The organism is Neorhizobium sp. JUb45 (genome assembly GCF_004343585.1).
Lineage (GTDB): Bacteria > Pseudomonadota > Alphaproteobacteria > Rhizobiales > Rhizobiaceae > Neorhizobium.
Genome location: NZ_SLYW01000006.1, coordinates 111773 through 167369, shown reverse-complemented (window position 1 = coordinate 167369; position 55597 = coordinate 111773). Strand labels below are relative to the sequence as shown.

Annotated in this window: 60 protein-coding genes and 1 pseudogene (2 of these 61 cut by a window edge); 27 read left to right on the top strand and 34 right to left on the bottom strand. The window is 58.1% G+C overall.

Annotated elements, in window-relative coordinates:
- Window positions 1–218, bottom strand: partial view of a DNA ligase D gene (ligD, locus tag EDF70_RS21995; protein ID WP_132277932.1) — the start only. The gene continues 2419 nt to the left of window position 1, outside the view; the window shows 218 of its 2637 coding nt (coding positions 1–218); it begins with the start codon at window positions 216–218; its stop codon lies off the left edge, out of view.
- A gap of 21 nt (window positions 219–239) precedes the next feature.
- Window positions 240–1133 (bottom strand): SDR family oxidoreductase, encoded by an 894-nt coding sequence (locus EDF70_RS21990; protein WP_132277930.1) that lies wholly within the window; start codon window positions 1131–1133, stop codon window positions 240–242.
- A 169-nt stretch (window positions 1134–1302) separates the two neighbouring features.
- Here EDF70_RS21990 and EDF70_RS21985 point away from each other — a divergent pair, with 169 nt between their 5' ends.
- Complete coding sequence (locus EDF70_RS21985) at window positions 1303–1599, top strand: PRC-barrel domain-containing protein (RefSeq protein WP_132277928.1); 297 nt, start codon at window positions 1303–1305, stop codon at window positions 1597–1599.
- A 96-nt stretch (window positions 1600–1695) separates the two neighbouring features.
- Here EDF70_RS21985 and EDF70_RS21980 read toward each other — a convergent pair whose 3' ends face one another.
- Entirely contained in the window at window positions 1696–2157 is a 462-nt protein-coding gene (locus EDF70_RS21980; protein WP_132277926.1) for an MgtC/SapB family protein, read from the bottom strand.
- On the bottom strand, window positions 2154–2756 hold the full coding sequence (locus tag EDF70_RS21975; protein ID WP_132277924.1) for a DedA family protein: 603 nt from the start codon (window positions 2754–2756) through the stop codon (window positions 2154–2156). Before EDF70_RS21975 ends, EDF70_RS21980 begins: the two co-directional genes overlap by 4 nt.
- Before the next feature lie 147 nt (window positions 2757–2903).
- Here EDF70_RS21975 and EDF70_RS21970 point away from each other — a divergent pair, with 147 nt between their 5' ends.
- The 3 genes from EDF70_RS21970 (at window position 2904) to EDF70_RS21955 (ending at window position 7453) form a co-directional block, all read left to right on the top strand.
- A complete protein-coding gene (locus EDF70_RS21970) occupies window positions 2904–3983 on the top strand; it encodes a catalase family protein (protein ID WP_132277922.1) in 1080 nt (359 codons plus the stop codon).
- A 36-nt stretch (window positions 3984–4019) separates the two neighbouring features.
- On the top strand, window positions 4020–6317 hold the full coding sequence (locus EDF70_RS21965; protein WP_132277920.1) for an FdhF/YdeP family oxidoreductase: 2298 nt from the start codon (window positions 4020–4022) through the stop codon (window positions 6315–6317).
- A 317-nt stretch (window positions 6318–6634) separates the two neighbouring features.
- Window positions 6635–7453: a DUF1206 domain-containing protein gene (locus EDF70_RS21955; protein WP_132277916.1), complete on the top strand. Its 819-nt coding sequence runs from the start codon at window positions 6635–6637 to the stop codon at window positions 7451–7453.
- Between the two features lie 12 nt (window positions 7454–7465).
- Here the strand turns inward: EDF70_RS21955 and EDF70_RS21950 are convergent, their stop codons facing one another.
- The 10 genes from EDF70_RS21950 to paoA form a co-directional block, all read right to left on the bottom strand.
- Window positions 7466–8518: a c-type cytochrome gene (locus EDF70_RS21950; RefSeq protein WP_132277914.1), complete on the bottom strand. Its 1053-nt coding sequence runs from the start codon at window positions 8516–8518 to the stop codon at window positions 7466–7468.
- Entirely contained in the window at window positions 8515–9159 is a 645-nt protein-coding gene (locus tag EDF70_RS21945) for a cytochrome c oxidase assembly protein (protein WP_132277912.1), read from the bottom strand. The genes EDF70_RS21950 and EDF70_RS21945 overlap by 4 nt, the downstream gene beginning before the upstream one ends.
- Window positions 9156–9539: a hypothetical protein gene (locus tag EDF70_RS21940; RefSeq protein ID WP_132277910.1), complete on the bottom strand. Its 384-nt coding sequence runs from the start codon at window positions 9537–9539 to the stop codon at window positions 9156–9158. The genes EDF70_RS21945 and EDF70_RS21940 overlap by 4 nt, the downstream gene beginning before the upstream one ends.
- Window positions 9536–12049, bottom strand: a complete 2514-nt coding sequence (gene ctaD / locus EDF70_RS21935) for a cytochrome c oxidase subunit I (RefSeq protein ID WP_132277908.1) — start codon at window positions 12047–12049, stop codon at window positions 9536–9538. The genes EDF70_RS21940 and ctaD overlap by 4 nt, the downstream gene beginning before the upstream one ends.
- On the bottom strand, window positions 12049–13065 hold the full coding sequence (gene coxB / locus EDF70_RS21930) for a cytochrome c oxidase subunit II (protein ID WP_281033630.1): 1017 nt from the start codon (window positions 13063–13065) through the stop codon (window positions 12049–12051). Before coxB ends, ctaD begins: the two co-directional genes overlap by 1 nt.
- 73 nt (window positions 13066–13138) lie before the next feature.
- Window positions 13139–13825 carry a nucleotidyltransferase family protein gene (locus EDF70_RS21925; RefSeq protein ID WP_132277904.1) on the bottom strand — a complete coding sequence of 229 codons (687 nt, stop codon included), beginning with the start codon at window positions 13823–13825 and terminating at the stop codon, window positions 13139–13141.
- Window positions 13818–14777, bottom strand: a complete 960-nt coding sequence (locus tag EDF70_RS21920) for an XdhC family protein (RefSeq protein ID WP_245519284.1) — start codon at window positions 14775–14777, stop codon at window positions 13818–13820. The genes EDF70_RS21925 and EDF70_RS21920 overlap by 8 nt, the downstream gene beginning before the upstream one ends.
- Window positions 14767–16965 carry an aldehyde oxidoreductase molybdenum-binding subunit PaoC gene (gene paoC, locus EDF70_RS21915; RefSeq protein WP_132277902.1) on the bottom strand — a complete coding sequence of 733 codons (2199 nt, stop codon included), beginning with the start codon at window positions 16963–16965 and terminating at the stop codon, window positions 14767–14769. The genes EDF70_RS21920 and paoC overlap by 11 nt, the downstream gene beginning before the upstream one ends.
- Before the next feature lie 4 nt (window positions 16966–16969).
- The gene (locus EDF70_RS21910) at window positions 16970–17920 is read right to left on the bottom strand and encodes a xanthine dehydrogenase family protein subunit M (RefSeq protein WP_132277900.1); all 951 of its coding nucleotides are present in this window, start codon (window positions 17918–17920) and stop codon (window positions 16970–16972) included.
- Window positions 17917–18573 carry an aldehyde dehydrogenase iron-sulfur subunit PaoA gene (gene paoA / locus EDF70_RS21905; RefSeq protein WP_132278057.1) on the bottom strand — a complete coding sequence of 219 codons (657 nt, stop codon included), beginning with the start codon at window positions 18571–18573 and terminating at the stop codon, window positions 17917–17919. The genes EDF70_RS21910 and paoA overlap by 4 nt, the downstream gene beginning before the upstream one ends.
- 249 nt (window positions 18574–18822) lie before the next feature.
- Between paoA and EDF70_RS21900 the strand changes: the two genes are divergently transcribed.
- Window positions 18823–19254: an OsmC family protein gene (locus tag EDF70_RS21900; protein WP_132277898.1), complete on the top strand. Its 432-nt coding sequence runs from the start codon at window positions 18823–18825 to the stop codon at window positions 19252–19254.
- Between the two features lie 547 nt (window positions 19255–19801).
- Here the strand turns inward: EDF70_RS21900 and EDF70_RS21895 are convergent.
- Window positions 19802–20101, bottom strand: a complete 300-nt coding sequence (locus EDF70_RS21895) for a hypothetical protein (protein WP_132277896.1) — start codon at window positions 20099–20101, stop codon at window positions 19802–19804.
- 400 nt (window positions 20102–20501) lie between these two features.
- Between EDF70_RS21895 and EDF70_RS21890 the strand changes: the two genes are divergently transcribed.
- The 3 genes from EDF70_RS21890 to EDF70_RS21880 are packed head-to-tail and all read left to right on the top strand — an operon-like array spanning window position 20502 to window position 24318.
- A complete protein-coding gene (locus EDF70_RS21890; protein ID WP_132277894.1) occupies window positions 20502–21386 on the top strand; it encodes an N-formylglutamate amidohydrolase in 885 nt (294 codons plus the stop codon).
- Entirely contained in the window at window positions 21383–23272 is a 1890-nt protein-coding gene (locus EDF70_RS21885; RefSeq protein WP_132277892.1) for a flavohemoglobin expression-modulating QEGLA motif protein, read from the top strand. The genes EDF70_RS21890 and EDF70_RS21885 overlap by 4 nt, the downstream gene beginning before the upstream one ends.
- On the top strand, window positions 23272–24318 hold the full coding sequence (locus EDF70_RS21880) for a glutathione synthase (RefSeq protein WP_132277890.1): 1047 nt from the start codon (window positions 23272–23274) through the stop codon (window positions 24316–24318). The genes EDF70_RS21885 and EDF70_RS21880 overlap by 1 nt, the downstream gene beginning before the upstream one ends.
- Window positions 24319–24739: 421 nt before the next feature.
- Here EDF70_RS21880 and EDF70_RS21875 read toward each other — a convergent pair whose 3' ends face one another.
- From EDF70_RS21875 to EDF70_RS30215, 3 genes and pseudogenes are all read right to left on the bottom strand, one after another.
- The gene (locus tag EDF70_RS21875) at window positions 24740–25192 is read right to left on the bottom strand and encodes a PRC-barrel domain-containing protein (RefSeq protein ID WP_132277888.1); all 453 of its coding nucleotides are present in this window, start codon (window positions 25190–25192) and stop codon (window positions 24740–24742) included.
- 128 nt (window positions 25193–25320) lie between these two features.
- On the bottom strand, window positions 25321–25569 hold the full coding sequence (locus EDF70_RS30220; RefSeq protein ID WP_207908289.1) for a DUF982 domain-containing protein: 249 nt from the start codon (window positions 25567–25569) through the stop codon (window positions 25321–25323).
- Between the two features lie 119 nt (window positions 25570–25688).
- Window positions 25689–25880, bottom strand: a pseudogene (locus EDF70_RS30215) (CsbD family protein).
- A gap of 341 nt (window positions 25881–26221) precedes the next feature.
- On the opposite strand from EDF70_RS30215, the gene EDF70_RS21865 reads away from it, so the two are divergent.
- The 3 genes from EDF70_RS21865 to EDF70_RS21855 are packed head-to-tail and all read left to right on the top strand — an operon-like array spanning window position 26222 to window position 27852.
- Complete coding sequence (locus EDF70_RS21865) at window positions 26222–26971, top strand: exonuclease domain-containing protein (protein WP_132277884.1); 750 nt, start codon at window positions 26222–26224, stop codon at window positions 26969–26971.
- Complete coding sequence (locus EDF70_RS21860; protein WP_132277882.1) at window positions 26971–27297, top strand: hypothetical protein; 327 nt, start codon at window positions 26971–26973, stop codon at window positions 27295–27297. Before EDF70_RS21865 ends, EDF70_RS21860 begins: the two co-directional genes overlap by 1 nt.
- A gap of 36 nt (window positions 27298–27333) precedes the next feature.
- Window positions 27334–27852: a 2'-5' RNA ligase family protein gene (locus EDF70_RS21855; RefSeq protein WP_132277880.1), complete on the top strand. Its 519-nt coding sequence runs from the start codon at window positions 27334–27336 to the stop codon at window positions 27850–27852.
- A gap of 238 nt (window positions 27853–28090) precedes the next feature.
- On the opposite strand, the gene EDF70_RS21850 is transcribed toward EDF70_RS21855, so the two are convergent.
- Window positions 28091–29116, bottom strand: a complete 1026-nt coding sequence (locus EDF70_RS21850; protein ID WP_245519283.1) for a GAF domain-containing sensor histidine kinase — start codon at window positions 29114–29116, stop codon at window positions 28091–28093.
- Between the two features lie 368 nt (window positions 29117–29484).
- Between EDF70_RS21850 and EDF70_RS21845 the strand changes: the two genes are divergently transcribed.
- Window positions 29485–29859 (top strand): metalloregulator ArsR/SmtB family transcription factor, encoded by a 375-nt coding sequence (locus EDF70_RS21845; RefSeq protein ID WP_132277878.1) that lies wholly within the window; start codon window positions 29485–29487, stop codon window positions 29857–29859.
- A gap of 836 nt (window positions 29860–30695) precedes the next feature.
- Here EDF70_RS21845 and EDF70_RS21835 read toward each other — a convergent pair.
- Window positions 30696–31202, bottom strand: a complete 507-nt coding sequence (locus tag EDF70_RS21835) for a hypothetical protein (protein ID WP_245519282.1) — start codon at window positions 31200–31202, stop codon at window positions 30696–30698.
- Window positions 31203–31329: 127 nt separating this feature from the next.
- On the opposite strand from EDF70_RS21835, the gene EDF70_RS21830 reads away from it, so the two are divergent.
- From EDF70_RS21830 to EDF70_RS21790, 9 genes are all read left to right on the top strand, one after another.
- Window positions 31330–33246, top strand: a complete 1917-nt coding sequence (locus tag EDF70_RS21830; protein WP_348639730.1) for a BTAD domain-containing putative transcriptional regulator — start codon at window positions 31330–31332, stop codon at window positions 33244–33246.
- Window positions 33247–33255: 9 nt separating this feature from the next.
- Window positions 33256–33687 carry a hypothetical protein gene (locus EDF70_RS21825; protein WP_132277872.1) on the top strand — a complete coding sequence of 144 codons (432 nt, stop codon included), beginning with the start codon at window positions 33256–33258 and terminating at the stop codon, window positions 33685–33687.
- Window positions 33684–34904, top strand: coding sequence for a YcaO-like family protein (locus tag EDF70_RS21820; RefSeq protein ID WP_245519281.1), 1221 nt, complete (start codon window positions 33684–33686; stop codon window positions 34902–34904). The genes EDF70_RS21825 and EDF70_RS21820 overlap by 4 nt, the downstream gene beginning before the upstream one ends.
- Window positions 34905–34907: 3 nt before the next feature.
- Window positions 34908–35639: a TfuA-like protein gene (locus tag EDF70_RS21815; RefSeq protein ID WP_132277870.1), complete on the top strand. Its 732-nt coding sequence runs from the start codon at window positions 34908–34910 to the stop codon at window positions 35637–35639.
- Between the two features lie 155 nt (window positions 35640–35794).
- On the top strand, window positions 35795–36754 hold the full coding sequence (locus EDF70_RS21810) for a hypothetical protein (RefSeq protein WP_132277868.1): 960 nt from the start codon (window positions 35795–35797) through the stop codon (window positions 36752–36754).
- 55 nt (window positions 36755–36809) lie between these two features.
- A complete protein-coding gene (locus EDF70_RS21805) occupies window positions 36810–37247 on the top strand; it encodes a helix-turn-helix transcriptional regulator (RefSeq protein WP_132277866.1) in 438 nt (145 codons plus the stop codon).
- 78 nt (window positions 37248–37325) lie between these two features.
- Complete coding sequence (locus EDF70_RS21800) at window positions 37326–37544, top strand: hypothetical protein (protein ID WP_132277864.1); 219 nt, start codon at window positions 37326–37328, stop codon at window positions 37542–37544.
- Between the two features lie 97 nt (window positions 37545–37641).
- Window positions 37642–37881 carry a hypothetical protein gene (locus EDF70_RS30045; protein WP_165932095.1) on the top strand — a complete coding sequence of 80 codons (240 nt, stop codon included), beginning with the start codon at window positions 37642–37644 and terminating at the stop codon, window positions 37879–37881.
- Window positions 37882–38462: 581 nt separating this feature from the next.
- Window positions 38463–38822 carry a hypothetical protein gene (locus tag EDF70_RS21790; protein WP_132278051.1) on the top strand — a complete coding sequence of 120 codons (360 nt, stop codon included), beginning with the start codon at window positions 38463–38465 and terminating at the stop codon, window positions 38820–38822.
- A 365-nt stretch (window positions 38823–39187) separates the two neighbouring features.
- Here the strand turns inward: EDF70_RS21790 and EDF70_RS21785 are convergent, their stop codons facing one another.
- The 4 genes from EDF70_RS21785 to EDF70_RS21770 form a co-directional block, all read right to left on the bottom strand.
- Window positions 39188–39817, bottom strand: coding sequence for a hypothetical protein (locus EDF70_RS21785; protein ID WP_132277862.1), 630 nt, complete (start codon window positions 39815–39817; stop codon window positions 39188–39190).
- A 113-nt stretch (window positions 39818–39930) separates the two neighbouring features.
- The gene (locus EDF70_RS21780; RefSeq protein WP_132277860.1) at window positions 39931–40707 is read right to left on the bottom strand and encodes a molybdopterin-binding protein; all 777 of its coding nucleotides are present in this window, start codon (window positions 40705–40707) and stop codon (window positions 39931–39933) included.
- Entirely contained in the window at window positions 40704–41558 is an 855-nt protein-coding gene (locus tag EDF70_RS21775; protein ID WP_132277858.1) for a cytochrome b/b6 domain-containing protein, read from the bottom strand. Before EDF70_RS21775 ends, EDF70_RS21780 begins: the two co-directional genes overlap by 4 nt.
- 82 nt (window positions 41559–41640) lie before the next feature.
- Entirely contained in the window at window positions 41641–41889 is a 249-nt protein-coding gene (locus EDF70_RS21770; protein ID WP_132277856.1) for a pentapeptide MXKDX repeat protein, read from the bottom strand.
- A gap of 191 nt (window positions 41890–42080) precedes the next feature.
- Between EDF70_RS21770 and EDF70_RS21765 the strand changes: the two genes are divergently transcribed.
- The 3 genes from EDF70_RS21765 to EDF70_RS21755 all read left to right on the top strand — a co-directional run bounded on the left by EDF70_RS21765 (window position 42081) and on the right by EDF70_RS21755 (window position 44519).
- The gene (locus tag EDF70_RS21765) at window positions 42081–42638 is read left to right on the top strand and encodes a sigma-70 family RNA polymerase sigma factor (protein ID WP_132277854.1); all 558 of its coding nucleotides are present in this window, start codon (window positions 42081–42083) and stop codon (window positions 42636–42638) included.
- Entirely contained in the window at window positions 42622–43269 is a 648-nt protein-coding gene (locus EDF70_RS21760) for a DUF1109 domain-containing protein (protein WP_245519280.1), read from the top strand. The genes EDF70_RS21765 and EDF70_RS21760 overlap by 17 nt, the downstream gene beginning before the upstream one ends.
- A gap of 212 nt (window positions 43270–43481) precedes the next feature.
- Window positions 43482–44519: a LacI family DNA-binding transcriptional regulator gene (locus EDF70_RS21755; protein WP_245519293.1), complete on the top strand. Its 1038-nt coding sequence runs from the start codon at window positions 43482–43484 to the stop codon at window positions 44517–44519.
- A 15-nt stretch (window positions 44520–44534) separates the two neighbouring features.
- Here the strand turns inward: EDF70_RS21755 and EDF70_RS21750 are convergent, their stop codons facing one another.
- Window positions 44535–45566, bottom strand: a complete 1032-nt coding sequence (locus EDF70_RS21750) for an L-idonate 5-dehydrogenase (protein ID WP_132277852.1) — start codon at window positions 45564–45566, stop codon at window positions 44535–44537.
- Between the two features lie 9 nt (window positions 45567–45575).
- Window positions 45576–46520 (bottom strand): 2-hydroxyacid dehydrogenase, encoded by a 945-nt coding sequence (locus EDF70_RS21745; RefSeq protein ID WP_132277850.1) that lies wholly within the window; start codon window positions 46518–46520, stop codon window positions 45576–45578.
- A gap of 92 nt (window positions 46521–46612) precedes the next feature.
- On the opposite strand from EDF70_RS21745, the gene EDF70_RS21740 reads away from it, so the two are divergent.
- Window positions 46613–47380, top strand: a complete 768-nt coding sequence (locus EDF70_RS21740) for an SDR family oxidoreductase (RefSeq protein ID WP_132277848.1) — start codon at window positions 46613–46615, stop codon at window positions 47378–47380.
- The gene (locus EDF70_RS21735; RefSeq protein WP_132277846.1) at window positions 47349–47900 is read left to right on the top strand and encodes a gluconokinase; all 552 of its coding nucleotides are present in this window, start codon (window positions 47349–47351) and stop codon (window positions 47898–47900) included. Before EDF70_RS21740 ends, EDF70_RS21735 begins: the two co-directional genes overlap by 32 nt.
- Window positions 47901–47996: 96 nt before the next feature.
- Here the strand turns inward: EDF70_RS21735 and EDF70_RS21730 are convergent, their stop codons facing one another.
- The 6 genes from EDF70_RS21730 to EDF70_RS21705 all read right to left on the bottom strand — a co-directional run bounded on the left by EDF70_RS21730 (window position 47997) and on the right by EDF70_RS21705 (window position 52649).
- Window positions 47997–48671 carry a 4-carboxy-4-hydroxy-2-oxoadipate aldolase/oxaloacetate decarboxylase gene (locus EDF70_RS21730; protein ID WP_132277844.1) on the bottom strand — a complete coding sequence of 225 codons (675 nt, stop codon included), beginning with the start codon at window positions 48669–48671 and terminating at the stop codon, window positions 47997–47999.
- A gap of 108 nt (window positions 48672–48779) precedes the next feature.
- Window positions 48780–49616 (bottom strand): ABC transporter substrate-binding protein, encoded by an 837-nt coding sequence (locus tag EDF70_RS21725; RefSeq protein WP_132277842.1) that lies wholly within the window; start codon window positions 49614–49616, stop codon window positions 48780–48782.
- Window positions 49617–49652: 36 nt separating this feature from the next.
- Window positions 49653–50420 (bottom strand): amino acid ABC transporter ATP-binding protein, encoded by a 768-nt coding sequence (locus tag EDF70_RS21720; RefSeq protein ID WP_132277840.1) that lies wholly within the window; start codon window positions 50418–50420, stop codon window positions 49653–49655.
- Window positions 50417–51175 carry an amino acid ABC transporter permease gene (locus tag EDF70_RS21715; RefSeq protein ID WP_132277838.1) on the bottom strand — a complete coding sequence of 253 codons (759 nt, stop codon included), beginning with the start codon at window positions 51173–51175 and terminating at the stop codon, window positions 50417–50419. The genes EDF70_RS21720 and EDF70_RS21715 overlap by 4 nt, the downstream gene beginning before the upstream one ends.
- Window positions 51172–51879 (bottom strand): amino acid ABC transporter permease, encoded by a 708-nt coding sequence (locus EDF70_RS21710; RefSeq protein WP_132277836.1) that lies wholly within the window; start codon window positions 51877–51879, stop codon window positions 51172–51174. Before EDF70_RS21710 ends, EDF70_RS21715 begins: the two co-directional genes overlap by 4 nt.
- Window positions 51876–52649 carry an SDR family oxidoreductase gene (locus EDF70_RS21705; protein ID WP_132277834.1) on the bottom strand — a complete coding sequence of 258 codons (774 nt, stop codon included), beginning with the start codon at window positions 52647–52649 and terminating at the stop codon, window positions 51876–51878. Before EDF70_RS21705 ends, EDF70_RS21710 begins: the two co-directional genes overlap by 4 nt.
- A 230-nt stretch (window positions 52650–52879) precedes the next feature.
- Here EDF70_RS21705 and nac point away from each other — a divergent pair, with 230 nt between their 5' ends.
- On the top strand, window positions 52880–53785 hold the full coding sequence (gene nac / locus EDF70_RS21700) for a nitrogen assimilation transcriptional regulator NAC (protein ID WP_132277832.1): 906 nt from the start codon (window positions 52880–52882) through the stop codon (window positions 53783–53785).
- 25 nt (window positions 53786–53810) lie between these two features.
- Here the strand turns inward: nac and EDF70_RS21695 are convergent, their stop codons facing one another.
- Together EDF70_RS21695 and EDF70_RS21690 are read right to left on the bottom strand one after the other, a co-directional pair.
- Complete coding sequence (locus EDF70_RS21695; protein WP_132277830.1) at window positions 53811–55013, bottom strand: pyridoxal phosphate-dependent aminotransferase; 1203 nt, start codon at window positions 55011–55013, stop codon at window positions 53811–53813.
- 55 nt (window positions 55014–55068) lie between these two features.
- Window positions 55069–55597, bottom strand: partial view of a 5-oxoprolinase subunit PxpA gene (locus EDF70_RS21690; RefSeq protein ID WP_132277828.1) — the 3' portion only. The gene runs 239 nt beyond the window's last position; 529 of the gene's 768 nt are visible here — the last part of the coding sequence; its start codon lies beyond the right edge, outside the window; the stop codon is at window positions 55069–55071.

Sequence of the window (55597 nt, the reverse complement as noted above, 5' to 3'; positions counted from 1 at the left end):
TTGTCGTCCGGATCGAGCGATGGGCCGCGCGTCACGGCCCATGATTTGAACACACCATCCAGTTCAAGCCGCAGATCGTAATGCAGGCGTGTCGCATCGTGCTTCTGAATGACGAAACGCAGGCGGTTCGACGGTTTTACCTGTACGACCCCGCCCGGCTCAGTGGTGCGCTTGAAATCACGCTTTTGCTTGTAGGTTCGAAGCTTGTCGTCGGCCATAGGAATACGCTCACCTCACCGTCAATCGACGCCCTTGCCGCCGGTCGCACCAAAGACTTCGCCATTCAGGTAGCTGCCTTCCTGGGATGCGAGCAGAACGTAGATGGGCGCCAGTTCGACCGGTTGACCCGGCCTGCCGAAATCGCTGTCCTTGCCGAAGTTTTTGACCTTCTCGTCCGGTTGGCCGCCGCTCGGCTGTAGCACGGTCCAGAATGGGCCCGGTGCGACCACATTGGCGCGCACGCCCTTCTTGATAAGCTGCTTGGCCAGCGCTTTCGTGTAGGCAACGATGCCTGCCTTCGTCGTGGCATAATCGAGCAGGATGGGAGATGGCTGATAAGCCTGGATCGAGGCCGTGGTGATCACGGCGGCACCGGCCGGCAGGTGCGGCACCGCAGCCTGCGCAATCCAGTGCAAAGCATAGAGATTGGTTTTCATCGTAGCGTCGAAATCGTCCGTCGACAGTTGCGACACATCATCGCGATACTGCTGACGGGCAGCATTGATGACCAGAATATCGAGGCCACCCAGTTCATCGACAGCCCTCGACACCATTTCGCGGCACCAGGCCTCCTGCTTGATGTCGCCCGGCAGGGCAACACCTTTGCGGCCTTCCGCCGCGATCAGGGCCATCACTTCGCGCGCATCTTCGCCCTCTTCGGCGAGATAGGAGATGGCGACGTCGGCGCCTTCGCGCGCGAATGCAATCGCCGCGGCACGACCGATGCCGGAATCTCCACCTGTTATCAGAGCCTTGCGGCCGACAAGCCGTCCTGATCCCTTGTAGGATTGTTCGCCATGATCAGGCCTTGGCAACATGTGCCGGGCAAGACCGGGCATGGCCTGTTCCTGAGTTGTGAATGGCGGAGCGGGGTATTGCGTTCTGGGGTCCTGCATATTCAAACGATCGGTCATCGAAAATCCTTTCGGTCCATTTTTCGAAAACTCGCCGGATGCCCCTGAGTTCCGGCCGGTCGGTACAATCAACCTCATCGAAATCGCAGATGATCGTGAAAAACATTCGGAACAAAACCGGAGGCCGCCGGTTGGTTTTGCAGAACAAATCGAAAAGGAGGATGCCCCAATGGATCATACCAATCACGTTCGCCTCAGCACTGCTGAACTCATTCCCGGCACGCTGGAAGGCGCGACCATCTATGGTGCGGATGACCACAAGGTCGGCAAGGTCGACCATATCCACGGCGCCGGCGCAGGCAGCGCCGCGATCATTGATGTCGGCGGCTTTCTGGGCATCGGTGCAAAGCCGGTGGCAGTGCCGCTGACCGATCTTGAATTCATGCGCGATGAAGACGGTGACGTCCATGCCGTGACGAGCTGGACGAAAGATCAGTTGAAGCAGATGCCTGAGCACAAACACTGATCAGTCATCAAGCAGTCAGTAGAATGGCCCGGTCGCGATCCCGCTCCGGGCCATTTCTGTTTTGGAGTCCAATTGTCCTCCGGACCAAACCATGACTTAGGGATCACGATCACTTTCAATCGGCGAAGACTTGAAATTTGCCATCACGCGCAACGTTGCAAACGTCACGATCGACAGCACGATTGCCGTGTCATAGGCCCCAAGGCCAACGGCAGCACCGACTGCGCCAGTCGCCCACAGGCTCGCAGCCGTCGCCGTCCCACGCGTGCTGGCCTTGCCGACCAAAATGGCACCACCTCCGATGAAGCCGACCCCGTTGATCAGTCCCTCGACCACCCGCGCCGTCGCTTCAGCATTACCCGCAGTAACAGTCTCCGCAGCCTGGATAAAACCACAGGCCGCGATGGCAACGAGGGGAAACGTCCGCAAACCGGCGCTGCGTTCATTTTTCTCTCTGTCCCAGCCGATCGGCAAAGCGAGCACATAGGCGAACAAGAGGGCAGCCAGATGTGGGATAATATTGAGCTGCAATCCTAGCGCGTTCAGCCACTCACTCATGCGCGTTCCTCCTTGTAGGTAACGACGCGGTAGATGTAGATGGCAACCAGAACGACGAGCACACCAGTGGAAACCGGATCGACATAATCGGCGACAGTGCTGTAGGCCTGCCCCAACACATAACCGGCGACTGCCAGCGCTGCGGTCCATACAAGCGTACCGACAAAGGATAGCGCCAGAAACTGGGCAATGGGCATGTTCGCGACACCGGCCGGCACAGATATCAGTGTCCTGACTGTCGGGATCAGCCTACCAACAAGCACCGAGACCGCGCCATGGCGCTTGAAGCGATCAGCCGCAGCATCCACATCGGACGCCGTCATGGTCAGCCAGCGGCCGTGGCGCGACGCAAATTTCCGCACCCCTTCGTGACCGAGCCTGCGTCCCAGGAAATACCAGGGAAGAATACCGAGCATTGACCCTATGGTTCCGGCCGCGATGACCGCAAAAATATTCATGTCACCGCGCGTCGCCAGATATCCGGCAAGCGGCATGATCAGTTCTGATGGAATAGGTGGGAAGACATTCTCGAGAAACATGAGAAGCGCGATCCCCACGGGCCCGAGTTTCTCCATCATCATATGCACCAGGTTTTCCATTCTCGACCTCTACTATGGCTGCGTTGCCAAACGTTCGAAAAGTCAAAAAGTTACATTGATGCGGACGCTTGCCGTGCGGAGAACAGAAGGCAGGAACGATCCTGACGGCGTGGAGTTTGAATAGTCCCGCCCATTGGAGCTTGTTACATGTCATCTGCCGCCTCCCCTATCCGCTACACGCCCGAAATTGAAACCTTTCACTCCGACGAGAAGGAAACACAGGCAGGCCTCAATGAGGCGTTTGACACCATCCTTGAACGAACCGCCGAAGATTACGGGCATGCTGTGCGTTCTGTGCACGCAAAAGCTCACGGCATAATCAAGGGCGTGATGCGTGTGCATGAGGGGCTTGCCGCGGAACTGGCGCAAGGGTTGTTCGAGTCTGCTGGCGAACATCCAGTCTACATGCGCATCTCGACGAATGCAGGAGACATTCTGCCCGATGCCGTGTCGCTGCCGCGTGGCCTTGCCATGAAGGTCGTCGATGTGTTTGGCGATCGTTTGCCGGGCGCCGAAGGCACCACGCAGGACTTTGTCATGGTCAACGGCCCGGTATTCCAGGCGAAGACGGCGGCGCAGTTTCTTAAAAGTCTGAAGATGCTTGCAAAAACTACCGACCGGATGGAAGGCACCAAGGTGGTGATGTCGAGTGTGCTGCAGACCGTCAACACCGCGCTTGAAAGCGTAGGGGTGGCAAGCCCTGCGGTACAGTCGCTGGGTGGCGCGCCAAATGTCGACCCATTGGGAGAGACCTATTTCAGCGTAACGCCATTTCGCTATGGCGACTACATCGCAAAGTTCCGTTTGAAGCCAGTTTCCCCTGATCTGACTGCCCTGACTGGCAAGATCATCGATACCAGCGTGCGTGAAGATGCGATCCGCGAAACGGTCCAGGCGGAAATGCTGACGACCAGAGCGGTCTGGGAATTTCAGGTTCAGCTCTGTTGCGATACTGAAAAACAGCCAATCGAGGACCCGACGGTGGAATGGTCCGAGGACGACGCACCATTCGTCACCGTCGCGACCGTGACAGCAGAACCGCAGGACAGCTGGAACGACGACAAGGTTCGCACGGTCGACGAAGAGATGCGTTTCAGCGTCTGGACGGGGCTGGCCGCGCACCAACCGCTCGGCAACATCAATCGTGCCCGCCGGTCCGCTTATCAGCATTCGGCCGACTTCAGGCAGGCGTTTAATCGTTGTCCCATGCATGAGCCGCAGGCGTAACGCCGCCACCGTCCGTAACAGATTGGGAGAAAAACCATGGCCGATTATGTCAGCAACCCGGATGGAAAAGGCCCGGCCGGAGGCTGGGGGTCCCTCAAATCGATCGCACGCATCTACGGGGAGAGCTGGCCGACACCAGCCGTTCTGGAAACCCTGGCACGGCAAAACAAGCCCGGCGGTTTCATGTGCGTTTCCTGCGCCTGGCCGAAGCCGAAAAACTACCATCCGTTCGAATTTTGCGAAAACGGTGCGAAGGCGACAATGTGGGAACTCACCAATGCGCGCTGCACACCGGACTTCTGGAACGACCATACCGTCAGCGAACTCAGGAACTGGAAAGATCACGATCTGGAAATGACGGGTCGCCTGACCCATCCCATGCGGTTCGACCATGCGACGGATCGTTATTTGGAAGTCACCTGGGACGAGGCGTTTGACAGGATCGGGAGGACTTTGAAACGCCTGCATCACGATAGCGTGGTGTTTTATTCATCCGGTCACGCAGGTCTTGAGGCCTCCTATCTCTATGCGCTGCTTGCGCGTGTCTACGGCACCAACAACCTGCCGCAAAGCTCGAACATGTGCCATGAAACCACATCGGTCGGGCTCAACAAGGTGATCGGCTCGCCGGTGGGAACCATCGTCTGGGAGGATCTGGAAAAGACCGACGCGTTTTTCTTCTTTGGACAGAATCCCGGCACCAACAGCCCGCGCTTCCTGCATCCGCTTCAGGACGCCAAAAAACGCGGTGCAAAGATCGTCACTTTCAATCCGGTCATCGAGCAGGGGCTCGTGTCGTTCGTCAGTCCGCAAAATCCGTTCGATATGGTCACGGGGCATGAGACAAAGATCTCCGACCAGTATCTGCAGGTAAAGGCCGGCGGCGATGTCGCCGCAATTCTTGGCCTCTGCAAGGTGGTGGTCGAGGCGGACGATGCAGCAATTGCCTCCGGCTCGAAGCGTGTCCTCGACGTCGAGTTCATCACTGAACACACGACAGGCCTGGAACCGTTCATTACCTTTGTACGCGGCGCCAACTGGTCCGATATCGAACGGGAAAGCGGGTTATCCGAAGCCGATCTGCGCGAAGCCGGTGAAACCTATATCGCTGCGGAACGTGTCATCGGCGTTTACGGCATGGGTTTGACCCAGCATGCCCAAGGCACGCTGAACGTGGCGATGCTGGTGAATCTTCTGCTTCTGCGCGGCAATATCGGCCGCGAGGGGGCCGGATGCTGTCCCGTGCGCGGGCATTCCAACGTTCAGGGTCAGCGCACTGTCGGCATTGCCGAAAAAACCAAACTCATTCCGATGGAGAAGCTGAAGGCCCTGTTCGATTTCGATCCGCCAATGGAGGACGGAACACCGATTGTTGATGCCGTCAAAGGTCTGATGGCAGGAAAAATCAAGGCTTTCATATCGCTGGGTGGCAATCTTGTGCGGGCGGTTCCGGACCAGAAGGATATGGAAACAGCATGGGCGAACCAGGACCTGACGGTGATGGTCTCGACAAAGCTCAACCGTAGCCACCTGTTTCCCGGTAAGGAGGCGTGGATCCTGCCTTGCCTGACCCGTACAGAGCAGGACATCCAGGCGACGGGCAATCAGTCGGTGACCACGGAAGACAGCTTTTCCCATATTTCCGGGTCGATTGGCAAACGCACACCGGCCTCGAAACACCTGAAAAGCGAGCTTGCCATCGTGGCGGGCATTGCCAAGGCAACACTTGCGTCAAACCCAAAATTGAAATGGGATGATTGGACCGGCGACTATAGCCTCGTGCGAGACCTGATCGAGGCGACCTATCCCAAGGATTTCAGGGATTACAACGCGCGCATGTTCGAACCCGGTGGGTTTTATCGCGGAAACGATGCCCATGACCGCATCTGGAATACGGAAGAGAAAAAGGCCGTGTTCACAACTCCCCACAGACTGAACGCCATATCCTTCGAGGATGCGCCGGGTCGTTTCCGTCTGATCACCATGCGCTCAAATGATCAGTTCAACACGACCATCTACGGATATTCCGATCGCTTTCGGGGCATCGAAGGCACGCGCGATGTCGTGTTGATGTGCGAAGACGACATCGCTGCAGCGGGATTTTCAGAAGGACAGTCCGTCACGCTCGTCAGCGATTTTTCCGATGGAAAACATCGCCAGCTTTCCGGCTTGACTGTTGTATCGCACAAACTGCCGCGCGGCACGATCGGCGCCTATTATCCGGAATGCAACGTGCTGAACGCCATCGACCACCATGACGAACTTTCCAAAACGCCGGCAGCCAAGGCGATCCCCGTCAGGATCGTGGCGGATGTATCAGCCGTCAGCGCATAAACCAGCAAAGGAGGATATCCGCATGGGAAACCCCAAAGACGACGCCAAGGGCCAGTTCGCTCCCTCGCAGGCAGACCGCAAAGCGGACGGTGTCCACAGTGCAAAGCCAACCGTGATCACTGGATCGGAAGATGCAACCGTTCATAACGAGCCGCCTCCGCCGAAGCAGGAAAACCGGAAGGCGGCCGGAAAGGTGACTGACTGGGGCTTGCCATAGCCCCAAATCCGACCTGTTTCGACGCGTCCTGGCGCCGCTGAGACAACCTTCCGGTCTCTGGCGCGTTGTCATGCAAATCCCAGATTTGCGGAGCATCAAATTGCCGACAAAACCTCGTTTCGAATGGCTCGCCAAAGCCGGATACACCGCGCGTGGCGTCGTGTTTTTGCTGATTGCGGGCCTCGCCCTGTTTTCCGGTGTGGCCGGCGGCAAACCGGAGACCAAGTCGGCGATTTCAACGCTTCTCGACCAACCCTTTGGCCGCATCTGGGTGGGTCTGATCGGTCTAGGGCTGTTTGGTTTTGTGGCTTGGCGCCTTGCTCAGGCTCTTGCCGACAGTGATGGTCATGGCACGGATGCGAAGGGCGTCCTCATCCGCGCCGCTCTCCTGGGAAGTGCTGTGACATATGTTGGTGTGGCCGGCTATGCACTCGGCCATGCGGTGAACATGGGCGGCGGCAGCGAGGGCTCAGGTGAGCGTGGCCTTGCGGAATGGATCATGACGCAGCCATTTGGATCCTATCTGGCAATCACTGTCGGACTTGGCTTTGTTGTCGGCGGTGTCGTGACTGCGTCCAAGGGCGTCATGCGCAAGTTCGAAAAATACGTCCGCATTCCCGATCGAAAAGGCATTCTGACGACAATCTGCATCTACGGCCTCGTTTCGCGCGGCGTGGTGTTTGCCGTCACCGGCCTGCTATTTGCCTATGCGGGTTTTCGGGTCGATCCGAATGAGGCAGGCAGCATGTCCGATGCGTTGGACTGGTTGAGCGAGCTTCCGTTCGGTTCGGTGATCTATGTCGTGATCGCCGTCGGGCTGGCGGCATTCGGTGTCTATAATCTCATCGAGGCACGATACCGAACCGTCCGTGGCCCAACAAAACATGACGTCGAGCGCGCGATACCATTCCGAAATTGAGTGAGATGGGCTCTATCTCTGGCTGAAATAGGCCGATAGCGCGTCGATATCATCCTGCGCAAACCCCTTAGCCGCATCGACCATCAGGTGCCCATAGGATGATCCACCTCGGGTCCCGGCCTGAAACAGCGCCAGTTGCTGACGCAGATAGGCGGAATTCTGGCCGGACAGCTTTGGATAAGCCGGATTGGCGCCGGCCTTGTCGTGGCAACTGAGGCAGGCCGGCACCTTGTCCGAAACCCGCCCGACCTCGGCCAGCATTTTACCCTTTTCGATCAGCGCGGGATCCTGAGCCGCGGCTTCTCGAGCGGCCGGCGTTTGCCCTGCGTAATAGGCAGCAAGTTCGGGCAGGCTCTCCGCAGGGAATGTGCCGACTGCCACCTGCATGATGCCGCTTGGCCGCCCCTCGGCAGTGTAGGCTTTCAGCGCATTGAGAAGATAGGTTTCCGACTGGCCGGCAAGCCTTGGAATATAGCTGCCATCATTCAGCTTGCTCTCGGCGTGGCAGCTTTCGCAAGTGATCGGCAGGGGCGATACCTCACCCGCATGGCCGATGCCATGCAGCCCGGAAGCCTTGATATAGTCCTGCGCATTCATCTCCGGCAGCTTTTTGAGAAAAGCGACCATCGACCAGATCTCGTCGTCGCGCGACTGTGTCGGCCAAGCCGGCATGCCGGTGAACCGAACGCCATGCTTGACGATTTCGAACAGTTCACCGTCAGACCATTCAGGTACGACCGTCTTGAGGTCCGGCGGCGGCGGCAGCATGGCCATCACTGAATCCGGTCGCCCTTGCGCGGGCGAGCCGTGACAGATGGCACAGCCGGTCTCGAAATGACCGGCAGCGGTCGGGATCAGGGCGGGGTCGTCCAGCGGTGGCGCTTTGTCGGGCGCGACAGCGCGCACGGAGACGGAATTGCGCATCACCCAATGCAGGAACCAGTCGGTGATCGCCCAATGACCGGTGGAGGCGCGCACGCTCATCAGCCCGGACCAGCCGAAGGCGAGACCAAGAAGCGGCGCGATGATGGCGAGCACGATCAGGTACTTCCAGCGGATTGTCATTCGCCTCTCCTTCCCGGCACTGCAGGGATACCGGTATTGAGCGTCTTGGCCAGCAACGAGACGCCGCCGGCAAGGTAAACCGCCGCTCCCACCAGCAGCATGATGACACCACCGGCCTGCTGATCAACGACCGGGCTGAGCGGAATGCCGAAACAGGTCACCTCGGCGGAACCATAGAGCGCGCGCGGCGACAAGGCGAGCAGCGCACCGAGAAGCGTCATATGCATGGAGGTGAACAACAGGCCGACCGCACCTGCCAGACGCCGCGCATCTCTTCCCGCCTCAAGGCCTCCGAGACAGGACAGCCAGAGGATCAGGCCGGCGAGAAGAAAAATGATCTGCTCCAACCCCGCCACCAGACCGGAATTTTCCGACAGCACCCGCAATACCGGGATATGCCACGCCCAGACCGCAACAAGTTCGATGATGGAGGCCAAAATCGGCGAGAACCAGGGCCACCGTGCCGGAAGGTCGAATCGCGCGCCTGACAGGCCGATAGCAATCAGGGGTGCTGCACCGGCCACCACGCCCATATGGGCGATCATATGGATGGCAAAGGAGGAACGATCGGCGAAAGGCAGCAACACGCCCCACAAGAGCACCAGCAGGATCAGGCCGGCGATCAGTGAAATCGTTTTCATCGCTGGCACTCCGCAATGAAGAGCAGCGGGATGGCAGCATAGACGACGGCGACGAAACTGAGTCCGGAGAGAAGCAACGTCGCATAGCCCTGAAACAGGGTACGACCATCTCTCGTCGGCTCGTCATGTGGCGGGTCCTGCACGCCAAAACTCCATTGCCGCCATGCGAGGTAGGCCGACAGCACGATGACCGCGAGTGCCACGATCGTGAAGCCACCAAGCGCCAGCCGCACGGTCTCGAAGCTGAGATCAAGCGTGGCGGCCTTGGCGCAATAGACGGCGACAGCCGCATAACAGCCGACAAAATGGATCGCCCAGACTGTGGGAGCGGTAAACAGGGTCCAGAGGCTTTCCACCTCGCGCGGGATAAAGCTCTTCATGCGCTCACCATCGGGAAAAGGCCGAGGACGGCGAAGGTGACGACCGCGGTGAAGGCCATGAAATGCCAGTAAAGCGTGACGTTGCGGATATCCTGATCATACTCAGCCGTCATGCGACCGGCAAAACTGCGGGCAAGACTGTAGGCCTGCATGACGATGCCCACCGCGCCATGAACGACCGTCCAGAGGGCGATCACCCAGACCGTGGCGGGATAAACGTTTGAGGTCGGATCCATGCCATGGACATATGGCCCTGCAAGCCCTGCGAGGCAGGCGGCGATGGTGACGAGTATACCGGCGCCAAGCGCGATGCGGCAGCCAGCCGGCCCCTTCTCGTTAAGTGCCCGCGCCGCAATGGTCAAAAGCCATGCGGTGACGAACAGAACAAGGGCGACCATCGGCCAGAACGCACCCGGCCCGGTGGCACCGGCTGTAAAATCGTCATGCACCGTCCAGTAGAAGAAATAACCGAAGATCAGGCTGGCAAAGGCGGTGCCATCGCCGACCATGGTGATGAACATCGCCCACCAGCCCACCGAGGCCGGACCGGACACATAGACCGGCAGCGTCTTTCCAAGGCCAACATCGACCTCTTCCGTCTCCGGGATCTGCGCGGTGCCCGTCCACAGCCACCAGAGGATGGCGATGAATGTGATGACGGCGCAGAGGATCGTCGGGATCCACCAGTGATAGGTGAGCGCAATAAACACACCACCGAGCGCCAGCGCTGAAATCATCGGCACGTAGGAGACGCCGCCGACACGCAGGCACTGGATCGGTTCGGCATCGAGAACGGAGGTCACCAGCGTCTCGCGTTTGCCGGACTTAGCATCCGGCAGGTAATAGCGACCGGCCTCGATATCGGCCTGCAGGTTTTCCTGTTCCCAGAGTGGATAACGACTGGTGATGATCGGCACCGAGCGCATGCCCCAATCCTCGGACGGATCATTGGTCCATTCCAGCGTGCCGGCATTCCAGGGGTTGAGATTGCGCGTCTCCGGTTCGGGTTTCGGGCGGAAAATATCGATGACGAACGTCAAAACCCCGGCAGCAAAGATGAACGCGCCGATCGTAGACAGGAGATTGAACAGATCCCAGCCAAAGTGCTCCGGGTAGGTAAAAACCCGCCGCGGCATGCCGCGAAGCCCGGAAAAATGCATCGGGAAGAAAGCAACATTGAAGCCGACAAACATCAGCCAGAAGGCCACCTTGCCCCATGCATCCGAGAGTTTCTTTCCTGTTACGAAGGGGAAATAATAATAGATACCGGCGACGATCGGGAAAAACATGCCACCGATCAGCACATAATGCAGGTGGGCGACGATGAAATAGGTGTCATGCGCCTGCCAGTCGAAAGGTGCCAGCGCCACCATGACGCCGGTCAAACCTCCAATGATGAAGATTGCCAACCCCCCGGCACCGAACAGCATCGGCAATGAAAAAATCACCCTACCAGCCAGCATTGTGGCGATGAACACAAAAATCTGCACCCCCGTCGGGATTGCCACCGCTTCCGATGCAGCGGAGAAAAAGGCGAGCGAAATTTGCGGCAGGCCGGTGGTGAACATGTGATGCACCCACAGGCCAAAACTGAGAAATCCCGTTCCGACGGCCGCCAGCACGATCCACGAATAACCGACGATGGGCCGTTGCGAAAAGGTCGGCACGATCATCGCCATCAGCGCGATGGCGGGCAGGAAGATGATGTAGACTTCCGGGTGGCCAAAGATCCAGAAAAGGTGTTGCCAGAGCAATGGGTCACCGCCACGCGTGACGTCGAAGAACGGCCAGTCAAACATCCGCTCCATCTCGAACAGGATGTCGCCGGCGATCAGCGGCGGGAAGGCGAACAGGATCATCCCCGCGACGATCAGGAGATACCAGGCGAACATCGGCATCATGTTGATGCGCATTCCGGGAGCGCGGCACTTCATGATACCGACGATGATTTCGACAGCCGCCGCGATCGACGCCACTTCGATGAAAGACAGGCCGAGCAGCCATATATCCGCACCGATGCCGGCATATTCCTTGTCCGTTGCCAAAGGCGGATACATGAACCAGCCGGCATTGGGTGCGGCGTTGAAAAAGATCGAGCCGCAGACAAAGATGCCGCCGAGCAGAAAGCTCCAGAAGCCGAAGGCCGACAGTCGCGGAAACGGCAGTTCTCGTGCGCCCAGCATGGAGGGCAGCAGGAAGATTGCCACGGCCTCGAAGATCGGCACGGCAAACAGGAACATCATCACCGTGCCATGCAGGGTAAAGGCCTGATTGTAGAGTTCGGCAGAGACGAGATCATTGTTGGGTGTGGCGAGCTGGGCGCGCATGAGAAGCGCCAGCGCCCCTGCAAACAACATGAAGGCAAAGGCTGTGACGCCGTACCAGAGGCCGATCTCGCTATTGTTGACCGAGGTCCAGTAACGCCAGCCGCCCGGTGTCTTCCACACCTTGCGCAACCGCTCTTCCTGCGCTGCCCGCTCTTCGGGCGAAAAATTGCCGAGCTCCACCATCACCTGAGCTCCTTCAGGAAGGCTGCAATTTTCTCGATGTCGTCTTCAGGCAGCATGCCGAAACGCGGCATCTTCACACCCGGCTTGATCTCGCCCGGATCGGCAATGAAGCGCGCAATATCTTCAGCGGTATGCGGCAATGTTCCGGCCGCCAGCATGTCGCGCGCGCCAAAGGCCGTCAGGTCCGGGCCGATACGGCCATTGGCCGCCGTGCCGGAAATTGCATGGCAGGCGCCGCAGCCGTTATTGAGAAAGACGGCGAGCCCTTCGGCATCCTGCGGAGCGGAATCCCGGCGCTCGGCAAGCCACGCCTCATGCTCCTCGGGTGCGACAGCGCGCACGGTGAAAGCCATCAGTGCATGGGATTCTCCGCAGAATTCGGCACAGACACCGCGATAGGTCCCTTCCTTATCGGCCGTCAAGGTCAGCGGATTGGTGCGACCGGGAATCATGTCCATCTTGCCGCCGAGTGACGGCACCCAGAAGGAATGGATAACGTCTGCGGCCTTGAGCGAAAAATGCGCCGGTTCGCCGACCGGGATGCGCACCTCGTTGCCCGTCTCGAACATCACCCTGCCTGCTTCATCCAGATAGCGCACCCGCCACCAGAACTGTTCGCCGGTTACCTCGATGCGGCGAACCTGCTGGTCATCCGGCACCCAGGGCCGGATCGCCGGCATCAGCCACATCCCATAGGAAAGAAGCACGCACAGAATGACGGTTGGAATGACGGCTCCGCCCCAGAGGATGACGCGACCGGCACTCTCCTCGCTATGTGCATGCTTCTTGCTCGCCGCATAAATCAACGCAGCCACGAGACCTATCCAGATCACCGCGCCGCCGGCCAGCATGACGTAGAATAACTGGGCGACTTTTGCCGCTTCCGGCCCGGCAGGATCGAGCGTGGAATGGCTGCCGGAGCAGGAACTGATGAGACAGGCGGAAAGGACGAGTGCGAGCAGACAGAGCGGTACCGGAAATCGTTTGTTTCGGGTTGGCCGACAGCGGTCGGTCAATCGCTCATCCATCATCTATGTCAGCACCCCTGCCGGTGCGCGAATGTCGGTTTCGCACATGTTCATTCGGTGCTTAACTCTCAGTTGAACAAACAGTTCCCTGCGCATTGCCGGTAAAAGGTACCCCGCCCGCCGCAATCAGCTCTTCCGGTGTGTCGACATCAGCAAACGCTGCCTCACCGATTTCGACATCGACAATGGCGGCGGCGTTATCCTTCAGAAGTGCGCGCGCTCCGACGTCGCCGGCAAGGCCTTTCAGACGTTCAAACCAAGAAGAGGGGAAAATCACCGGATTGCCCGGTCTGCCATTCGCCGTGGCACGTATGACACGTTCGCCCTGATGCTCGCGAAAGGCCGCTATAAGCCGATCCAGTCGTACGGTTTCTATCGCCGGCATGTCAGCAAGCGCGATCAACACGCCATCCGGTTTATCCGGCTCAGCGGCCATCACCCCAACACGAATAGAGGATGCTAGGCCGGAGGCGGATCCGAGATTTTCGACCACACGCATATCCAGATCTGCGATGGTTTCCCGCAACACACTGTGTTGCTCACCGATGACGACCACGACGGACTGGCTATCGCTTCCGATGGCAGACAGGACCGATTTCCTGAGAAACGGTACACCATCAAAGCGTGCCAGAAGCTTGTGCCCCTGCTCTTTCATACGGCTCGACTGGCCAGCCGCGAGCATGACAATGCTGACAGATGGAGATCTGCTGCTTTCGAGCTTCCCGGCCGTCTGCGGAATCTCATCCATAGGTAGCTAACCGACTTGCGGCAATATCCGCGACCACCGATAGTGCCAGCGTCGTGGCGTCTCGTGTCGGCCCAAACATGCCGATCGGCGCCTTGATCCGATCAATGTCCTGCCGAGAAAATCCTCGCCTCTGCATCCGCTCCGAGCGCTGCCGGTGCGTACGGGTACTTCCCAAAGCCCCGACATAGAAGGCCGATGATGCCGTGGCGACGTCCAGAACACGCTCCTCGGCATCGAGATCATGGTGCAACAGCACGACGGCCGTGAATGCATCCATCATGCTGGCGAGGTCACCTTCAAAGCCATTCGGCAAGACCACATCCCAGCGAGACGTCGTGGCGAGCCGGGCAACCGCCTCGGCTTCCATACTCATTCCGGAAATGACGACGCGCGTCACCGGGCAGTAAAGCGTAACAAATTCGGCACCTTGCCAACAGGTGCGTAGAAGGCATTCCGAAAGTTCGAGTGATTGGCTTTCGGGCGAATATCGCAGCGCCGCCGGCGCTCTGTCGGCCACCCGGTCGAGAACGTCGCGCAGTGGTCCGGCATCCCGCAGCACATGGATCGCAACCGTTATTCCACCACCACAAGGCAGCACTATATCGAAGAAGGGCGAGCCGTCACCATAGGTGACACTGCGATCATTGGCTTCGGCAATCGCGACCAGCGCTTCCGACGCCACGGCTGTCTCCACACAGCCGCCCGACACATAGCCACAGAAACGACCATCGGCGGCGATGGCGACATGTGAGCCAAGCGCCCTCGCCGCGCCTCCGCGAATGTCCACCAGCGTCGCCAGCGCAACACCACCCGTTTCAAAAGCGTCGAGAGCAAACTGGAGGATGTCGACAGGTTGGTCGCCAACATCCACCCGAAAAGGTGTCGGTCTGCTCTCGCTGTCGTCGGCGAATTGTGATGGAGGTTCTGCCGCCATGGCGTCTTCAAGCAACATCCGGTAGTCCTCCGATCAGCTTATCGAGCGTGATCGGATAATCCCGCACCCGCACACCCGTGGCATTGTAGATCGCGTTGGCAATCGCGGCGGCCACGCCACACAGACCAAGTTCGCCCACACCCTTTGCCTTCATCGGCGAGGAATAGGGATCGGTCTCATCCAGGAAAATGACCTCCTGATGCGGGATATCGGCGTGGACCGGAATTTCGTAACCGGCGAGATCATGATTGACGAAAAAGCCACGACGGGTATCGACCGAGAGCTCTTCCAACAGCGCACCGCCCACCCCCATCGTCATTGCCCCGATCATCTGGCTGCGCGCCGTGATCGGGTTAAGGATACGACCAGCCGCACAGACAGCCAGCATGCGGAAGATACGGGTTTCGCCTGTCACGACATCGACGCCGACCTCGACAAAATGCCCGCCAAAGGTCGATTGCTGATGGGTCTCGGTCAGATCGCCCCAGGTCATCGTGTCCTCGCCGACCAGACCGTCCACGCCTGCGGCTTCCGCCAGTGGCACAGTCCTGTTGCCGGAACGGACGTTGCCGTCTTCGAAAATCACGTCGGCGGAATTGAAGCCGAGTTTTCGGGCAACCGCTTCCCGCAGCTTGATGCAGGCGGCGTAAACACCGGACGTCGAGGAGTTGGCACCGAACTGTCCGCCGGAGCCGGCGGAGACGGGGAAACGCGAATCCCCGAGCTGCACGGCCACTCTGTCGACATCAACGCCCATCATTTCGGCGGCAGTCTGGGCAATGATCGTATAGCTGCCCGTGCCGATATCGGTCATGTCGGTTTCGACGGTGACGATCCCGTCGCTGCCAAGCCGCACACGCGCACCGGATGGCAGGACGAGATTGTTGCGGAACGCTGCTGCCACACCAAGGCCGATCATCCAGTTTCCTTCGCGACGCGTGGCCGGCGCCTTGCGGGAATCCCACCCGAAACGTTCAGCACCCAGCTTGAGACAACCGATCAGATCGCGGTGGGAAAATGGCCGCTCGGGATTTTCCGGATCAACCTGCGTATCGTTGATGATGCGGAATTCGATTGGGTCGATCCCGAGTTTCTCCGCCATCTCGTCGATGGCGATTTCGAGCGCCATCAGGCCGGGCGCTTCGCCCGGCGCACGCATGGCATTGCCTTCCGGCAGATCAAGCGCGGCAAGCCGCATCGCGGTCATACGGTTTTCCCCGGCATAAAGAAGCCGGGTCTGCATGACGGCGGTTTCCAGTGATCCGTCCGGCAGATTGCCCGACCAGCTTTCGTGGCCGATGGCGGTGATCTTTCCATCCCGCTGCGCGCCGATACGGATGCGCTGCAGCGTCGCCGGGCGATGCGTCGTATTGTTTGCAATGAACGGACGCGGCAGCGCGACCTTGACGGGACGCCCGCAGGCCTTGGCTCCGAAGGCAGCCAGAACCGCATCGACACGCAAAAACAGCTTTCCACCGAACCCTCCACCGATGAAGGGCGACATCAGATGCACCTTGTCCTTCTCGATGCCGAGCGTCTGTGCGAAATCGCCGCGCCACCAGTCGATCATCTGGCTCGATGTCCACAAGGTCACCTCGTCACCATTCCAGGCAGCGATCGACGCGTGCGGTTCCATCATCGCATGCGACTGATCCGGGGTCGCATATCGCGCATCGAGTGTCACCGGTGCGGTGCGGAAAGCGGCATCGAAATCACCGACAGCACTGTCCGGTTCTTGCGATTCATCCGGTTTCACAGCCTTTTCTGCCGCGACCTCCAGATCGAAAAAGCCTTTTTCTTCCGCGTAATCGACCTTGATCAGAGACGCAGCGGAACGGGCCTGCTCGAACGTTTCGGCAACAACGACGGCGACCGCCTGATGATAATGCTGGATCTGTGATCCGCCAAAAAGGTTTGCAGTATTGAACTGCCCCTTCTTCAGATCCCCGACGTCAAGTGTTGTCACGACCGCCAGAACGCCAGGAGCAGCCTTGGCGGCCGAAGTATCCATCGAGGTGATGCGGCCCTTGGCGATGGCGGAGCCGACGGGGTAACCGTATGCATATGCGATATCGGCGTCATGCCACTCATAGGCATATTTGGCGCGGCCGGTCGTCTTCAGCTGTCCGTCGATGCGGTGGATCGGTTTGCCCACGACCTTCATCCGGTCGATCGGATTGGTCGTTGCCGGTGTGTCGAACTGCATGGCCTTACCCCTTTGCTTCTGCGATCACGGCACCGAGCGTGCGCTCGACCAGATCGATCTTGAACCGGTTATCGTCGGTGGGACGTGCTCCATCGAGCAGAATGCCGGATGTTGCTCTTGCACCTTTCGTCAGTTCAGCATCTGCCTCCTCAACGCGCCATGGCCTTGGCGCCACGCCACCCACGGCGACACGCCCTCTCCCATCAGCCTGTATTACGGCCGCAATGGAAACCAGCGCGAACGCATAGGATGCCCGGTCGCGCACCTTTCGATATATGTGCTTGCCGCCAACTGGTTTCGGCAACACGACGGCCGTGATGAACTCACCGTCTTCAAGTGCCGTCTCGACATGCGGCGTGTCACCCGGCAGGCGGTGAAAATTGGCAATCGGTATCGATCGCGTCGAACCGTCGCTTTTCACCGTTTCGACCTCGGCATCGAGCGCCCGCATGGCGACCGCCATGTCGCTCGGATGCGTGGCGATACAGGCATCGCTCGTGCCGATCACCCCAAGCTGGCGTGTCACACCGCCAATGGCCGAACAACCCGACCCTGCCTGCCTTTTGTTGCAGGGCTGGTTCGGGTCGTAGAAATAAGGACATCGCGTCCGTTGCAGCAGATTTCCGGCGGTGGTTGCCTTGTTGCGAAGCTGGCCGGAAGCGCCGGCCACCAGCGCGCGCGACAGAAGCCCGTAATCCCGCCGGACGGTTTCATTTGCGGCCAGATCGGTATTGCGCACCAGCGCGCCGATCCGCAGCCCGCCCTCAGGTGTCGCCTCGATCCTGTCGAGCCCGATGCCGTTGACATCGATGAGATGCTGCGGCGTCTCGATCTCCAGCTTCATCAAATCGAGAAGATTGGTGCCGCCGGCGATAAATTTGGCGCCGGAATTTTTGGCGGCGGCCTGCGCTGCTGCCTCTGCTGTCGAGGCGCGTTCATAGGTGAAGGATTTCATGGGCGTGCCTCCGCAACCTCGACAATGGCGTCGAGGATGTTGGAGTACGCCCCGCATCGACAGAGATTTCCGCTCATCCGTTCGCGAATTTCTGCGTCCGAAATTTCCGCCTGCTGCATCAAATCGGTTGTGGCGTGGCTGGGGATATTGGTTTTGATCTCTTCCAGCGCCGCCACGGCGGAACAGATCTGGCCGGGCGTACAATAACCGCACTGAAACCCGTCATGTTTGACAAATGCCGCCTGCATCGGGTGAAGATCGCCCGGCGCGCCCAGTCCTTCGATCGTCGTCACATTGTCGCCTTCATGCATGACGGCAAGCGTCAGACAGGCATTGATGCGTCTGCCATCGATGAGAACGGTACAGGCACCGCACTGTCCGTGGTCGCAGCCCTTCTTGGTCCCAGTCAGATGAAGATGTTCGCGCAGCGCATCGAGAAGCGTCGTGCGGTTATCGACGTTCAACTGCTGCTTCTCGCCATTCACCGTAAATGACACCTGGGTTTTGTAATTTGTACTGGTTCTGTAATCCATGTCGTTCCCCATCGATTGCGCCGCTATGGGACTGGCGACGGTTCCGCTCGCCGCAATCGTCGCGGCTGACGAGATAAGCAGGTCTCGGCGTGAAAGTTCCATTTGAACCGGGTTAGTCATGTTCACCTCTGTATCAGAGCGCCGACCGCGCAGCATCGCGCGCGTCTCGCATCAACCAATACGGTTCAAGCTAGGGCCTCGTTCCGAAACGATTAGGCACGGATGTCGGCAAGGCCCTATGCGTCTCATTCATAAATGACGCTTCAGCTCTGGCCGCCGCTGATATCGCGTGAAGAACATCAAGGGATGAGGAACGATCCCTCGCCCTGTTCCGTTGAACCATCTCAACCGACAAACGAGGAGAAGATCATGGCGATCAATAAAAGCGGTTCTGCACACTGGGTTGGCGGCATCAAGGACGGCAAGGGCGAAATCTCGACCGAGAGCGGCGCGCTGAAGGCACAGCCTTACGGTTTCAATACCCGTTTTGAAGGCGTGCCGGGCAGCAACCCGGAAGAGTTGATCGGCGCAGCACACGCTGCCTGCTTTACCATGGCCCTGTCGAAAATTCTCGGTGAAGCCGGGTTTACGGCGACCGCACTCGATACCAAGGCGACGGTGACGCTCGACAAGGTCGGAGACGGCTTCGGTATTACAGCGATCAAGCTTGATCTCACAGGCACTGTTCCTGGCACAGATGAGGCGAACTTCAAGGAACTGGCGGAAAAAGCGAAGGCCGGATGTCCTGTTTCAAAGGCATTGGCGGCCGTGCCGATCAGCCTCACTGTTTCGTTTTCTTGACGAAAGAGGCGATCGGGCCTCGGGTCTGGTCGCCTTTAATAATAGGCACGGCTCCAGCCGGCACCCTCATTTGCTCAGGCACCGTAGCCACCAAGAACTATGATCCCCGAAAAGCTCAATCAGCGAAGATTCTGAAAATCGACCAGTATCCAGTGAATCTGGATAGGCTCCGGCAACTCGATCAGCAATTTCGCATCACGCGGCAGATGATGCACCGACACTGAGTCCCCCTTCGTAAAGCGGGTCATGGAATAGATGTCGGCCCCATAGGACATGTTCGTGCACAACGTCTCGTATTCATGGGGACGCTCTGACCGGGTTGGGCCCGTCCGATATGGGCAATTGCCGGCTTTTATAATCGGCAGGGCGTGCGCTACAAAATTAACGGGTCGATGATATCCGCTTGACTTGGGTTCAGGCACATCTCAGCTCCACTTTGCCATCGGCGACGGTGGCAAACCAGCCTTTCAAATGTAGGTGGTTTTTGGTTTGCCGGCGCGCCTGTTAACGACGGCCCCCAACGTTTCTTTTTTAGATACCGACGGCGTCAGCGAGATCTCATCGACATCTTGAGTGTAAAGCTGGTCCGCGTTGGCGGCTTTGTCCATTCATTCTGATCGCAGAGATGTGCGATCATCACCGTGAATAGCCGCCGTGCTTCCTTTAGTTTTCTGGCATCAGCAATGGGCCTGTCGATAACGCCTTCGAGTACGGAAACGACATCTGTCGAGGCTCGGCGAACGTGCTGTTCTTTAGCCTCAGTCGAGATTTCCAGTGCGAGCGCATACATGCGCATGAAGCTGCACGCATCGCCTGCAGCCTTGAGCCAACCATCATGTTTGTTCATGGTTACCGAAATAGATCAGCCGAGACAGATGTCACGCCTGGAGCGATTTTGTAGTCAAGCTCGCATTAACCTATTAGAAGTCATGAATATTACAAGTTGCCGGTTCGCGCCATTCTGCTCGGCACCCCGTGATGAACAGTGTTTCCGGTCCCGTGCACCAACCTTTATCATTTTGCCGGCTGCATCGTGCGTGAGAAATACAACCACGGCTGCCGGACTTGCCCGTGGCCGTATCGAGAACATGGCTTTCGCTGCTGTTATCCGCAGCCGCCAACGACATTGCAACTCACGACATCGCCACCGCCTGTTGGCGAACGAACCGGTTAAATATGGAAAAACCGAGCGTCATTCGTAACAAAGAGAGCCCCCGTGCGTTGTCAGCCACACGGGAGAAATATGCATGACAGACGCCGCCGGATCGAAACACGCAGCCGAATGTTCCCCGGAGACCGGACCGGGGCAACGGGCTCTTGCACTTCGAGACCCACTTCTACACGAAACGCGCGCCCTTTGGAGCATCGAGCGAGGCTCATCACCTGTTATTGCCACAGCCATTCACGAAGGGCATTGCGTCCGCACCGATCTGGCAGATCAGTATGCGCTGACCTCTGACGAAAGACTGCGAGAAGAGGATCCATATACCGCCTATATGATCCGCGACGTGGACAACCGCATCGTCTTTCATCGTTCACGGTTCGAAGTGGATCTCAACCGTGACCGCAAGGGTGCGATCTACCTGTCCCCCGAACAGGCGTGGGGGCTGAAGGTCTGGTCAGGGATTCTGCCACCTGCAATCCTGGACGCATCGTTGCGAATCCACGATGCGTACTATGAGACGCTTCACACGACGCTCCGGAGCCTTGAGCAAGAGTTTGGCCGCTTCGTCCTCCTGGACATACACAGCTACAATCATCGTCGTGATGGTCCAGACGCGGCACCGACGCAACAGGCGTCCGCTCCTGACGTCAATATCGGCACCTTCTCCATGGATCAGGAGCGCTGGCGGCCAATCGTCGATGCACTGATCGCTCATCTTAGCTCGTTTCAGGTCAACGGCCGTCCGCTTGATGTGAGAGAAAATGTAGCGTTCCAGGGCAAGGGTGAACAGACGCGGTTCGTACACGAGCATTTCAAGAAAACTGGTTGTGCCATTGCGGTCGAGTTCAAGAAATTTTTCATGGATGAGTGGACAGGCAAACCCGATGTCGAAACTCTCGACCGACTTCGTAACGCAATCGCAACTGCTGTCCCCATTCTCGAAAAAACGCTGGAAGCGCGGTCATGAGCGGTACTCCGGTCGCAAACGCCTATGCCGATAACGGATGGCTGGACGAGATCATTTCCTGCCTTGAAGAGGCCAAATCGGTCCGGCGAGACCTGCCGGGGGGCGGTCGACTTCATATCGACCGACCGCTACCATTCATCTGCGTCCACATTGCCGAGGACGGCGCTGAGCCGGTTGCGCGTGACATCGCCCAGGCAAACGCATCCTATCTGATTGCGCCCCATGCTGCCGCGGCTCTTGTGGTGATTGATGCCGTTGCCGGCGCCATGCGCAAACGCTTTGGTTCATTTGTGGTTTTCGATATCGGCGAGCTGACGCAGGATCGCTTCCTGACCAAAGACGCGCCCTTCCTGCCACCGTTCGAAATCGCAATCTGGTCGAGCGATGATATGGTGCAGGCCGCAGAATGCTTTTCCGCAGCGATCAGCCACAGTGAGGCCCGGTTTCGGACACCGAAGGTTGAACGCGTGAGAACGCCTCCATCCCGTGACGACGTAGCACTGGGCCGCGTATTACATCTCTCCACGATGGCCGTCCGGTTTGCACCCGTTTACCGACAAGTTGGCACGCAGGACATTTTCCCGGAGCTGCGCGAACAGCTTGTCGCAATGCTTTTTGATGCCGGCCTGAGGGCGATGGCATCCTTCGTGGAATCGGAAAAAATTCTCCAACCCAAGACCCACAGGGCGTTAGGCCGGAAAGCCTTTGTCGATGCCGTCACGCGCGTCGATCGAAGCATCGACGAGGTCGCCTCGGCATTTGATTTCCTGCTTGCCGTCACGCCGATCAACGCAGAAGCTGCGTACGAGACATTCAAGGCGAGTGGTGAGCGCCCCGCCTTTCTCTATCGCCCGCTGACACTCCAGATCGAAGCCGCGAAACGGAAGCTTTATTCGATTTCCTTCGATCATCTCGAAGACCCCGTTCTTTACCAGCTCTATCGCGAGAAGCAGCAGGAACTCGACCTGCAACTGTCCCTTCTGGCCTCCCGCCAGAAGCCGCGGTTCATCGAATTTGGGCGGGCGCTCTACGGGCCGGTAGAGCCATCGCTTCTCAACGAAGCCAGGATCATCCTTGCGCATCTCGCCGATATCGAAGTTGATGGCAGCGATGACGGAAGCAAGGATGGCGCGATCGCCGATAGTGGTTACGTCGAATCCAGAGCGCTGGAGATGGTCTCTGCCTATCAAGAGCAACTCAACGACTTCGATGTTTCCGTCGAACTGCGCGATGACCTGCCCTCAGGCCTGATGGTTTCGGGAAACAGGCTCCTGATCTCGCGTGCAACCCTGATGGACAAGCGACGAGTCGATCCTTTGCTGTCGCATGAGGTTGGTGTTCACCTGCTCACCTATTTTAACGGATCTGCGCAGGGCCTGCGGCTTTTTCGCACCGGACTTGCTGGTTACGAGGGCATGCAAGAGGGACTGGCGGTCTTCGCAGAATACTTATCGGGAGGCATGACACCTGCTCGCTTGAGACTGATCGCCGCGCGTGTCGTCGGGTGCGCTTCCATGCTGGACGGCGCGACATTTTCGCAGACCTATTCGACAATGAAGGACAAGTACGGATTTTCATCACCCGCCGCCTTCAACCTCGTGCTGAGGCTTTATCGGGGCGGTGGCCTTGCCAAGGACGCGATCTACCTCCGCGGGCTGCTCGCCTTGCTCGACCACCTAAGGGCCGGCGGCGCGCTGGAACCCTTCTGGATGGGCAAGATCGCCGCATCGCACTTCACCGTCATGCAAGAACTGGCCGAACGCGGGCTGCTGCGACTGCCAGCGGTTCGCCCGCTTTTTCTCGAAACAGAACACGGACGCTCCCGGCTGGCTGTGGCCAAGGCGGGTATGCGCCCAATCGACATGATACAGGAACTGGAGACGTGATGCGCATCGCTTTTTTCGTGAATTCGATTACCGATGAGGCCGGATTCTTCACCACGACTGCGCTGGCATTGTCTGCCCTCGCCCGTGGTCATGAGGTCTGCTACCTAACCCCCGGCGATTTTATCCTGCGCCCGGATGACAGCCTGATGGTTCGAGCCACGGCGGTCAAAGGTGCGAAGGCTAAAAATGCAGATGCGTTCATTGCCGCGCTCCAAAGCGATCAGGCAAAGGTCGAGACGATCCCGGTGGAAGAGATCGACGTGTTATTCCTGCGCAACGATCCCTCGCAGGATGCCGATGAGCGCCCTTGGGCAGCCCATGCCGGCATCCTGTTCGGCCGACTCGCAGCCGATCGGGGTGTCCTGACCGTCAATGATCCCGATGGTCTCGCCCGCGCGCAAAACAAACTTTATTTTCAGGATTTCCCGGAAAAGGTCCGGCCGAAAACCCTGATCTCCAAAAGCATCGAGGAGATCAGGGCATTCATCGACGAGCAGAAACAGGGCGCCATTCTGAAACCTCTTCAGGGTTCTGGGGGTAAGAACGTCTTCAAGATCGCTTCAAGCAAGGAAGCCAATCTGAACCAGATTTTCGAGGCCGTCAGCGGCGAGGGATATCTGATTGCTCAGGGCTACCTTCCGGATGCGACGGCAGGTGACATAAGGCTGTTTCTGATGAACGGGCGCCCTCTGCAACGAGACGGCGCCTACGCTGCCCTGCGTCGCGTTCCGGCAAAGGGTGAGGTTCGTTCAAACATGCACGTAGCGGGCACCGCAGCTCCGGCCGAAATCACTCCCAAAATTCTCGAGGTTGCGGAAACGGTTCGCCCCAAGCTGATTGGCGACGGCATGTTCCTGGTCGGGCTGGACATTGTTGGCGACAAGATCCTCGAGATCAACGTGTTCACTCCGGGCGGACTGCCGGATATTGCCGAACTGCACGGCGTGGATCTTTCCGTCGACGTCATCATCGCGCTCGAACAGAAAGTCGAGATGCGCAGGAACTACGCTGGAAAGATCGACAACAGGGCGCTGGCGACGTTGTGAATGAGGTCTGCCGCGACCAATAACGAGAGTTCGTCGCGGCAAACAATCCTCCCCTGATGCTATAACCTTATCGCTTGCCTCTCTTTCAAGACTGCAAAGCCAAAACTGCAAAGCGGCCGCGTCTCACGCTCCGTTTTCGACACCAACATCGCCCAGTCGCGGTGGTTCGCAGCGTACCAATCAGACATGAAGGAGATGGTGAACGCAGCGGTTTTTCTGATTTCTCGCTGCGGGCAGCGAAATGCCAGGCGGGCACCTTTACCTGTCCGCGGCGACCAAACACCAAGAAAACCGCCACGACCGCCGCCGATGGTATTTCCTCAAAGGATAAGGGCCGCGACGATCTCTCGCCCGGCCCTTTCGCATGTCTCAGCCTGCCCCAGTCCATCCGTGGTAGCCGGCAAAGACAAGGTTGATGATCTTACTTCTTCATCTTGTCGTAATCGAACTTCGGTGCGGCCGACAGATCTTCCTTGTTCGTGTCGACATAGGCCTTCCAAGTGCCGTTATCGTCGGCGATTGCCAGAGAGGCCGGATCGATCACAACGTAGCTGCTGCCCAACCCGAGGAAGCCACCGACGCTGGCGATGATGCCAATGACCGACTTGCCATTGCCGACAACAACGTCAGAAATCTCGCCGATCTCTTCGTTGGCCTTGTTATAGATGTTGATACCGACGAGCTTTGACGTCACAAGATCGGTATCTTTGATCTCGACATACTTGAGCGGCATGGCGGCTGCCTTGCCCATCGTAATACCCGGGCCGACAATCGTCGCGTCGGCGCCAGATGCTGCCGAGGCCGCAGGCTGCTGCGCGTATGCAGAGGCACCCATGACGGCGAAAGTCAGTGCTGCGGCGATAATCGTTTTCATGCGTGTTTCCTCGTATGCCATTGTAATCACGAATTTTCGTGGCGGCTGAAAACGAACGCGTCCCACTTTGGTTCCTTGAAAAAATGCAAAGAGAATTGACTGGGTCGCCTGTTCGCAACGCCAATTTTTCAGCAGGCTAGAAGCACCTCGCCGCGGTGTTCGTCGCACGTCTCAGCAACAACAGCTTCAAAAATTTCGCGTGCCTCGTCAGGGGAGGCACGACCGTTCACGGCATCGTTCATCATCGAGCATGCCAGCCGATAGTGAAGGTCGGCGCGTTCCGACAAGGTGGTTTTGAGAAATACCAGTGCTTCAAGAGGACCAAAAAACAGGAGCCCATTCGCGCTGACGGGCTTATCCCATAAAATTGCAGACATTCGGATTACGTTTCCTTGAGGATGATGGCCGTCTAGAACGAACAGGCAGGAAATGCGTTCCAGAAAAAAGCCTCGCCGAAGCGGTGTTTGACGAACATGGTTTACCAAGTCTGACGGCCTTACCGATCGTCGATGCCCTTTGGCGATCTGGTCCTTCTGGTAATCGTGAAGGTGCCCGATTTTTCCGTCTGGCTGGTCGCGTTTGCCATCAATGTCCTCAAGGCCGTCATCAGTGAGCTTGCTCCACTGTTCCCTGACTTTGAACTCGGCCAGCCCGTGACCTGCTTCCAGTTGCGTTCGACGCGGTCCACAAAACATCAGGCTTTGGATTTATTCCGCCACCTTTTACCGCCCCGATGTCGATCGCAATGGCGCATGAACCGGTCAATCCGACCCTTCTCCGCTCCGAACTTCTCCATGACATTGACGGCTTGCGGCATACTCAGCGCGTGTCTTTCCTGCAGCTTTTCGAGCGTGTACCGGGCGATAGGACGCGTGAGGTTCATTGGTTTGTCTTTTATCTGAAGCGCCAATGCGACAGCTTCTCAGAAGTTCCTGACCTGCTTCCCGTGTGCGCGCAGTCAATTTTAAAAGGGAACCTGTGCTGCCTCATCCCGATTACGATCGGGCAAACAGTGGGAGAGCAGCAACCATGTCGGCAAGCCGTATTCGTGTCATAGATCTCGAGACAGCCGGAAATAGACCAGAGAACGTCTGCGAGATCGGCTGGCAGGACGTCATCCGCATCGACGACGGTGGATGGGTGGTCGGCGACGAGCGAGGGGCACGTTTCGTCAATCCCGGTCGTGCGATATCTGCCGAAACGATGGCGATCCATCACATCCGCGACGAAGATGTCCGCAACGCCCCCTATTGGAAACAGGTGGCGCCCACCATCTTGAAGCCGGAAGGCGGCGTTCAGGCGCTGGCCGCACACCGAGCCGCGTTTGAGCAGAGATACTGCAATCCGCGGCTGGCCGGTGGGGCTTCCTGGATATGCACCTGGAAATGTGCGCTGCGTGTCTGGCCCGATCTGCCCCGTTTCTCCAACCAGATGCTTCGCTATCAGCGCAAGCCGGAAGGGCTGATCCACGATATCGGCCTTCCCGCTCACCGCGCCATGCCGGACGCCTATGTTACCGCCCATCACCTGCGGGACATGTTGAACGCTGCATCCATTGAAGAGCTTCTGAATTGGAGCAATGAACCCGGCCTTCTTCCGCGCGTTCCGTCGGGGCCGGATCAAGGCAAGAGCTGGGCTCAGCTCAGTCTGGCCGCCCTTCAGGAATTTCGTGGCGACAGAGATATCGATATTCGCTTCAGCGCCCAAGGTGAGTTGTCGAAACGCGGTTATGTCGAGGAGAACGGGACCAATGAACCCGCGCAGGACTCGTTGCTGTGATGACGAAAGCTGCTGACAGATACCCTGACACGCCCGAAAGCACATATTTTGTCGTGCGCGGCCGCCTTTGGCGCAAAAGCAATCCCGCTCTGGACGAACAAACCAGACAGCGACTGGTAAAAGACTTGATGTCTGCAATGCGGGATGTGCGAGCCGCGAAGGGGAACCATGCCGCGCAGACAGACGCGCGCCGACGAGTGGATGACGCCAAGTTAGCGCTCGGCGAGCGTTGCCCTGTCTGGTGGAACGACGGCGAGCCTGACTTCAACCGACATCTCGTCAAAAACTCACCTTACGCCATGTGGTTTGCGTTGCTTCCCAAATAGGGCAGTCTGCGCTCATCTTCTGACCGAGGATTGCAATTGAAGACACGTCAACCGCTCATTCTCACGGCCCGGATCGCAAAGAAGGACCTTGAACCTTTCGAACGCCTGCGGAAAACGCATTTTCCACCAGACCGAAATTTCCTCCATGCTCATCTGACGATGTTTCATCGGTTGCCGGGTGAATACCGCGCGCGGATTGAAGAGCAGCTTCATCTCAACGCCCAAGCCACAGAGGTGATCGCCGCCGATGTCAGCGGTTTGAGGCATCTCGGTGCGGGTGTAGCCTTTTCCATTACAAGCCCGGCCCTGCTCGAAATTCGTGCAGAATTGAAGGCCGGATTTCTCTCTTGGCTCGGCCCTCAGGACATGCAGCCATGGCGGCCGCATATAACGGTTCAAAACAAGTCCTCTAAGGCAGAGGCAGACGAACTGTACCGGACTTTGGACCAAAAACACCAACCTCACCTGATCAACATCACCGGACTTGATCTGTGGGAGTATCTTGGCGGGCCATGGCGACATACGGCCAATTCGCCATTCAGCACCTCGGCCTGATGGTCACCGGCATCGGAGTTCTCAAATGTACGTTGCGGGTGTTCGTTACGTGAATAGCGGCTGGTGCCGAGTGTTCTGCAACTCTCCGCACCAGAGATTTTCAAGGTCTCGGCTTTACCCAACTGCGGCGGGCGGATTGCCGATCGCGCCCAATGCCGAATTTATATAACGCACCACGATCTCGTTCGCGCGCAGTCTGGCAAGTTCAAGCGCTGCAAGACAATGCATTCTCAAAGGATTACTGGTAGCAAAGGCTCTTGCATCGGGGATCGGGTTGCCGCCATTGTTGACGCAGATCTCGATATGTCCGTTTGCCGCTCCAGCCGATATGCGGACCGGCTGCGTCACGACGCCGTGCGTGAATGCGTTCACACGACTGAGCCAGCCGGAGACGATCGACTTGAACCGTCACCGGCAGCGTGACGCCGACTGAGACCTTGCGGTCGGGATGGGCCAGCTTCAGCTCTTCCACGACATTGTTCAATGTCGTCATAAGATCGTCTTTTGCGAGCTCAAGAGCGATGCGACCTCCCATGCGCGCCCAAGCGAGATCCATGACGTTGTCGACGAGGCCGGCCATCCGGGAGATACTGGACTTCATTAATTTCAGAACGAGTGGGCTGCGGGCTGTCCACCCTTCCTTCAGCAGGCGCGAGGTGCCGGCATCGACGGCGGCGATCGGATTGCGCAGATCATGGCCGAGCACGGAGATGATCTGCTCGCGCAGCTCCGACAGGTCCTTCTCCTTGTCCAGGAAGTCCCGCGTTGCCGGCAATTGAGCATCGGGGTAAAGATGATGGGCGATGAGTTCGGCGAAGAGCTTGAACGAACCGATCGTCTGCGGATTATTCACCCTGGCTGGTTGAGGATCAATCGCGCAGAGTGTCCCGAAGAACTCGCCGTTGGGAAGAATGATCGGAATGGAGATGTAGCTGGGCAGACCATAGATACGTGGCGTGTGATGGTCGCGGTAGAGTGGCTCCTCGGCCGCGTCGTCGAACACGATGGGCTGGCGATGTCCGCGGATCTCGTCGCATAGCGTACTTTGAACCGCAAGCTCGTCGCCGGCCTTAGGTCCGAACCCGACATGGTCGAGTGAATGGCAGGTGATCCAGCGATCGTCAGTCACTCGAGACACGGCAGCGAAGCCCATACCCGTCATACGAAGGACGACATCGAGAATGGTGGGGACGGCCGCAATGCCGGCGATGTGGGCGATATCCTGCGCAAAGTGGAGCCGCGAGCCGTCTGTGAGGCTCGGCAAAGCGTCGCCTCCAGCAACGTGAGACGAAACAGGTGCGGCATCCACCGCAACTATCACTTTGAATCGCTGAGCGTTCGACGAGAGTCGGCTACTCAGCCCATCACCGAACTTCTCGAAGATACGAGCACCGGCTTCCCACGCTGGTCCAAAAACTGAGGCTTTCATCGACACTGCGAAGTGGGACGTCCAAGCCTGACGAGAAGCCTAAAACACTTTTGTTGCATATGCTCACGATAGGTGAGACTGTGCACGCCTTGCCGCCCAGTTGCGGCCATCCTTGGGAACAGCGGTTCCCGATCGCGCTTTCGTATATCCCGCAGACGTGCCTGTCCCATGATGGGGAGGATGTTGTGCGCCCGGAGCTACCAATGCCGACAACCATACACTCGGAGACCTTCCTGGCGAAGGCGGCCGAACTGCTGTCCGCCATGGCCAACCACAAGCGGATGCTGATACTCAATATCCTGAGCAAGGAGGAGGTTTCAGTCGGCTCGCTTGCCGTCATGACGGAGCTCAGCCAATTGGCCCTTTCGCAACACCTCGGGAAGCTCAAGGGTGCGAGCCTGGTACAGACCAGGCGGGACGCACAAACAATCTTCTACAGATGCGACTCGGTAGCGGTCATACAAGTGCTTGCGACACTTTCGTGCATCTTCGGAAAAACTCAAAAAACATCCGAAATTGTCGGCACCGCGGACCGAAAACTTCCATCGGTCATCACTTCATCGTTGCTCCCTGCATGACCTCCCATCAGTCTAGAAACCTATGAGGACGCGATGGGCTTAGTCGCAGTCGACTTCACAGTGCGTTGGAAGTCCCCGGTCTATGTCGGCGACGGCCCGCTTTTGACCAAGACAATCTCGGGTCCGGCGGACGCCCTGCGGCACATGAAAAACCTGAGCCATAGGTCCGGTCCGATATATTGGCGCGCTTTCGATTTCTGTCAGCACGCCCTCACCAACGGTGTTCATCCGGAAATCTCCCGGTCTCATTTCATAGCCGCCTGCGCGGATGCAGATGCGAGACGGCTAGAGGAAGACTGATCGACGTCGTTGAGCAGGACGTCAGGATTGCCCTAAAGAGCACATGGTTTGTAACGCGAAATTGAGACCTCGCATCTTGGCAGCTTCCTGGGTTGGTCCGCTCTTGACAGGATTCGAACCTGCGGCCCGCTATGTCGGACCTGCGATAGCAACAGCCTATGAAACCTTTGGAGCCTCGAGCTCCGACAAATTGAAACACGATCCGATAGCTTTCCATAAGGTTGCTTGGGAATGCGATATCCAATCATCACGTCACGCCTTCTTACGAAAACGTCGCCTCCCACCGTGGCGTGACGCTGGTGTGACGCACTCCATTTCATTGGCAATGGACAACCCGTCTCCTGTCGGTTTGATCCCAACCGTTGCGTGACCCCTTAACGCAACGGTTGGCCTTCAATGTCTGAAAGAGTTCCAGCCAGATGCGCCTGCGATTGTTTTTCGTCACTGCCCTGCTTGTTACGTCTCTCTGGTTGGTAGGGGGCAGTTCTCTCATTGTAATCTTCTCGCTCTAATATCAGTGGCGCTCCGCGCAGCGCTCACGAGCCCGGCCCGATAATGCGTCGATCAAGAACGTTTTTTTCCACGGGCAGAGAACCCTGGCTTCGATAACATTCGGCTTGGCTGCAATATGTGAAGCGCCAACTATTTTTGCCATCGTGGGTCGAAAGGACATGATAGCCTTCGACCACCTCGTCGAGAATTTCGATTTCGTAACCCCATATCCATCCGCCATAACGCGTCCCTTGGCTGCAACGCAGGACAATTTCGAAAAAATAGCCGCCTTCGGCCTCGCGCATGCGAAAAATAAGGTCAAGATTATCCTCATCCGCCTCATCGGGATTTCGTGCAGTCAAATGGACGGGGGTCACTCGCGCAGAGGTCAAGGCACCAATGGGGTAATATGGCCTACCTTTAAAAGACATGAACTCCGTGACGACATATCCGACATCATCGGCGCGCTGATACGGCTCCATCATTGACGAGAACGCCAAATACGGGCGTGTGAAAGAAAGAGGCGATTTCATCTCATCAGTCATCATCATTGCATGTCACTAATGCACCCCTGGCAGGCGCAGCTCGGAAGATTTTCGCAAAGGTTGCGTCACAGCAGTGTCAAACGGGAGTTATGATCACTTTCATTTTTGCACGGTTCGTAGTTAGATGCTGTTGGTGGGTGACAAAGTGACAGCTTCAGATAATCCTAAAGGCTTGCGTTTCTTCGGCGTGCCGCATTTTGCGGATCACGAAACGTTTTTCCCGTTGAAGGGATATGTGCTGATCGCCGCGCTCCTCCTTGCGCCCGGGAAAAGTATGGGACGCCAGGTCGCTGCCTGTCTTTTGTGGGAGAATGCCGACCAGAAGCGCGCGCTTGCCAACCTGCGCCAGCTGTTGTTGCGACTCCAGCAATTTTCAGGTGAGGCCGCGCTCGTTATTGCATCCGGTGCCAGCCTTTCCGCCGGCCCATTGGCCTTCCGTTCCGATCTCGCCCGTTTTCTCGAGGCTATCCCGGAAAGAAATGTAGAGACCCGCCTGCAAGCAGTCCTTGAGTTTCGTGGCGATTTGCTCATGGGCTGCGAAGGCGAGGAGCAACTGCATCTTTGGTTGTTATCCGAACGCGCCCGCCTCAAGGACGTGTTCTTTTCATCGATGGCAAGTTTACTCGATGACATGACCCGGTTTGGTGGTCAGAGATACGGCGAGATCTCTGTGGTGGCGGATTGCGCTTTTGCCGTAGACCCTGAGCGCGAGGAAACATATCGGGTCGTCATGTTGGCCTATTCCCGACAGGGTGATTTGCCCGGCTTCGAGCGCATCTCAGAAAAATTAACCCGGATGCTGCGCCATGAAGCCCGATCGCCCGAGCCGGCAACGCTGGCGTTGAAACGCCGTATCCATGCTGATTTTGCCGAATATGACCCTGATCCGGTCGCAAAAGCGCGTGTCGAAAAAGCGCGGGTTGCTTTCGCCATGCCGTGTGGTTCCGACAGGGCACCCGCACCGGACCTTGTCCAGTCGTTCGTCGAGGACGTCGCCTACAGTCTCGTACGCTACCGTACTTTCACTGTTCTGGCGCCACAGAGCACCTACGCCGTCACATCATCAGGTGGAAAGAAGCCATTGTCCACGCTGCGGCCGGACTATGTGGTCAGGACGACCATATTCGGTGACATGCGGGCATCCGTCTCGCTCATTTCCGAACAGTCTGACGAGATCGTATGGTCGCTGGAACTTTCGCTTGATCAGTTCGACATGCCGGCCGCGTTCCGGATGCTATCCCGGCAAGTGGCGGCAGGCCTTGCCGAAAATCTGGAGCAAAGGCAACTGGCATCGTCCAGAAAGGATGATCCATCTGCCTATTTCCATCTACTGTCTGGCCAGCAACTCCTGCGGGGGAAATGTGACCTGCCGATCTTGCGACGAGCCCGCTCGGAGTTTCGCAAGGCGATGGAACTCGATCATGGCATGGCCGTTGCCAGAGGGCGGATTGCCCAGACGCTGCAACTTGAGTGGCTAATGCTTGGGGGCACCGATCCCCACCTGCTTTACCGGGCAAAGGCCGAGGCCGAAGCATCCGTTGCGATCGATCCAGCCTCCGGCATCGGACATTGGATGGGGGCGGTCATCGCGCTCCATCAACGTGACTTCGATGCCTCGGCAGAGCAGTTTCTCGAAGCAGAAGCACTGGCTCCGAATTCTGCAGACCTGCTTTTACAGCATGCGGATGCACTGGCGCATTTTGGCCAAAACGATCCCGCGTGGGAGCGCTTCAAACGCGCACTCGATCTCAATCCGTTTGCACCGGATATCTACTGGTGGGCAGGCGCGAGCATCGCACTGAAACGCGAGGACTACACGACTGCCTTGGAGCTGTGCAGCCGAATGGAAAATGACGAACCTGCGCTTCGCGTTCTGACAGTCAGCCATGCCTTGAACGGCGATCTCGTGACCGCGCGGCAATATGGAAGACGTCTGAAGGAAAATCATCCCGGGATGACAGCCCGTCAGATCAGTCTGTTATCTCCGGATCGCAATCCGGAGGTAAATGAGAAGTTGTTACATGCTTATCAACTGGCCGGTATCAAATAGAGAGGCAACATGTCTAAATCCCAATTCTACGTTATCGGAAAAAGAGGCAATGGCGTTTTGTTTATCAGAACGTCGCCACTTCGCGTCGCGTCAGTTTCCCACGAGGTCATCACCGAATATGAAGCCAGTCATCCGGGCATCGACGGTTATGCTCGCGTTGCCGCCGCAGCCAAAGGAATGCTGATCGGTCAGGATGGTAAACCCGAAACCAATCTCGATCAGGTACAGGCTCAGGGTATCGAGACCATAATTGCTGCAGGCGCTGTGGTGTCGGATGCGGACTTCGCGTTGGTCGGTGATGTTGTCGACGAAGGCTGGGACTTCATCCGCGTCGTGCAACTGCCTATCGAAAGCGCTCTCAAAGCTGTAGGACCATCGGGGGGTCCTGCCGGCCAGCTTTTTGAAGCAATTCTATCCGACACACCAAACGTCGCTCCATGAAAAATGAAGGCCATGTACTCGCCGAGGTCAACCGGCCAGCACATGGCCAAACCCAAGTCCCGCACACGATGATCGACAATCCGCTTCTCTTGAAAGCTTTCGGCATCACGCGTGTTGGCGACATCACTGACCTCGATGTCATCGGCATGCCAGTCTGGTTCGCAACTCGACCCAATTCCCGTGGCCTTTCCGTATCGCAGGGCAAGGGAATGACGGCCGAGCGAGCAAAACTCTCGGCTGTCATGGAAGCGATCGAAGGCGCCGTGGCGGAAGACACGCAACGGCATGTGAGTGATTACGGGTCTCTTTCCGAGATGCGTGGCCGTGGCTACGACGTGCTTCCGCTTGAGGCCATATCGCGCGTGATACTTGAAAAGTTCGACCCGGCGCGAGAGCGTGCCTGGGTAAAGGGACATTCTGCCCGTGACGATACAGTGGTGGTGGCGCCGTTCGAACTCGTTGGGCTTGATTTTCGATTTGATTTCCCTTGGGATCGGGACGCGTTCGTAATGAGCTCACAAGGATTGGCTGCCGGTTTCGACTTTGATCAGGCAGTGCTTCACGCGATGCTCGAACTGATCGAAAACGAAGCCTGCACGGTCGTGGAAGCGTTTTCGACCCGTATGACAGCGACGCGCACTGTGTTCTTTCCAAAAGGGCAGTCTGCGGATCTCGACAGATTGGTTGATCGACTTGATGCACTGGGTCTGACGCCGACATTTTTCGACCTTACCGGAAGCACAGGCGTCCCTGTCATTCTGGCAAGTCTGCCTCGCTCGCTCATGACAGACAATGGTCCAGGCAAACGGTCGGCGGCGGGCATAGCATGTCGCTTGAGCGGCGCCGAAGCTGCCTGCAGTGCGCTTCAAGAGGCCATACAGGCGCGCCTGACCCATATTAGCGGCGCCCGCGACGATCTTTTCAATGAACGCTACGAGGCAGACCAAGATGTTCGCGGCAACAGGTGGGGCGGCGGCTCCGCCATTCAATGGCAGCACTCGCTCGTACTTCCAGATGACGTTAGCAAAGTCCCTGTATGGCGAAGGCTCGCTGATCACTTGTTTTCCTGTGGCGTCAACAATCTCTACCTCTTCCGTCTTGAAACGAGCTATCCCGACATTGTCGTCGTCAGGGTGCTTGGCAGCGGCATGGCGACGGCAACTGCATCGCAGACGGCGTTGAGCCGCGCGGCGCTTGCCAGCTTTCTTGGGACATGAATTTTGAGCACGATCGTTTTCGCCGGGCCATCGATCCATCAGACGGAACTCGCGGCTTATGCCAATATTACCTTTTGCCCCCCGGCTGCATCGGGAGACATTCTGGCTGCAATTAATGTCGGTGCTCGAACAATCGGTCTCATCGATGGCGTGTTCGGTGATTGCGCCGCAGTGTGGCACAAGGAATTGCTTTTTGCGTTGTCCAAGGGTGTCGCCGTCTATGGCGCTGCGAGCATGGGAGCACTTCGGGCAGCCGAATGCGATTGCTTCGGCATGAAGGGTGTCGGTCAGATCTATGAACAATATCGTGACGGATCACGAATTTCCGACGCCGACGTCGCCGTCCTCCATGGCCCACCCGATATGGATTTCCGGCCTGTGACAATCGCACTTGTCGATGCCGAGGAAACCATCCGGGCATTGCAATCTCGTATCGGGGACGAGCAGGCCCATAGTCTGCTCAACGCCGCACGCCGCACTCACTTTTCACGGCGTACGTGGCGCTCGATCGTTAGAGCAGCACAGCTTGGCCAGGAGCTGACCTCACTTTTGTCGCACAATGCAATTTCGGTGAAGCGACTGGACGCCCAAATGCTGCTTGATGCCGTCAACAATCACCGACACGATGCGGGTGCAAGGCCCGCCTGGAGATTTCAGAATACGCTTTTCTTTCAGGAAATGATCGCACGTAACGCTGAGCAAGCGGCACGATTCGCTGCCCCCCCCATACGATGAGCCTGGTCCCCGATTGCGGAGGTCTCGTCGAGCAGCTGGCAATAGCCATTCCGGCAGCCTTGCTGCGATCGCCGGCCGCAACCGATCCGTGTCAGCCGCTCATACCGATTGGCAAACTGATAGAAGCATTTCCCACGGACGTTCGAATTGTCGTGATGGTCGACAATGCGTGCGCGACGGAAGCACAGGCGTGGCTCGACCGGCTGGACCTGAATGCCCAGATCCAACTGAGCCCGCTCAATCCGTCGGCCAAAGCCATAACCAGCCCATGGATCCAGGATGGCTTCCATGTTAAAGCGCCGGACCCGACAGTAGGCCGCAATCAACGGTATCTTGCTGTCTCGGGCGATGGACCGGCGCGCCATCTGGCACGATTAACCGCCGCAGAGGTTGTGGCAATGGGTTTTCATCTTGATGGTGGAAATCAACTTGTCGGCTCGGATTTTCGGCTCATAGGTTACTCTGAGATTGAAAGGATCGATGCTGTTCGAAGGCTGGACCACCGCCCGGTTTCGTTATTTGGATATCGTGTCGACGACCTAGGCGCCACCGCAGAGCCAGCTGGCAGGATCGCGCTGTCTCGTTCAGCAGCTACCTGCCCGTCGCCCATGCACCAGTTTGGATATCATATAGATCAGTTCGTAACGCTCACCGGCCTTTACAAAAACGGGAGACCTTTGCTAGTCGTAGGCCAGCCCGTACCAAGCGATCCACCGTCGCCCATTGTCGCGACTGCGAGCCGATGCCTCGATGCATCTGCCGTCTTCCTCGAAGAGCAAGGCTTTGCGATTTTGCGCAATCCAGTCGCCTTTGCGATCACGCCTGACACGAACAAAAGGCAACCCCGGCTCTACAACAATGCCATTGTCGAAAATGACATTCGAGTCGGACAGGAGCGGCCGATCGTCTGGCTTCCGCAATTTTCGGATTTCGACGCATTGGGCGATATCGATGAGGCGAATGTCAACCTTTGGGAAAGCCTCGGATTTAGGATCGAACGGGTGTTCGGGTGGACGCACCTTGCGAGCCGTTGCGGAGCCTTGCGATGTATTTCGAAGGTGCTGCTCCGCAAGCCATCCCGGGAGCTGGACACGAAAAATACCCTCATTGCTTAACCGCGCCCCCTACCATAATATTGAGCACCATGGGGCGTAACGCTTGGGGGCAGGCATGCAGGCAAAAAGTCTCAATACAATTGATGTTCATGTCGGATCCCAGATCCGTCTACGCAGGAAGTCGATGCACCTCACCCAGGCAGGTCTCGCGTCTCAGATTGGCATCACATTCCAACAGCTGCAGAAGTACGAAAAAGGCGTAAATCGGGTCGGCGCTTCGCGGCTGGTTGCAATTGCGACGGCTCTCGATGTGAACGTTGCCTCGTTTTTCGAGGGCTATACCGATCCGACATCCGCTGCACTGGTTGACACCGAACATCTGGCCTTGCGCCAGTTCATGATTTCTTCCGACGGATTTGCCCTCAATCAGGCGTTTTTCAGGATCGCCAGCCTTCCAACACGTCAGCGTATTCTCGCATTGGTGAAGTGCCTCGCCGATCCCACCATCGTAAATCCTTCGGATGATGATCTCCTAGTCTCTGACCAAGACTGATTTTCATTTGACGGTGCTGTGACGCGCATTGTGGTTAGTTTGATCGCAATTGACACCGACACGTTACAGGAGCGAACTATGGTCAATAAACTCGCAGTCTCGGAAGAAGGCGCCGACGACATGCTGGCATTGGGCCGCATCGTATCGTACGCGCGTCAACAAGCGGATGTGATGGGCCTCAAGTTTTCCACATACTGTCTCGATATCGCCTTGCGCTCGATCGTTCAGGAGCTTGCAATTGCCGGCGTGTGCCCGGCCGCAAATGAAAATCTCGTCTCTGCCAGGGAGCAGATCTGACGTTTTCAAATCATCCTGCAATGCCAAACAGCTGCACTCGGCACTTGGTGCCAAACGGCAAGGTACTGCCTTGTCACCACAAACGATGATGCCAAAGATGAACGAAGGCAAAGTCTTTTGCGACACTAAATCAACTCAACTCTCTGAATGGTTGTGCCCCTTTCCCGTAGGGCATTTGGTGGACATCATCGGAATTCGTTCGCATCACACGGCTAGGCATTACCGTATCTCTATCGTTCGCTCTCGCGAACTGCACAACGACACCGGCACAACTGGCAGCCAATCCAAAGCAGGTGCCAAAGGTCAATTTATGCAGAACATACCTACAATCGCCTGACCCGATATTTCAGCAGCAATTGCTGACAGAATTGGCTCAAAGGGGAGTTTCACCTTTCGAGTGCCATGAGATGGTGCAGAAGCAGGACCAAGCTGCTGCCGCCCTTGTGGCGGTGGCGCTGGTTGGTACGGCAGTTGCCGTCTGCACCAATGGCTGCGCATCTAGCAACACGTATTATCGACCACCGCCGACCTATACCGGAAACTGCTTAAATCCTTGGGACCTGGATGCCCGTGGATGTCCTTGTGGCAATCGCGCCGCATCCGTTCGACCTGGCGGATATGGTGGAGGGTATTCTCTGGCTACGCCCGCCGCATTTCCGGCAGCTCCAGCGATCAGCCGGCCAGCCCCGTCGATCTCGACTTACCGGACCTACATCAGAGGTCCGCGAGGTGGCTGCTATTACATTAATGGCAATGGCAATAAGACCTATGTCGATAGAAGCATGTGCTAACCAAACCCACCATTATACCTGGAAGGAATGGGGATCGACGCTCTACGAAATTGACAGAATCAGTCGAAATACGCTCATTGTATCCATGGACGCGGGGGCGTCTAATTTAGACAGGGGCAAAACATTTATGCAGAAGAAATTCGTCATGCTGGCGCTCGCGCTGGCCGTTACCGGCTGCGCCAAGAGGCCAGATGCAATCGTGCCAGTAGATATCCCAATGCAGGCATACACCAATGGTTCGTGCGATACATTGGCTCAGGAGATGATCAAGGAGCGTGAAGCGCTAGCAGCCGTTTCGAAACAGCAAAACGACGCTGCGACCGGTGATGCCTTTGGTGTTTTCCTGATCGGCGTCCCCATGTCCAGCACTTTTGGCGGCGACAAAGAGGGCCATGTTGCTGTATCGAAGGGCAAGATCAACGCGATTGAAGCCGAAATGCGTAGCAAGGGTTGTCACGTGCCGCCTGCGCCGACGAAGAAAAAGTAGAAACGCTAAAAGCCCTTTGGACCTGAATCGTCAAATATCAACGGATTGCTGGGCTTCAAGGTGCTTGGATCACGTCCATGAAAGACTTCATTACCTGGGCGGTGCTGCTGGTATGTGCCGGACTGACGATTGCCAGCATTACACTCCACGTGGTGGAGTTTCAAATGAAACGCGAAAGCCCCTCGTCCTATTAGGCGCGAGGGGCAACGCGTCATTTTATCCATTGACCTGAGACCCATCTTCCCTCCAGTTTTTGTGGATCAGAGCAATCCCAAGCCCCCGACTAGCCCCAAAAAGTGGGCAATCGGAGAAACAGGCGCGGCACCTGCTCGAAGTGCCGCGCTGTATTTGCAGAGTTTCGATGATCACATCGGCGGGACGACACCGTTGGTGCCGACCACGACGCGGCCGCTCGAAATCGACCCATCGGCGGCCTTTTCCGATGGTATGAAGACGGTGGCACCCGGCTTGATATCGGAAACGGTGGCGGCCGCGAAGGTGACGACCGGCGTGCCTTCCGGGATGGCGATTTTCTTTTCCTTGCCCTTGTAGGTGACCGTCACCGTATGGCCCTCGACGGATTTAACCGCGTCGGCAACGGTCGCATTTGTCATCGAACTATTGGGTTTCAGGTCCCAGGCATAACTGCCCTCTCCAGTGCCTTTCATCGCTGCCGGGAAGATCAGCACTTCTAAGGCGCCATCACCGCCACTCGCTGTCGGCAGCGATGCGATACCGACGAAATCGCCTGGCTTGATGTCATCGATCGACGCCTTGGCGACGCTTGATACCTGCCAGCCATCCTTCAGCATGATCTTGGCATCGGTGCCTTCACGCGTCTTGACGGCCAGCGTCGTGCCGTCGAGACTTTCTACTGTTCCGCGGACGCGCAGCGTATCGGCGGCCTGCGCGGTCAACCCGGCCGACATCGCCAGCATTGTACCTGCGATGATCGAGGTACCTGTTGTAAGAATGATCTTGGAAATGGATCGCATATCGTTTTCCTTTAGAGAGCCCTATTGTCTCAAACCACCGGTGGATGCGGGTTAAATCCGCCGGTTTCAGGAGCAGCCGGAATGATCTGCCCCAGGAACTGGGATTGTCGCATTCAGATGCCGGCGTACCATTCGTAACCGCGGTCTTCCCAGAAGCCGCCATTACCGCCGTAGATGCCGGACAGATCGGCGACCGCCTCGATGCGCATCAGATATTTTGCCTGCTTGTATCCAAGCTGCCGCTCGACCCGCAGCCGCAAAGGCGCGCCGTGTGGCACTTCCAGATCGTGTCCGTTCATCGAGTGGGCGAGGATTGTCTGAGGGTGAAATGCATCGACAAGATCGATGCTCTCGTAATACCAGCCGCTGCCGTCGAGGCTTTTTTCATACTCGTCGGCACAGTGAAAAACGATGTAGCGCGCCTCCGGCTTGAGGCCGACCCTGTCGAGCACAGTACCCAGCGGCACGCCGCTCCACTGGCCGATGGCGCTCCAGCCTTCGACACAGTCATGCCGGGTGATCTGGGTGCGTGCCGGCATCGCCTTCAACGCCGCCAGCGACAGTTTTGTCGGCCGTTCGACAAGACCGCCGATTTCCAGCTGCCACTGTGAAAACTTCTGGGCAAGCAGTGCCTGATATTGCGCGCCATCCGGCATGCTGGTGCCGTTGGCCCGGAATGTCGGCGAGATGTCTGCGAGAGTGAATTCGCGCGCCAGCGTATTGTCACCGATCAGCAGGCGCTGCGAGCGCATGGTCAACCCTTCCGCCATCCGCAGGGCTTGCTGCACGCTGGGGTTCTCAACGAGTGCATCGCAGCCACTGAGGCCGAGGGCGGAAGCCGTCAAGGTCGAGCCGATCAGGAACCGGCGGCGGGTGATCAGACGGCTCATTGTTTTGGCTCCATGGGAGTCTCGACCCGGATGGCGTAACGACCGGTGATCATCGAACGCATGTTGTTGAAAAAGCCGGAGGCCAGAACCATGGCGACGTGAACGACAACGAACAAAACCAGGGCGGTCGCGGTGATGAAGTGCAATGTGCGCGCCGACTGCCGCCCGCCGAAGACGTCCAGAAGCCAGGGCGCGGCAGCATTGAACCCGGGCGACATGGTGAGGCCTGTGGCAATCATCAGCGGCAGCAGGATGAATATCACCAACAGATAAGTCAGTTTCTGCAGAGCATTGTAGTGGCGCGCCGCTTCACCTTTGGGAAACCGCAGCCGCGCGTGCTCGGCAATTTCGTGCCCGAGATGGGCAGGCATCAACTCATGTCTGGTGGGCAAAAGATCCCGACGGAAGTGACGCGCAAAAATTCCGTAGGCGAGATTGATCAGGCCGTTGACGACAAAAAGCCAAGCGAAGAAGAAATGCCAGCGGCGGCCGGCGGCAAGGTCCTGATAACTCGGCAATGTCGCCCAGGCAGGAAATCCACGTGCAGCCGGTTCACCATCGACATTCGAAACGCCGAGCACGCCGGTCGTATTGAAGGTCATGCTTCCGATCCGCGTGAGGCCCTTGACCGCATCGCCATCCTCGACCGCTTCCATCGCGATGATGGAAGGATCGTTGTCGGCGCCGTACTGCCCCCAGTAGAGGCTCGGATGGGCATTGAATATCTGCAGACCACTGATGAGCAGCACCGTCATGCACAGCACATTCAACCAGTGCGACAAACGCACGGGGAGGCTATGGCGGCGGATAAGCATGCGCCTTGTGGCCGCGGGCTTTGAAGAGGCGTCCATGGATTTCTTCTCACGGAAATGGGATCACACTGTCTACGAGGCCACCCCTGCAACAGTTGCGGGTTGCAGGGGCGGAAGCCGATTATGTCATCGCGTCGCAGGCTTTCATCATGTCGGACTTTTTCATGCTGTCCTTCTCCATGCCGGCCTTGTGCATACAGTCGGCCTTCATGCCATCCTTGCTCATCGTGCCGGACTTCATTGTGTCCGACTTCATCGTATCGGTCTTCTTCATGGCGTCGTTGCTGGTCTGGGCCTGCGCGATGCCGTTTGCCAGTGAGACGCCGAGAAGGGCGGCAAGGCAGGTGGTGGTGAAAAGACGCGTTCTCATGATGTTTCTCCCAATGGATGTGCTCGTCGCATGTTGCGCCGAAGGTTCACGGGAAGCTCATTCGATGGGCGGACTGATCGGTTACAACCATCACGGCGATGTGATTGATTGAACGGCAGGAGCGGTTTCTCGCTTTTCTTTCGTCTGCCGTGTAACCGTTTTCCGGTCAGGCCGTATGAAGCGGAAACGACATGAAGCAGTTGACCGAACCCGAGTTGAGAACCCTGATGCTCTTGTCCCTTAACGGGGACGAGGTGGCATATCGCTGCCTGCTCGATATGCTGCGGCATCTTCTGATCAGTTATTATGCGCGACGGCTTGGCGGCTCTGCGGCATCGCATGTGGAGGATCTGGTGCAGGATACGTTGCTGGCCCTGCATCAGCGCCGGATCACCTATGATCGTGAACGGCCATTCACGGCGTGGTTCTTCACGATTGCCCGCCACAAGCTGGTCGATCATCACCGGCGCTCGGGTGGCCGTGTTCACATCGGACTGGAGACAGTCGGCGATGTGGTGGACGGCTATCGTGAAGACGCCATCTCCGCCAACATGGATGTCCATCGTCTGCTGGCCAGCCTGCCGGCATGGCAAGGCGACATGATCCGGCAGGTTCGGCTGGAAGGGCACTCCGTAGCCGAGACGGCGGCTAGTACGCAAAGAAGCGAGGCGCTGGTGAAGATCGGCGTGCACCGTGGCATCAAGGCACTGGCCGCGAGATTGAGAGGCGAACGTGGCGAAGACGGATGATATGATCAATGAACTGGTGAAGGACCTGCTACCGGTGCGCAAGACCGCATTGCACAGGTTGCTGGTCCTGGCGCTTCTGCCCGGTCTCGCGCTGTCGGCGGCGTTCATTCTGCTGGGCCACGGTTTTCGCCCCGATATTTCCGCCGCCCTGTGGCAGTTCGCCTTCTGGGCGAAATCCGCCTATCCCCTGCTGCTTTCCATCGTCGGTTTGGCGGCACTGATAAGCGTGGCACGTCCCGGCGGCCGCCCTCTGGGCGCTGCAATACCCGCACTGATCATCTATGCGTTGCTGGTCATGCTGGGCATTCTGCAGTTGAACGCATCAACCTCACCGGTAGAGCAGCATCGGCTGATCATGGGAATTTCCTACTGGTTCTGCCCGATGATCATTCTGGCGGCCGGCGCTCCGCTGATGGCGGCGACGTTCTGGTTTCTCCGCCGCGCCGCGCCGACCCACGCGCATCTTGCCGGCTTTATCGCCGGCATGACGGCCGGCTCCATCGGTGCCTGGGTCTACAGCTGGGGCTGCATCGAAAATGGCCTGACCTTCGTGGCACTTTGGTACACGCTCGGCATCCTGCTCTGTGGCCTTGTCGGCACGCTGCTCGGCCGGTATCTCCTGCGTTGGTAGGTGTCGGGACCAGAACAGCCTGGCGATTATCCGATTGTCAGGTAGCCTGTTTCAACACCGTGCGCGATAGCGCCCGTTCAAGAGCCTCAATACAGATCGGATCATGCGCCTGACCGGCTCCCTCCCACAAACGATTGCGCAAATAGCATGCCTGCCTTGACGCGCGCTCAGAAGCGCGCTTTCAGTTGGTGCATACCATGACAGGAGAAAAGATGCCGATCGAGCAGGCGCAGCGGCCAACCGAAGGCAATAACGGTCCTCCGACGATGGCAGACGTGGGACGGCTTGCCGGCGTGTCGGCGATGACGGTCTCGCGTGCGCTCAAGGGCAATGCCTATATCGCCAAGGAAACGCTCGAGCGGATTATGGTCGCAGTCGACCAGCTTGGTTATGTTCTCGACCAGTCGGCGGGCAGCCTTTCCTCACGCCGCAGCGGCTTCATCGCCGCCATTGTTCCGTCCATCGACAATTCAAATTTCGCAGATACCGCCCGCGGCATGACCGACACGCTGGCCAGGACCAACATGCAGCTTCTTCTTGGATATACGAACTATTCGATCGAACGGGAGGAAGAACTGATTGAATCCATGCTGCGGCGACGTCCCGAAGGGATTATCCTCACGGGTGGCAAGCATACGCCGAAGGCCAGGACCATGCTTGCCAATGCCGGCATACCCGTTATCGAAACATGGGACATGCCCGAAGATCCCGTGCAAGCGGTCGTCGGCTTTTCCAATGCTGCGGCCATGGAAGCGCTTGTGTGCGGCCTTATCGACAAGGGATATTCGAAATTCGGTTTCATCGGAGGCTCGGAGCAGGCCGATACACGTGGCCATCAACGTCGCCTCGGTTTCGAGCGGGCGCTGACCAGCCACGGTTTGGAGGCCATCAGAAAGGTCGAGATCGATGCTGTGCCGTTTCGCATGTTGCATGGCGGTGAGGCGATCCGACAGTTGCTGACCCACTTTCCCGATACGGAAATAGCCGTCTGCGTTTCCGACCTTCCTGCTTTTGGCGCTATTATGGAATGCCGGAGAATGGGGCTTGCCGTGCCGCAGGATATCGCCATTGCAGGTTTCGGCGATTACGAGATTGCATCCGTTTCTGAACCTGGCATCACCACCGTCCATGTCGACAGTTACGGGATCGGCGCGCAGGCTGCTGAGCAGATGATCGCCATGCTCGAAAACCGCAGCGATACGGCGACCATAAGGACCGGTTATCACGTGCTGCTGCGCGACAGCACGTGACCGGTTTCATTTGTTTCAGAAGCTGAGCTGCACCTTCATGGAGCGACCGCGGTCACCGGCAGCCTCGAACGCCTTCACCGCATCGGCAACCGGATAGATTTCTGACAGAAGCGGTGAAAAATCGACGCGTTTCTGGTTGATGAGATCGACGGCCTGACCGAATTCCTCGTGAAAACGGAACGTACCTTTCACCTCGATTTCCTTGGCGACAATGGTGTTCTGCGGCAGGGAGATATCGCCACCCAGACCAAGCTGGACGAGGATGCCACGCGGCTTCAGCACTTCCAGACCCGAGCGAACGGCACGTTCATTGCCGGACGCCTCGAAATGAACGTCGAAATAACCCTTGTTGGCCGTATAGGCGTTCAGCGCTTCCAGTTCGGATGCGACATTGATGGTGCGATCAGCGCCGATCACCCTTGCCTTCTCCAGCACCGCATCCATCACGTCTGTTGCGACCACTTCGCGTGCGCCATGCAGACGGGCGGCAATGATAGACAGGACGCCGATCGGGCCGCAGCCGGTGACCAGAACACGCTTGCCCTGCAATGAACCGGCGCGGGAAACCGCGTGCAATGTCACGGCAAATGGCTCGGCGAAAGCAGCCTCGTTGATGGAAATGCCTTCACCCACCTTGTGGCACTGCCAGGCTTCGGCAACCAGACGCTGGCAAAACGCACCCTGAATATGCGGCATCGGCATGGCGCTGCCGTAAAAGCGCATGTTGAGGCAGTGGTTTTGCTGGCCCTTGAGGCAATAATCGCATGCGTTGCAGGGACGGCTTGGCGAAACAGCAACGCGATCGCCGACAGCGAGATGGGAGACGCCGCTTCCAAGCGCCACCACACGACCGGCGACCTCATGGCCGAGGATCATCGGCTCGCGCACGCGCACGGTGCCAAAACCACCATAGTGGTAATAATGCAGGTCCGACCCGCAGATGCCACCGGCCTCGATGGAGATATCCACCTGCCCCGGACCGGCCGTTTCGACTTCGCGTTCCTCGACCCTCAGGTCTTTTGCCGAATGAATGACGACAGCTTTCATGGCACGACCTCAAATGACCGGAGTGGGAAGCGGCTGACCGGCGAAATGGGCAGCCAGATTATCCCGCACAAGCTTGCCCATCGCCTTGCGGGTCTCGATCGTGCCCGACGCATGATGCGGCTGCAGCAGCACGTTTTCGAGTGCCAGAAAACGCGGATCGAGTTTCGGCTCGCCTTCGAACACGTCGAGAGCGGCAGAGCCGAGCGCGCCGCTCTCAAGCGCGTCCAGAAGTGCCGCTTCGTCGATATTGGAGGCGCGCGAAATGTTGATCAGCATGCCTTCCGGGCCAAGTGCCTCGATCACGTTCTTCGAGACGATATGGCGGGTCGCGGCGGAAGCTGCCAGCGTGACGAACAGGAAATCGGCATGCTGCGCAAGCGCCACAGGATCGGCGATATAGGTCATGCCATCGGCATAGTTTTTTTCGGAAACGTCGCTATAGGCGATATCCATATCGAAGCCACGCAGGCGCTTGGCGACTTCAAAACCGATACGACCAAGCCCGAGCACGCCTGCCTTGCGGCCCCAGACCTTGCGCTTCAAGGGATAAAGACCCTTGGCGGCCCAGCTTCCGTCCTTGACCCACTGTTCCGCGCCGATCATGCCGCGCGACTGGCAGAGCATCATGGCGACGCCGAGATCGGCGACATCGTTGGTCAAGACATCAGGCGTATTGGTAACTCGGATACCACGGGTGCGGCAGGCATCCAGATTGACCGCATCGTAACCGACGCCATAGACCGAAATGACTTGCAGGTTCGGCAGCTTGGCGATCAGTTCAGCCGAGGCACCAAGCTCACCGCGCGTGGCGATGGCCGTCGCCTGCTTTGCCTCGCCTTCGATGAAGGCATCGCGGTCACTGGCTTCATAGATTTTCTTTACGTCGTAGCTCTTTTCGAGCTCCACCATGTCCCATTCCGGATAAGGGCCGATGACGAGGATCTGCGGTTTCATTTCTCTCTCCCGAGCTGTGTTTTCGATTGCTTATGTTATCGATAACATTTATGTCAATGACAAACGACCTTATGGACCGGGAGGAATTTCTGATGTCATTTCCGCTGTTCGATCTGACGGGTAAAACCGCGCTGATCACCGGATCGAGCCAGGGCATTGGCCTGGCGATGGCGCGCGGCCTTGCCGAGCATGGCGCGACCATCGTTCTCAACGGCCGCGATGAGACCAAACTCAATGCAGCACGAGATCAACTGACCGCCGACGGCTTCCCCGCACACGCCGTCGCCTTCGATGCCACTGACCATACATCCGTCGCGGCAGGCATCGACCGGGTCGAAGCCGAGATCGGCGCGATCAATATCCTCATCAACAATGCCGGCATGCAGCATCGCTCGCCGCTCGAGGATTTTCCGATCGACAAATGGCAGCAGCTTCTGACCACCAATATTTCCAGCGTGTTCTATGTCGGCCAGGCCGTTGCCCGCCACATGATCGCCCGTGGCCACGGCAAGATCATCAACATCGCCTCGGTGCAGAGCGAACTGGCCCGTCCGGGCATTGCGCCCTATACGGCCACCAAGGGCGCCGTCAAAAATCTCACCAAGGGCATGTCCACCGATTGGGCCAAACACGGCCTGCAGGTCAACGCTATCGCTCCCGGTTATTTCAAGACACCGCTCAATCAGGCGCTTGTCGACAATCCCGAATTTTCCGCATGGCTGGAAAAGCGCACGCCGGCAGCCCGCTGGGGCAATGTCGATGAACTGGTCGGCGCTGCCGTCTTCCTGTCCGGCAAGGGCTCCTCTTTCGTGAACGGACACACGCTTTATGTTGACGGCGGCATCACCATCAGCCTTTGAAGCACACGCGATCCGGCGCCCCATCGTGGTGATGGGCGTTGCCGGCTGCGGCAAGAGTTCGGTCGGCATGCGTCTCGCCGAGGTGCTTGGCCTGCCCTATCAAGAGGGTGATGACCTTCACCCTCAGGCCAACATCGCCAAGATGTCGATGGGTACGCCGCTGAACGACGAAGACCGTTGGCCGTGGCTCGATCGCATCGGCGAGATTTTGGCCGATCATGCGACAAGCGGCATCATACTGACCTGCTCGTCTCTGAAAAAAACCTATCGCGATCGATTGCGGGCGGCAGTGGGCGGAAATCTTGCCTTCGTGTTTCTGGATGGCAGCAAGGCCCTGCTGACCCAGCGCATGGGCAGTCGCGAAGGCCATTTCATGCCGACCAGTCTTCTGGAAAGCCAGCTGGCGACGCTGGAGCGCCCGGATGCGGAAGATGGCGTCGTGGTCGTCAATATCGACAACACACCGGAGATGATCGCCGCTCTGGCAATTCTCGGCCTGAACCGGCTCGCGACCACGTAACGCAGAAAGGGCGACCATGAGGCCGCCCTTTTCATTTTGCAGTCAGGATAGACGATAACGGGAAGCGGCCGAAACCGACGCTTCCCGCCTGCGTTTTCAGACGTCGACGGTGAGGCCCTTGGCCTTCAAAACCTCTTCGAGCTTGCTGACTTCGATCACCGAGGCGCCCGCCTTGTAGGCTTCGATGAAACCGGCCTCTGCATCTTCGCGAGCCTGCGAAAGCTTTGCAGCTTCAGCGACTTCGTTGCGGCGCACGACGACAAGACCATCGGCATCGCCGACGATGACATCGCCCGGATTGATGATTTCGCCACCGACAATGATCGAGTCATTCGTCGTGCCGAGCGTTTCCTTGACCGTGCCCTTGATGCAGGTGCTGAGCGAGAACACCGGAAAACCGAGATCGCGAAGCTGCAGCGTGTCACGCACGCCGGTATCGGTGACTAGCCCGCCGATACCCTTGGCAAGGCAGGCATTGGCCAGCACGTCGCCGAACGAACCGGCTTCTTCGTATTCGCCGGCAGAGACGACAATGATATCGCCCGGCTTGGCGTAATTGATCGCCAGCTGCAGCATGATGTTGTCACGCGGCGAGGATTTGACCGTGAATGCCGGGCCGCAGAGCTTCATGCGGTAATCGACCGGTTTCAGGCGCGACGAAAGCGCGCCGCGGCGGCCTTGCGCCTCGTGAATGGTGGCTGGCGAAAATTTCGAAATCGCTGCCAGATCCTCCTTGGAGGGACGTTCGGGAATGTCTTTGATATGTGCCATTGGGCCCTCCTCGAGGCCATAGATAAACCGCACGGCGGCAAGACTGCCGCCGCCGGCAATTCTTCGATTGTGATGGATTGAAACCGGAAGGCGCTTTGCGCCGTCAGATTACGGGATCGGATCGAACTTCAGTTCGGACAGCGGAACGACCTTGTCGGTGCGGGTCATCTTGTATTCGGTGCCCTGGCCGAGCCACTTATCCCAGATCTTGTTGATCTCACCATCGGCATCCAGCTTGCGCAGGATTTCGTTGACCTTGGCGGTCAGTGCCGGCTGGTCCTTCTGCATGCCGATACCGATCGGCTGGTACAGCATCGGCTCCTCGATCATGCGCATTTCCTTGCCGCGGTTCTTCGACTCGTTGACGAATTTCGTCGTCGTCATCGTGTTGGCGACCATGCCGCGCGCCTTGCCCTGCTGGACCGCGAGATAGGCGGAAGCGGTATCCTGGAAGGTCAGCGGCTCGGACTTGTTGAGCTTAATCGACATTTCGGACGTCGAACCCTTGGCCGAGGCGATACGCTGGCCGACATAATCCGCCTTGGCCTTGCCTTCGTCGGCGGCCGGAACGATCAGCATTTCCTTTGCAAGATAGTAAGGATCGCTGAACTGGATCTGTTCTGCGCGGCTCTGTGTATAGGCAAGGTTGGCAACGGTGATATCGACACGGCCGAGCTTGACTTCCGGCACGCGGGCTTCGACCGAAACCGGCTTCACTTCCGCCGTCACGCCGAGTTCCTTGGCGATGGCGTTGCAGAGATCGACGTCGAAGCCGGCCATTTCACGGGTCTTCGGGTCCGGTGCTGCGAACGGCGGCACATCGGCAAAGGTTGCGCAGCGCAGCTTCTTGGCCGACAGGATGTCGGCAAGCTGGTCTGCTTTTGCAGGCGCGATGGCAGCAGTGCTGGCGACGAGCGCTGCGAGAGTTGCGAATTTCCAGTTCATTTGCTGTTCTCCATTGTTATTTTATGTCGAAGGCAGTCAGTGCCGCAGATCAGCGAGGAAACGCTGAGCGCGCGGATGTCGTGGATTCTTGAAAAACTCTTCGGGAGGTGCGGTTTCGAGGATCTCGCCCGCATCGATAAACCAGATCCGGTCCGCGACATCGCGGGCAAAGCCCATTTCGTGGGTGACGCAGAGCATGGTCATGCCTTCGGCCGCCAGGCTTTTCATCACGCTCAGCACCTCGCCCACCATTTCCGGATCGAGCGCGCTGGTCGGCTCATCGAACAGCATGACCGGCGGCTCCATGGCGAGCGCACGTGCGATGGCGACGCGCTGCTGCTGACCACCGGAAAGCTGGCCGGGATAGGAATTCGCCTTGTCGGCCAGACCGACGCGGTCCAGCAGTTTGAGCGCCTTGTCATGCGCCACGTCCGGAGCCACTCCCTTTACCCGGATCGGCGACATCGACACGTTTTCGACGACGGAAAGATGAGGGAACAGGTTGAAGCTCTGGAACACGAAACCGATGCGGCTGCGCAGCTTGTTGAGTTCGCTGCCGCGCATCGGCGCGTGGATATTCTGCCCCTCGAAGCTGATGCCGCCGCTGTTGATTTCTTCCAGACGGTTGACGGTGCGGATTAGCGTCGACTTGCCGGAACCGGACGGGCCGCAGATCACCACCACTTCGCCGCGCGCCACCTCGGCATTGATGTTCTTGAGAACCTGATAATCGCCGTAGTTCTTGCAGACATCGGCAATGCGGATAGCCTGGGCGGCCTGCGGTTCGGACACTGAGGTGCTCATAGCTGCTCCGTAATGGTCTTGAGAGGTGCGGCTTCAGCCGGCAGGCGGGCATTGCGCGGCCCGGCACGTCGGCGAGCGATCCGTCGCTCGACGCTGTTGGCGACAAAGGTCAGGCTCCAGCAAAGGATGTAATAGACCACCGCGAGAATGAGGAAGACCTGGAAAGGCTGGGTGAGCAGCTGGTTGTTTACCTGGCTTGCCGCGAATGTCAGGTCGGGCACGTTGATGACGTAGCCGAGCGTCGTATCCTTGATCGTCGAGACGAAGGTGGAAATCATGCTCGGGATCATGTTGTAGAGCGCCTGCGGCAGGATGACGAAGCGCATGGCGCTCATGTAGCCGTGGCCGAGGGCACGTGCTGCATCCATCTGCCCCTGCCCCAGCGACACGATGCCGGCGCGGACCACTTCGCTGAGGAATGCGCCCTGATAGATGACCAGTGTCACCAGCATGATCAGGAAACTCGGCACATCGGCGCCGGTCCAGAGCGGGATGACGAAATAGCACCACAGGATGAGCATCAGGAGCGGTACGCCGCGGGTGACATAGACCAGCGCGGTCATCGGCCAGCGCAGGAACCACCATTTCGACAGGCGGGCGAGTGCCATGAGGATGCTGACCGGGAAAGCAAAGGCGATGGCAAGCGCCGACAGGATCAGTGTGTTGGCGAGACCGCCAAGCGGCCCGTTCGGGTACTGGCCGATCAGAAGCAGCAGCCAGTAGTCCTGAATGATGGTGATGAAATCCTGGATCATGCGCGTGCCCTCCGCGCCGGATCGGCTCGCATGGCGATATAGGCCCCGATCCCCATGATGATGAGCGAGAAGAACAGATAGGTCACCGTGCCGATCATGTAGATCTCGAAGGTACGGAAACTGATGTTCTCGATTTCCTTGATCGCATGGGTCAGTTCAGGCGCGCCGATGACGATGGCAAGGCTGCTGTTCTTGAACAGCGAGACGCTATGGTTGATCAGCGGCGGCAGCGCATTGCGCACACCCTGCGGCATGATCACGAAGCGCATGGCAGAGGCATAACCGTGGCCGAGCGCCTGCGCCGCTTCCATCTGGCCGGGGCTGACCGACCGCAGTCCGGAACGAAGGTCTTCGCTGAAATAGGCGGCCTGACAAAGGCCAAGGCCGACAACCGCGAAAATCGCTTCCGCATTGTTGTTGGCCAGCCAGTCCGACAGGCCCTGTGGCATCAGCGTGAAAATGCCAAAATACCAGAGCATCAACTGCACAAGTGTCGGCACGTTGCGGTGATAGGAGACATAAGCGGCAACGATCGGTTCACCGATGCGCAGTGGCGAGACGCGCAGAGCAAGGAGCAGGATGGCCAGCGTCATCGCCAGCGTCCACGAACCGATATAGATGATGAAGGTCATCTGGATGCCGTGCAGCAGCATCGAGATATAGTCAGGATTGGTCAGGATTGCAGAGAGATCAAACCCGTTCACCGCTTGGTCCCTTCGGGACTGGCGGCAGGGGTCTGCGGCTTTGCCGTTTGCAGACCGCCCATCACCTGAAGGGTCGGCGTGATTTCCATATGCCCGATATTGACCGCAACAGGTGCGGCAATCGCGAAGGCGATCGCATCAGCGATATCGGAAGCCTGCGGCAGTTCGAAACCATCGATGAATCGCTCGCGGATCGAAGGATCATCGCCGTGGACATGGTTGAAGATGTCGGTCGCAACGCGGCCCGGGCAGATTTCCGTCACCCTCACGCGCTTGCCAAAAGTGTCGATACGCAGCTGGTTCGACAGCATGGCGACACCCGCCTTGACGGCATGGTAGGTGGAATTGCCGCCGAAATTGTAGTTGCCGGCAATCGAGGAAATGTTGATGACATGACCACGATCCCGCTCGGCCATGCCCGGAACCACCATGCGGCAGAGATGCAGGACGGCGCGCAGGTTCACATCGATCAGCAGATCGATATCGCCATCTTCCGCCTCTAGAAACTTCTTCGGCCGGTCGACACCAGCATTGTTGATGAGCACGTCGAATGCCACCCGGCCCGTCAGTGCGGCCAAGGCCTTCCGATCCGTCACGTCAATCGCATGGGCGATGCAGCCTGTACGCTCGGAAAGCGCGCGCAGCGGCTCGGCGCTACGCGCGACGGCGTGGACTTCAAGGCCCTCTCGGCACAGTCGTTCAACGACAGCGGCACCGATTCCCGACGAAGCGCCGGTTACCAGAGCAGTCTTGTAGTCGGAAAATGGCATGTCGATCCCCTTTGTTGATATGAGACTAGCGAAGCTTTTTTCACTTGCCTAAGACCGATTAGTTTTGGGCTAATAAGGAAGCGTTATGGATGTCCGCACGTGTTGCGGAAGGCTTCATTTGCGCTTTATAAATCAAGCGGCTAGGTTTTCTCTTCAATCGTGCAACAGCAGGTCGCAAACCGCTCGCGACCTCATTTGCGATGGTAACAACACAGGCAGCATCGACCATAATGGATATCCGGCGCCTCAAATCTTTCATCGTCATTGTCGATAGCGGCAGCATCACGCGCGCCGCCGATATCCTGCATCTTGCCCAGCCGGCGCTCAGCCAGCAGCTGGCAGCGCTGGAGGATCATTTCGGGCAGAAACTGCTAATTCGCAGCCAGCAGGGCGTGACGATGACGGATGCCGGCCAGGCGGTCTATCGACACGCGCAGATCATCCTGCGGCAGATGGAGCAGGCTCAATCGGATGTTGCCACCGCCGGCCGATCACTGGCGGGACGCGTCTCTGTCGGGCTCGTGCCTTTCAGCAGCGCGGCAACTCTTTCGGTGGAGCTTCTGGCGGAAACGCGAAAACGCCATCCCGGCATCCTTTTGCATCTCACCGAAAGCGTCGGGCAGACCTACAGCCAGATGATCATGAACGGCCGCCTGGAAATGGCGCTCATTCATGGTGTCGGACCGATCAAGGGCGTGCGCTTCGAACCGCTGTTGAAGGAAGAGTTTTTTGTCGTCGCGCATCCGGATTTCGAAATCGAGGCAAGCGATGCGCCGGTTCCGGTCACGGCACTCGACGGCCTGCCATTTCTGATGCCGCCGGCTTACAATTTCGTGCGCCGTGCGGTCGACACCGCGTTTTCGCGCAGCAAGGTCGAGCTGAAAGTGGTGGCGGAGGTGGAGATTGTGAGAACACTCAGCCGCTCCGTTGACCGGGGGCTGGGGGTCACGATCATGCCCAAGGCCATTGCCGACCGGCTGATTGCAGAATCCAGCGAAAAGCTGATTTGCCGGCTTGTGTCGCCGCGCATCGAGGAAACGCTGTCGCTCTGCGTTTCCGATCAGACACCGCTTTCGGAACCTGCGGTCGCGGTGAAGGATATTCTCGTGGAACTGACGGCCAGATTGAAAACCTGACCGTCAGGATCGGCCGAAAGGCCGGTTACTTCATGTCTCGGCAGTACTGGGCGATACGGTTGCAGCCCTCTTCCAGCATTTCCATGCTTGTGGCGTAGGAAATGCGGAAATACGGGCTCATGCCGTAAGCCGCACCCTGCACGGTCGCGACATGGTGTTCCTCGACCAGACCGATGACGAAGTCGACATCTGTTTCGATCTTGCGGCCACCCTTGGTGGTCTTGCCGATCAGTTCCGACATGTTCGGAAAAATGTAGAATGCACCGTCCGGCTTGTGGGCACGCAGGCCATCGATTTCCGCCAGACGGCCGAGCACGTAATCGCGGCGGGTCTTGTAGATGGACGAACGTTCCTTCAAGAGATCCTGCGGACCATCAAGTGCGGCAACGGCGGCCGCCTGCGTCAGGGTCGAGGTGCCGCCGCTGTTCTGGCCGTTGACATTGCTGATCGCGGCGATGAGATCCTTCGGTCCGCCGCAATAGCCCAGACGCCAGCCGGTCATGGCATAGGCCTTGGACACGCCGTTCATGGTCAGAACCCGATCATAAAGACGCGGTTCGACTTCGGCGATCGTGCAGAACTCGAAATCGTCATAGACGAGATGTTCGTAGATATCGTCGGTCAGGATCCAGACATGCGGATGGCGCAGCATGACCTCGGCGATTGCCGCCATTTCCGCGCGCGAGCAGGCAGCGCCCGTCGGGTTGTTCGGAAAATTCAGGAACAGCCATTTCGTGCGCGGCGTGATCGCTGCTTCGAGGTCTTCTGCACGCAGCTTGAAACCGGCATTTTCCGGGCATGGCACAGAGACCGGCACGCCGCCGGCAAATTTGACGATATCCGCATAGCTGACCCAGGACGGCGCCGGGATGACGACTTCATCGCCCGGATTGCAGGTGGCGAGAACTGCGTTGAAGATGACCTGTTTGCCGCCGCCCGACACGACGATCTGGTTCGGCTCATAGGTCAGGTTGTTTTCGCGTTTGAACTTGCGGATGATCGCCGCCTTCATGGCCGGCGTACCGTCCATGGTCGGGTATTTCGTGTCACCCGCAAGTGCTGCGGCGTAGGCTGCTTCGATGGCGTGTGGCGGCGTCGGAAAATCCGGCTCGCCGGAGGACAGGCTGACCACCTTGATCCCCTGGGCGGCAAGTTCGCGGGCACGCTGCGTCATGGCAGCGGAGGCGGAGATGGAGACGTTTTTCAAACGGTCGGCTGTGGCGGGCATGATCTGGTCTTCCGGTTTGTCTAATTCTGAATGGAAAAAGGGAGAGGCCGCGGCTTTAGCCGACAACCTCTGATGCAGGTGCCAGCGTGCCGCCGACAGCCTCGATTTCGCTGCGCACGATCCGTGCCAGCTCAAGCGAACCCGGCGTATCGCTGTGAACGAGAATGGATTTTGCCGGCATCGCGATGGTCACGTCGTCGATTGTGGTGACGGTGCGTTCAACGAGGAACTGGCGCACACGAGCACGCACGGCCGCCTCATCCTTCACCAAGGCGCCGGGCAATCCACGGGCAACAAGACGCCCCTGGGCATCATAGGCGCGGTCGGCGAGAAACAGCAGCAGTGTCTTGAGCGAGGCCCGCTTGGCAGCGGATTCGATCTCGCTGCCGGGCATGGCAAAGATGATCAGTTTGGGATCGACGGCGCGGATCGCATCCATCATCAGGTCGGCCAGCTTCGGATCACGATTGACCATATTGCCCATGGCCGCGTGAAAACTGAAATGGGCAACACGCTGGCCTTCGCTGGCGGCAATCGCCTTCAGCGCCCCCAACTGGTAAAGCATCTGCTGGCGCAGTTCATCA

Bases quoted from the DNA above. Each gene is read 5' to 3' on its own strand.
- EDF70_RS21790 (WP_132278051.1), top strand. From the start codon at position 38,463: ATGCAGAAGAAATTCGTCATGCTGGCGCTCGCGCTGGCCGTTACCGGC.
- EDF70_RS21990 (WP_132277930.1), bottom strand. From the start codon at position 1,133: ATGACCGATCGTTTGAATATGCAGGACCCCAGAACGCAATACCCCGCT.
- EDF70_RS21970 (WP_132277922.1), top strand. From the start codon at position 2,904: ATGTCATCTGCCGCCTCCCCTATCCGCTACACGCCCGAAATTGAAACC.
- EDF70_RS21965 (WP_132277920.1), top strand. From the start codon at position 4,020: ATGGCCGATTATGTCAGCAACCCGGATGGAAAAGGCCCGGCCGGAGGC.
- EDF70_RS21900 (WP_132277898.1), top strand. From the start codon at position 18,823: ATGGCGATCAATAAAAGCGGTTCTGCACACTGGGTTGGCGGCATCAAG.
- EDF70_RS21920 (WP_245519284.1), bottom strand. From the start codon at position 14,777: ATGTTGCTTGAAGACGCCATGGCGGCAGAACCTCCATCACAATTCGCC.
- EDF70_RS21750 (WP_132277852.1), bottom strand. From the start codon at position 45,566: ATGAAAGCTGTCGTCATTCATTCGGCAAAAGACCTGAGGGTCGAGGAA.
- EDF70_RS21695 (WP_132277830.1), bottom strand. From the start codon at position 55,013: ATGCCCGCCACAGCCGACCGTTTGAAAAACGTCTCCATCTCCGCCTCC.
- EDF70_RS21775 (WP_132277858.1), bottom strand. From the start codon at position 41,558: ATGGACGCCTCTTCAAAGCCCGCGGCCACAAGGCGCATGCTTATCCGC.
- EDF70_RS21720 (WP_132277840.1), bottom strand. From the start codon at position 50,420: ATGAGCACCTCAGTGTCCGAACCGCAGGCCGCCCAGGCTATCCGCATT.
- EDF70_RS30220 (WP_207908289.1), bottom strand. From the start codon at position 25,569: ATGTCTGCAATTTTATGGGATAAGCCCGTCAGCGCGAATGGGCTCCTG.
- EDF70_RS21765 (WP_132277854.1), top strand. From the start codon at position 42,081: ATGAAGCAGTTGACCGAACCCGAGTTGAGAACCCTGATGCTCTTGTCC.
- EDF70_RS21725 (WP_132277842.1), bottom strand. From the start codon at position 49,616: ATGAACTGGAAATTCGCAACTCTCGCAGCGCTCGTCGCCAGCACTGCT.
- EDF70_RS21875 (WP_132277888.1), bottom strand. From the start codon at position 25,192: ATGAAAACGATTATCGCCGCAGCACTGACTTTCGCCGTCATGGGTGCC.
- EDF70_RS21820 (WP_245519281.1), top strand. From the start codon at position 33,684: ATGAAAAATGAAGGCCATGTACTCGCCGAGGTCAACCGGCCAGCACAT.
- EDF70_RS30045 (WP_165932095.1), top strand. From the start codon at position 37,642: ATGAACGAAGGCAAAGTCTTTTGCGACACTAAATCAACTCAACTCTCT.
- EDF70_RS21770 (WP_132277856.1), bottom strand. From the start codon at position 41,889: ATGAGAACGCGTCTTTTCACCACCACCTGCCTTGCCGCCCTTCTCGGC.
- EDF70_RS21835 (WP_245519282.1), bottom strand. From the start codon at position 31,202: ATGATGATGACTGATGAGATGAAATCGCCTCTTTCTTTCACACGCCCG.
- EDF70_RS21865 (WP_132277884.1), top strand. From the start codon at position 26,222: ATGTCGGCAAGCCGTATTCGTGTCATAGATCTCGAGACAGCCGGAAAT.
- paoC (WP_132277902.1), bottom strand. From the start codon at position 16,965: ATGCAGTTCGACACACCGGCAACGACCAATCCGATCGACCGGATGAAG.
- EDF70_RS21715 (WP_132277838.1), bottom strand. From the start codon at position 51,175: ATGATCCAGGATTTCATCACCATCATTCAGGACTACTGGCTGCTGCTT.
- EDF70_RS21950 (WP_132277914.1), bottom strand. From the start codon at position 8,518: ATGACAATCCGCTGGAAGTACCTGATCGTGCTCGCCATCATCGCGCCG.
- paoA (WP_132278057.1), bottom strand. From the start codon at position 18,573: ATGACTAACCCGGTTCAAATGGAACTTTCACGCCGAGACCTGCTTATC.
- EDF70_RS21730 (WP_132277844.1), bottom strand. From the start codon at position 48,671: ATGGCACATATCAAAGACATTCCCGAACGTCCCTCCAAGGAGGATCTG.
- EDF70_RS21800 (WP_132277864.1), top strand. From the start codon at position 37,326: ATGGTCAATAAACTCGCAGTCTCGGAAGAAGGCGCCGACGACATGCTG.
- EDF70_RS21980 (WP_132277926.1), bottom strand. From the start codon at position 2,157: ATGAGTGAGTGGCTGAACGCGCTAGGATTGCAGCTCAATATTATCCCA.
- EDF70_RS21985 (WP_132277928.1), top strand. From the start codon at position 1,303: ATGGATCATACCAATCACGTTCGCCTCAGCACTGCTGAACTCATTCCC.
- EDF70_RS21755 (WP_245519293.1), top strand. From the start codon at position 43,482: ATGCCGATCGAGCAGGCGCAGCGGCCAACCGAAGGCAATAACGGTCCT.
- EDF70_RS21810 (WP_132277868.1), top strand. From the start codon at position 35,795: ATGGTCGACAATGCGTGCGCGACGGAAGCACAGGCGTGGCTCGACCGG.
- EDF70_RS21895 (WP_132277896.1), bottom strand. From the start codon at position 20,101: ATGAACAAACATGATGGTTGGCTCAAGGCTGCAGGCGATGCGTGCAGC.
- ctaD (WP_132277908.1), bottom strand. From the start codon at position 12,049: ATGGTGGAGCTCGGCAATTTTTCGCCCGAAGAGCGGGCAGCGCAGGAA.
- EDF70_RS21735 (WP_132277846.1), top strand. From the start codon at position 47,349: ATGTTGACGGCGGCATCACCATCAGCCTTTGAAGCACACGCGATCCGG.
- EDF70_RS21925 (WP_132277904.1), bottom strand. From the start codon at position 13,825: ATGGATGAGATTCCGCAGACGGCCGGGAAGCTCGAAAGCAGCAGATCT.
- EDF70_RS21705 (WP_132277834.1), bottom strand. From the start codon at position 52,649: ATGCCATTTTCCGACTACAAGACTGCTCTGGTAACCGGCGCTTCGTCG.
- EDF70_RS21805 (WP_132277866.1), top strand. From the start codon at position 36,810: ATGCAGGCAAAAAGTCTCAATACAATTGATGTTCATGTCGGATCCCAG.
- EDF70_RS21940 (WP_132277910.1), bottom strand. From the start codon at position 9,539: ATGAAGAGCTTTATCCCGCGCGAGGTGGAAAGCCTCTGGACCCTGTTT.
- EDF70_RS21880 (WP_132277890.1), top strand. From the start codon at position 23,272: ATGCGCATCGCTTTTTTCGTGAATTCGATTACCGATGAGGCCGGATTC.
- EDF70_RS21975 (WP_132277924.1), bottom strand. From the start codon at position 2,756: ATGGAAAACCTGGTGCATATGATGATGGAGAAACTCGGGCCCGTGGGG.
- EDF70_RS21845 (WP_132277878.1), top strand. From the start codon at position 29,485: ATGCCGACAACCATACACTCGGAGACCTTCCTGGCGAAGGCGGCCGAA.
- EDF70_RS21890 (WP_132277894.1), top strand. From the start codon at position 20,502: ATGACAGACGCCGCCGGATCGAAACACGCAGCCGAATGTTCCCCGGAG.
- EDF70_RS21910 (WP_132277900.1), bottom strand. From the start codon at position 17,920: ATGAAATCCTTCACCTATGAACGCGCCTCGACAGCAGAGGCAGCAGCG.
- EDF70_RS21780 (WP_132277860.1), bottom strand. From the start codon at position 40,707: ATGAGCCGTCTGATCACCCGCCGCCGGTTCCTGATCGGCTCGACCTTG.
- EDF70_RS21825 (WP_132277872.1), top strand. From the start codon at position 33,256: ATGTCTAAATCCCAATTCTACGTTATCGGAAAAAGAGGCAATGGCGTT.
- EDF70_RS21785 (WP_132277862.1), bottom strand. From the start codon at position 39,817: ATGCGATCCATTTCCAAGATCATTCTTACAACAGGTACCTCGATCATC.
- EDF70_RS21860 (WP_132277882.1), top strand. From the start codon at position 26,971: ATGACGAAAGCTGCTGACAGATACCCTGACACGCCCGAAAGCACATAT.
- EDF70_RS21740 (WP_132277848.1), top strand. From the start codon at position 46,613: ATGTCATTTCCGCTGTTCGATCTGACGGGTAAAACCGCGCTGATCACC.
- EDF70_RS21945 (WP_132277912.1), bottom strand. From the start codon at position 9,159: ATGAAAACGATTTCACTGATCGCCGGCCTGATCCTGCTGGTGCTCTTG.
- nac (WP_132277832.1), top strand. From the start codon at position 52,880: ATGGATATCCGGCGCCTCAAATCTTTCATCGTCATTGTCGATAGCGGC.
- EDF70_RS21745 (WP_132277850.1), bottom strand. From the start codon at position 46,520: ATGAAACCGCAGATCCTCGTCATCGGCCCTTATCCGGAATGGGACATG.
- EDF70_RS21885 (WP_132277892.1), top strand. From the start codon at position 21,383: ATGAGCGGTACTCCGGTCGCAAACGCCTATGCCGATAACGGATGGCTG.